This is a genomic window from Candidatus Trichorickettsia mobilis (genome assembly GCF_034366785.1).
Lineage (GTDB): Bacteria > Pseudomonadota > Alphaproteobacteria > Rickettsiales > Rickettsiaceae > Trichorickettsia > Trichorickettsia mobilis_A.
Map to the genome: position 1 here is coordinate 461,371 of NZ_CP112932.1, position 57,671 is coordinate 519,041.

The window sequence follows — 57,671 nt, forward strand, 5'->3', positions numbered from 1 at the left end:
TAATATATGTCAAAAAAACAACAGATGACCGCTATCTTGAGTTTGAAGCTTTAACCTTAGTACCTTATGCAAAAGCATTAATTGATTTAGAGTTAATAACTAAAGAAGAAATAATGCAGATAAATAGTTATTATGAAAAAATTTATAATTTAGTTTATCCTTTACTTTCAACTGAGGCACAAGAATGGTTGCTTGCACAATATATCTCGTAAATTAAATATATCTTTGATCTTCTTACAAGGAAACATGAGAGTGTTTAACAAACTATAGAGCGCAGATGTCAGAGTTGAATATATCTTGAACTTAAGTAATGATCCTTTTAGATAAGTCAGTTTTTATATGACTAAGTTAATTCGTAGTGACAGTCAACAGATTTAACACAGCTTATTGAATCACGCTTAGATAAGATTTTGTGTACCAGTTTTAATAAATCTGCATATGCTTGTTCAAGAAGAAGTGTATTTGCAGAACTTAATACTAATGATGTACCACATTGATCATCTTTTTTGAAAGGATAGCTTCCCATTTCAATATCAGGGTATTTATTTTGTAAGTCAGCAAAGTCGGTTGCAATGATATTTTCTCCAATCATAATATCAATATATTTGCTAATAATTGGGTTACCATGTTTTAAGGTAGACAATACTTGCTCAAACATAGAGTGCATTATATTAGGTACTCCAGCCATTACATAAATATTTTCAACAATAAATCCAGGTGCTCCTGATATATTATTGTCAATTAATTTACAACCATGAGGAAGAAAAGCCATTTTTTCTACAGCTTGGTTAAATGGCTGGTTATGGAGAACGCAAAATTTCCTAATTACATTTTCTGCTAGAGGATTTAACTCGATAGATAAGTTCAATGCAGTAGCAATAGCTACAGTTGTGATATCATCATGAGTAGGTCCGATACCACCTGTAGTAAATATATAATCGTATTGGCTTTTAAGAGCTAATACGGTATCAATAATCATTTTTTGTGTATCAGATATAATTCTAACTTCAGATAGTTTAATTCCTATCTCAGTTAATTTTTTAGCAATATAAAGCACATTTATATCTTGGATTCTGCCAGATAAAATTTCATTGCCTATAATAATAATTGCTGCTGTTGGATTTAACATAATAAAATAGGCGTATATTTGTGTATGAGAGAAAATATAACCTATTATAGTATATAGCTTCTCCAGTTGAATTATGGTACAGTAAATGCTTGCGTTTCGGTTGTGCTCACGTATAGCGTCGGTCGGTGAGCTAGTTGCTCTCAAATTAAAATGCTCAACCTGTGGTCGAATAAAGCTTTCTCGCGAAGAGTAAGTTTCTGAGGAGGTCTAACTAATATGTACAAGCTAGGATATTTAGATAAACAAAACTTTTTTATAAGAAGAACCTAAAATGCTGAGTGAGTATCACGTTAAAAGTACGTAATACTCATAAATTTCAGATCACTCTCAACATAATACTTACAAATTTACAAATATCATTAATCACGTCTAACATTTCCAAAGAATCTGATTAAGTATAAGAACAGATTGATAAAATCTAAATATAAGGTAAAGGCTCCCATTATTGCCATTTTTTGTCCTAATTCCCCACCACCAGAAGTGTAGTACATAGATTTAAGCTTCTGAGTATCCCAAGCAATTAATCCCATAAAAATTCCAACTCCGATTAAAGAAGTAACAAAAGATATAGCTGGGCTATTAAAAAATATATTGACTAACGAAGCTAATATCAAACCAATTAGTCCCATCATTAAAAAAGAGCCAAATGAAGTTAAATCTTTTTGAGTAGTATAACCATACAAGCTCATAGCTCCAAATAGTGATGCACAAATAAATAAAGTGCGCGCAATAGATTCTCCAGTATAGACCAAGGCTAAAGAAGCTAATGACATACCGGTTAAGGCAGAATATACCCAGAACAATATTTTAGTTGAGCTAAGACTTAACCTGCCCATACCCATAAAAAAGTAAAAAGCAATAGCTATGGGTGCTAACACAATTAACCAGCCAAAACCTGTATTCCCTGTAAATTTACCTGCTGGAGAAAATGTGAACATTAATGCAGTTAATGACTCACTAGTAGCGACAGCAAAAGCCATAACCCCTGTTATCACTAACGCTATGGTCATGTAATTGTATATTTTAAGCATATATTCTCTGAGACCGGCATCATAGGTTTTTTGAGCCCCAGCGAAAGTTTTGGTATAGTCTATCATAAGTTACCCCATGAGTTTTTGATAATTGTTACTGAATAATTTACTGATAGTAGTAAATATAGTGAGTAAAATACCTTTTTTCAAGAACATTTTATCTATAACTTAAATAATAAATATAAAACTAATATTTATCAAATATTAACTATTGTTGATAGCGATAAAACTAAACCAACATAATTATTAATTTTGAATCTACTTAAACAATTTTTGTAATTATAAATTTTTAAAGTAGAAACTTGCCATAGTAATAATCCTAAAGCAAAAACTATGATCAATAAATTTATCTGTTTCTGTGCTAGTGTATTTGCCATAATAAACAGAATGATAAAGCTCAGATAACAACAATATAACCATAATTTATAATTTTTATGTTCCAATAATATTGCCATTGATTTGACTCCTATTCTTTTATCATCTGGCAAATCCATAAAAGCGTAGATAATGTCATAGCCGATTGCCCACATACAACATGCTAAATACATTATTAGCGCCGGTAATTCAATCGTATCTGCAATGCTTGCGTAAGCAATTAAAGCCCCAAAATTGAAAGTGATACCGAGAAATACTTGCGGAAAATTAGTTATTCGCTTCATTAATGGATAGAAAATAATTAACACTATGGCGAGATACCCTAAATAAATCGCGGTATTGCTCAGAGTGAATAAAATAGATAAACAAATTATTGATAAAGCTAGCAAAAAAAGAATAGCCGTTGTTTGATCTAAAGATTTATTAGCAAGCGGACGGTTTTTGGTGCGCTGGACTTCTTTATCAATTTTTTGATCGAATAAATCGTTAATAATACAACCGGCGCCTCTAGTAAGCACGCTACCGATAAAAAATATCGGTAATAATTTTAGATCATCTAATGAATTACTAGCTAATATCAACCCATAATATGCTGGGAAAAATACTAGTAAATATCCAGTAGGACTATGAAATCTGGCGAGCTGAAACAATAGTATAATTTTATTTCGCATTTTTATGATTAATATAGTATATATTTGATGATTTTCGCTAATTTTAACTTAATTTACTGATGCTATGCAAGAGTTATTAAAGAACTATAATTTTCATGAGAATGAACAAAAATGGCAATTATACTGGCTACAACACAATATTTATGTATGGGATCAGGATGAAGCACGTGAAAACAGCTTTATAGTAGATACACCACCGCCAACTGTGTCAGGACAATTACATATAGGTCATGTTTATAGTTATACTCAAACTGATTTTATCGTCAGGTTTCAACGAATGATGGGCAAAAATATTTTTTATCCAATTGGTTTTGATGATAATGGTTTGCCGACAGAACGTCTTGTTGAGAAGCAGAAACAAGTAAAAGCTTCATTGATGGAACGCAAGGAGTTTATTGAACTTTGTAAGCAAGTAGTTACTGTAGAGGAAGAGAAATTTCGCTCACTGTTCAGACAAATAGCTTTATCAGTGGATTGGACGTTGGAATACCAGACCATTAACCCATTATCACAACAAATTTCACAAATGTCGTTTTTGGATCTGGCGGCCAAAGATGAGGTATTTAGAGACCAGCAACCAATGTTATGGGATCCTGTTGATCAAACTGCATTAGCACAAGCTGATATTGAGGATAAAGAAAAATCTTCCTTTATGAATGATGTGGTATTTTATACCGATAAAGGTGAGCAATTAATTATTGCTACTACTAGGCCGGAAATGTTAGCAGCTTGCGTTGCTGTACTTTTTCACCCCGATGATTCAAGATACCAACATTTACAAAATCAATATGCGATTACTCCATTATTTGAGGTTAAGGTACCAATTATCGCTGATGAGTTAGTACAGCCGGATAAAGGTAGCGGTTTAGTGATGTGCTGTACTTTTGGTGATATTACTGACATTAAATGGTGGCAAAAACATCAATTACCATTAAAAATTATTATTAATAAATTTGGACAGATTGCTGATATTACCTTTGATTCCAATTGTCAAAATATTCACAAAGCTACTGATTTTGCCAATGAGTTACAGGGTTTAAAAATTGTTGCTGCACGCACTAAAATTATTGAAATCCTAAAAACTGCAAATTTGTTGATTGCTCAAAAAGAAATCACCCATACGGTAAAATGTGCGGAACGTTCTGGAGCTCTGCTTGAGATCCTCACTACTGATCAATGGTTTATAAAAACATTACAACATAAAGAAACTATGTTAGCGCGTAGTAATCAGCTTAATTGGTATCCTAAATCAATGAAAATTCGTCTTGATAATTGGATTAATAGCATAGCGTGGGATTGGTGCATTAGTCGTCAGCGCTATTTTGGAGTACCATTTCCAGTTTGGTATTCTAAGCGTGCTGGTGAAGAAGGTAAAATATTATTTGCCAATATTGCACAATTGCCGGTTGATCCTTTAACTGATTTACCGGAAGGTTACAGCAAAGATGAAGTAGAACCTGATCGTGACGTAATGGATACCTGGGCTACCAGCAGCGTTTCTCCGCAATTAGCTACTCATGCCATTTCTAAACAATATGCCGTAGATTGGGAACGTCACTTGAAATTATTTCCCGCGGATTTAAGACCTCAAGCTCATGAAATTCTAAGAACTTGGGCTTTTTATACTATCCTTAAATCACATTTACACCAAGATAGTTTGCCGTGGAATAGTATCATGATTAGCGGCTGGTGTTTGGCGTCGGATCGTAGCAAAATGTCTAAGTCAAAAGATAATGTGATCTCACCAGAAAAATTACTGCAAGAATATGGTGCTGATGTTATTCGTTACTGGGCTGCAACTTCAAAGCTTGGTGCTGATACTGCCTACTCAGAAGACATTATGAAAAACGGCAAGCGTTTAGTCAATAAATTATGGAATGCCGCAAAATTTGTTAGCACTCATTTTGATAAATTATCTTCCACTGATTTGCTGATGTCATATAGCGAGATCAAACATAAAATCACTCACCCATTAGATCAATGGTTGATTAATAATATCGTTGATTTAACTATATCAGTACAACAGGCAATGCAAAATTATGAATATGCTTCAGCATTGCATGCGGTTGAACAATTTTTTTGGTCAAGATTTTGTGATAATTATTTAGAAATAACGAAAGTGCGAGCCTATAATGAAGAAGGCACTGATACAGAAGGACAACAAAGTACTATCCTGACTTTGTATCACAGTTTGCAAATTATATTAAAACTGTTTGCGCCCTTTATACCTCATATTACTGAGGAAATTTATAGTATATTATATCATAGCGCTGATCTTACCCATTATCAGAAAAGCATTCACGCCAGAGGAAGTTGGCCAGATGTTAAAGGATGGAAGTTTATTACCGAGAATGATAATAATATTGAGAATTTATTAATTATTTTAGCTCTGATTAGATCAGCAAAAACTGCTAAGAATTTATCAGTTAAAGCACCTATTAAACTATTAGAAGTTACCGGTTGCTCCTTATCACCAAGTTTAACTCAGGATTTGGCAAATGTAGTGACTGCCGAAATTATAAATTATGTAGATAATTTTTCTACAAAAAATGGGCATCAATTAGATGATCGGCACCTTGCAGTCAGCATAATTTATAAGATATAATGAGAGTGTTCAATGAACTGTGTCAAATCGTCATTGCGAGACCATTTATGGTCGAAGCAATCCAGTCAAACGTTTATTTCCTGGATTGCTTCGACCATAAATGGTCTCAAAGCTTGACATGCTCTATTTTTATATTGACACAGTTCATTGAACACTCTCGATATAATCGTTTACTATTCTTGAGGTGCTTGGCATTGCGTACAAAATTTTGTGAGCGTTTACGGTTTTTTAAATAAATCAACATTTTTATGTCTAAGAAGAAGAACTCCTGCCTTTTCAAAAGGCATTAATGTATTTTTTATATTCTGAATTAGCAACTTATCATCAATTTTTTCACCTATTTCAGCTATTATAGCATTAAAAATTTCTCTAAAACTCAAAGTTTCACTAATCATATATTTAAACAGATATTTTGTAAAATTTACAACTGGCAAACTAACATTCAAATTATCGCAAATTACAGGAGATTTCCAAGAATAATTAATAGAACCACCAACAAGATTAGAGTTTGCTTCTAAATAATCATAAATCTGTTTTGCTAAGCCATTTATAGTATAAAAATATGGCACATTATCTAGATCATCAAAGGAAGCTATCGTGTCTTTTTGCTTAGAAACAAAAAAACTATGGTTAATTATTTTACCTGAAATTATTTCGCACATCGCTTGTTGTTCTACTAAATCTCTTTTTTTCAGTTCAGTTAGCAGCGCTTGATCAGTAATGTAATTCTCTAGTCTTAAAAAGACTCTGCTTTGGTAATGACTAAAGTCAATAAAATGAAGACCAGCTTTAGCTACAAAATCATAAAGCTCAGGAATTGTATAAGATCTATCTTGTTTGTGTAAAAACAAATCATACATTCCTACGTCACCCATAGTAAGATCATTCATTAAATCTTTACCCCTAACATACCAATTTGAACTAGGTAAACAATTAATTATAGCCCAACCATTTTTTACCTCTTCTGCTCTAGAAGTAGCATTTTTGTTTACCATTTGCATAAGTGTTTGCATATGATAAACACCAGTACTACCATAGGTAGCATACACCATAAGACTCATACAACCTTTTTCCGTCAGAGAGTCTTTTAAAATTTTTAACCCCAAATCTGGATCTTCCAAATGATGCAAAACTCCAATACAGTTAATATGATCAAATAATCCAAGTTTTAAATTTGGGATATTTAAAATACTATCATTAACCCATTTAATATTTTTTAAACCTCTAATTTTTGCTCTTTCTTTAGCTATATCCATACTTGTTTTGCTAAAGTCTAAATATACAATTTGAGCATTTGTATCTTTTAACTGTTCAGCAAAATAAATAACAGCATCTCCAGTACCTGCACCTGCAACTAAAATTCTAAAACCATCTCTAAAACTCTCTTTGCCACTATAAAGCCAATGATTTAATTCACCCAAATAACTACCAGATATCCATATTAATCTTTTTTTCTCATCTTCTGGATCTCTTAGCGGATAGGGATAATCTAGATATTGATCTTGTACAGCTTTTATATCTTTAACAAATTTCTTAGTTTCTTTTCTGTTTTTCTTAGTCATCAATTTATTACCTAATTAACATACAAATCAATTATCACTCACTTTCAAAGCTATAATAACAAAGACTATCTGAACCAATCAATAATTGTAAAAGTTAAAGCATAATGCATAACAATAGCTAAAATAGCTGCTGCCACATCATCAATCATGACTCCTATCGCACCATTAATATTTTTATCCAACCAATCAACCGGCCATGGTTTGACTATATCAAAAAATCTAAATAAAGAAAAAGGTAATACAAATAAAAATATAAAATCTATAGCTCCGGCACTCAAATATCTTATAAGACCGGAATACTGAACAAATGCTACCGAGAACGAACAACATGTAATCATTAACATTTGTCCTACTACCTCATCGATCACAACCTCTTGAGGATCTTTTTTATCAACAAGATATAGATACTTAGTGGTAAAATATAAACCAATAATAAACAGTAATACGCAAACTAATAGTAGTATAATAAATAAGCTCAATAATTCCCTTTCAACAAACGCAAGATTTAATTTAGAAAACGAAAAAACAATTTGGTTAATTATGGTAAAATGCGCTATTATATAAGCAAGAGGAAATGCTGCTAACGATCCTAAGGTTCCAGGGCAATATTTTGCTTTACCAATAAAACAAAAAGTAACAACAAATTCTACAATCTTTTCTTTTTTTAACATCATGAATATTATTTTATAAAAATCTATTCTAGTATATTATTATGCATAATTATAATAATTTTTCCAAGGGAACAAAAGCCGTTGCTCTGGGATACAATGAAAAAACAGATATCGCACCAAAAATATTGGCTAGCGGTAATAATTTAATTGCTGATCAAATACTTGATATAGCGAGAAAAAACAATATACCAATTCATTATGATGCAGACTTAGTAAAAACTTTATCTATACTGGAAATTAACTCATATATTCCGTTGGAAGTTTACGGAGTAGTTGCTAAGATTATATCTCATATTTATGAAAAGAATAATCAAGTCAAAAATAAATATACAAAATAAATTTTTTTATAAGTTTTGTTGATAAAAAGCTTTAGGCAGAAAATCTAATGAATAAGAATAAAGTAACGTGGGAAGAAATATTACAGAAATTTGACCAATTTGAACATCTATTGGATACTAATATTCATGATAGTAAGTTAAATGATTTTTTTGTTAACATCAGAGAAGATTTTTCAAACGGGACTTTTCAACAGTGCCACATTATCGAAGCAAAAAACAGAGTGACAAATATAATACAAAAAATCGCTGAACGAAAACAAGATTTACAACAACAAAGTAATAATTTAATAAAGCAAAGATCGCAGTTTGATAGTTACATTAAGGTGTCGCATATCAATAAAAAAAATTGATTATGGAAATAGTGGTCGTTTCTAAAGTTTTGCTTTCTTTAATATTTATCGTGGTATTAATGTATTGTGTGCTGAAAGCAATACAAAAATATGGTAAATTCGCACACAAACTAGGGCATCCATCAAGTAGCATGCAGATTGCTGCAATATTATACATTGATGAAAACGTTAAAGTTATAAATATTCGTCAAGCTAAAAATAATTATATTTTAGCCGTGGGTAAAAATAATATAGTACTAATAGATAAGTATGCAGATATCGAGTAATCATAAAACTTTTTTATATCCCCTACTCTTGTTTACTGTAACCTTATCTTTCATGGCTATTGCCCCTACAACTTTTGCTGCAACTAGTAATGATCTTGAAAATATACTAAATAATGGTTCTACGACAGGCAGATTAATACAAATATTTTTGCTAATTGGAGTTCTTGGACTTGCACCGTCAATTCTGATTATGGGCACTTCCTTTGTTAGAATATCTATCGTATTATCAATTGTTAGAACAGCGCTCGGGCTACAACAAACTCCTCCTAATCAAGTAATAATTAGTCTATCTTTATTCTTAACTTTTTTTATTATGTCTCCTTCACTAGAAATTGCTTATGAACAAGGGCTAAAGCCATTACTAATTGAGCAAATTACTGAAGAAGAAGCCTTACCGCTTATTATTCAACCATTTAAAAAATTTATGGTTAATAATACTAGAACCAAAGATTTAGATTTATTTATCTCAATTGCCAAAGTAGACGTCCCTAAGGATATTAATGATCTGCCATTAAAAGTAATTGCTCCATCTTTCATGATAAGTGAACTAAAACGTGGTTTTGAGATAGGATTTTTAATCTTCTTGCCGTTTTTAATCATTGATATAGTAGTAGCAAGCATTTTGATGGCTATGGGAATGATGATGATGCCACCAGTAATGGTAGCTTTACCTTTTAAGATAATATTTTTTGTGCTTATTGATGGTTGGTATTTATTGGCAGGTAGTTTAATACAAAGTTTTGTAACTTAAATACCTATGCCCAATAAAAAACACAACAATAGACTTCTATCACAAACTATAATAATTAAGTTTATTGACTGATTATTGATTTACTGTTATAAAGCGGAACATATGGCGTTTAGTTACTATAACGCAGTAGTAATACCAATCATTAGAATAAACTAGCACTAGAAAAACGAAGAGCGAGACGCGCAAGCAGTCACTATAGTACGTGAGCATCGCAAGTAATGAAGTTTAACAACGCGATACTTAATTATAATGATTAGTATAATAAGTTTTTGGGGCGTAGCCAAGTGGTAAGGCAACGGTTTTTGGTATCGTCACCCGGTGGTTCGAATCCATCCGCCCCAGCCATTTTTCAGTCATTCATATAGTAATTATACAGTACTTACTATAAATTTAATTTGCAAAACATCATAAGTTTAATTACATTATATCAGCTTTAAATGTAACCGGAACATGATCTAGGTATGTTAGCATTAGATGTATTATCAAATAAACGTTATGTTCTAGGATTTGTGGCGATAGCTGTATTACTTATCTTATTTATCTCAATTCCAAAACATGCTTTTGCTCAGTCTAATAAGAATCCAAACACCACAAACGAATTGCTGCGCTCATATTTAAAACTTACCTCATTTAAGCATAAAATATTGGCAAACAATGTAGCTAACATTAATACGCCTGGATATAAGGCAAACGAAGTAGCTACTCCACAAAAATCAGAAGATTTACAGAATGTTGCCAAATCTAGAAAATTACGTCTGACAACAACGTCAAATAAGCATCTAGCAGGTTATAATCAACAAGATAATAATTTTGCTGTAAATAAATTAAGAGATCCAGATGAACTCAAACCAAACGGTAATAATGTTTCTCTTAGCCAGCAATTAACTAAGATATCACAAAATCAAATAAATTATGACACCGCGTTACAAGCATATAAAAGTAGCAGTGGTTTAATTACATCGGTGTTAGGAAAATGATGTATATATTAGTCTTCTTATTATTTCTCATTAATCACACAATATTTGCATTGGAGGATGATTTACAGAAAGCATCATCTGTTGCTTCACATGGTATTAAAGTACAAGCAGAACGTCTTAAAATTGCTGCTGAGAATCTTGCCAACGAGGATTCAACTAGTTTTCAACCCGGAGGCAATCCTTATCAGCGTAAAATTTTATTTGCTAAAAATGTCTTTGATAAAACATTAAAAACTAATATACTTAAAGTCAAAAAAGTAGATGTAGATAAAGCGCCTTTTATTTTAAAATATGACCCTCATCACCCAGCGGCAGATTTAAATGGTTATGTTAAATATCCCAATATTCATAAAGAAATAGAAAGAGCTGATGCTAGCGAAGCGCAAAGAAGCTACGAAGCTAACCTGAGTATTATTGAGCAATCAAAAAGTATGATGCAACGAACTATAGAAGCGATTAAATAAATGAGTGTTAATAGTATTTTACTGCTTGCTCAAAATGCATATAATAAAGTAAGCGAACAGCCTTACGTTGAAAATGTACAAGAGGCCGCTAATTTCCATAAAATGGTTAATGTTGCTTTTAATAATTATGCACACATGTCTCCAGACCAAATTTTACAACACATTATTCATGCTAAAGCATCTGGTTCAGCAAATGTGAATGCTGCTGGCAGTAATGGTATTGCTGAAACTATCGTTGGAGAATTGCGCAAAAAAGTTAGCACACATGAACAAACCATACGTAAATCTTTGATTAATGAAGCATCATTGGCTGATTTAATGTACGCTGCTAACGAAGCAAAAAATACCGTGCAAACTATGGTGGCTTTACGCGATAAGTTTTTGGAATCTTTTGAGAAAGTAATGAATATGCAGATCTAATAATTTTAGCAAACTTATCAAATTATAATTAATCATGTGAGTTATAAAAAAAAAATAACAACAAAATATTGGCAATTATTCACCTTGCTGAGTATATTGTTCATAAACCAACCTAATTTATCAATCGGCGTTGAGCATAAGTTTAATACTAAAATTGCCGTGGTTGATGTTCAATCTATTTTAGAACATTCTGTTGCTATGCAAAATATTAGAAAATCTATAGATGTAATAAGCAGCAAGATGCAGCAAGATGTCACACAAAAAGAAATAGAATTAAAAAGAATCGAAGAAGAATTAATAAAAAAGCGCAGCATTCTTAATGAAGAAGCTTTTGAAAAAGTAGTAAGCGATTTTAATCAAAAGGTTAGTGCTGCTCAAAAAGACATGCAGAATAAGAAAACTCGTCTTGAGCAAGCTCATGCCGAAGCAATTCGCAAGGTTCATGATGCTACAATTACTGTCATTAGTGATTTAGCTAAAAAATATAATTTTAACCTGGTGTTACCAAGTTCTCAGGTACTATTTGTGACAAATGAGCTTAACATCACTCACGAAGTAGTAGAATTATTAAATAACAAAATAAAAACTATAAAAGTAAATTTTTAAAAAGTTAGTGTTCACGGTTTTTAGAAAAAACCGTCATTGCGAGATTTTGTTAAAAATCAAAGCAATCCAGTCTTTATTGGTACGCCCCTCTCCCCTACGCGAGCTGCAACGATCACTACGGAGCCTAACAGCTCATCGTGGACGCCTTGTATAGCTAGAGTCAGTAAGCTTGTTACTTTTAAATTTTAGTGTGGGTATGCGTAAGCTTATTACTTTGTTTCGCACATGCGAATCGCGCAAAATTTGAGAGTAACAAGCTTGACTCGCCGATGCTATATGTGAACGTTGCTGGGAATGACACCGTGAAAGCAGTTTGTTGTCAAACTTACCATCTGTATACCTGATACGGTAAAGGTTTGCCAGGGACGTGAATAAACACCTTATATGTGGTGTACCAATAGACTTCTTGTCTAACCTAGAGATGGTTAAGAAATTTTTCAGACAAAACTACCAACCAGAATAGGTTAGGCAAGAAGTCTAATGTTTAAACTAAAAAACTCGTGAACAACGCTCACTTTAAAAATATTCAATTTTTCAAAGAATGTGCAACAAAACCTAACGGATTTAGCTGTTGATCATTTAATAAAACCTCAAAATGTAGATGTTCTCCTTTAGTATTACCACTATTACCTTGTAACCCAATTTTCTGTCCTCGTATCACTAGCTCACCTTCTTTAACATAGATTTTATTTAAATGAGCGAATCTAGTGGTAAATTTATGACGATGAGTAATTTCAATCATGTTACCATAACTACCTACTCTACTAATTTTACTAACAACACCTGTAGCGGTAGCATAAATTGGAGCGGATTTATGTCCAACTAAATCAAGTCCATAATGAAAACTTCGTCGCTTGGTTATTGGATGTTTACGCATTCCATAATTACTGGTAATTTTAGGATTTAGTATTGGGACAAGCAGTGGAAGATGTTGCAGAATTTGGTCTAATCTTGATAATTCGTGTAAATATATAATTTGATGGTGACCATCTATTGCTAAAAAAATATTACCAGGTTGGTTATCATATAGAATATGACTTGCTGTTCTTAATTCTGTTCGAGATAAAAATTTGTACTTATTATTTAATTCAAATAATAATTTCTGCAATTTTTGTATTTTTATCATTGCTTGCTGATTTATTATATTCAACCTGTTGGCATAACGACTATTAAACTTAGTTAAAAAATTCTGGGCGTAAGCATCATCATTAATAATACGACAAAAATCTTTGGCGTATAAACATTCAGCTTTAGTATCAGTCAAATTATAAACTGCTATTAAATAACCACTCTTTATTTGATAATTTTTTTCAAGATTAACATCAATTTTATTAAGTAATTTTTGGCTCACATTAGTGGTACTGCAAGCAGAGATTATAAGTGCCAACAAGAATAATATACTTATTCTGAATGGAATTATCAAACCTATACTCCTAATTATTTGACTCGGTTTTTCAATGGTTCCTGCGGTTCAGCCGGTACTAAAAATTCTTTAATTAATTTCACTTTTGTCATCTCAACCCCAGCAGGACGTCCAACCGCATGTTGATTCCAAATAACTGCATATTGATCCCAGTCACGATAATACCTATCTAACAAAGGAATTGGATTATTAGGACCAGTGACTTTTATTTGACCAAAATCGTACATCTTTAATGGGAATAATTCTTCTTCATAAAAGAAATAGTTAGGAAATTTATGCCGAGCTGCTGTATGAGCATATGTAATTTTATTATCTATTCTACGACAAATAAAGATATCTAGAATCGGATATTCTGTATCCTTAGGCATAATGTGATATATAAAATGATGATTAATTTTATAACCAATATCCGCAAATTCATGGAGGATATCCTGAAGTCTTAATTCATCCTCATGCATTATACAAATATCCAAATCATCGTCATACTGTATTAATCCACGATGCCGTACTGCTCCTAGTAAGGTACCACTATCTATCCAATAGTTAATATTATGCTTTGCTAAAATTTCATGAGTATCTTTCATCATTTGATATAGCGTTAAAGCATGTTCCGGTTTCATGTAGTATTTTTGGAACTCTTCAATAGTAAATTCAGCATAACGCCATTTTGATTTTGACTCATTTATATATAAATAAAAAAAATACGATGCCGTTATTATAAATAATATACCTAATAATCGTTGTTTGAAGCTAAATTGTGGTTTCTTCATGTTTTCTTAACAGCAATTTTTTGCTTGTTGCTATTCTTAATTTTATTAGCATTAATAATCTCTACTGCTTGTTCAACAGTAATATTAAATGGGTCTAATGATTTAGGGATCGAACAAAAAGCATTATCGTGTTTAAGATAAGGACCATATTTACCTATACCTAGCATTATTTCGGCTCCTGAGCCAGGATACTCTCCTATTTTCAATGGTAAGTTAAGTAATTTTTGAGCAATATCAAGCTTTAAATTATGTGGATCAATCATCGAAGGTAGTGGCGCACGCTTTGGTTTCTCAAGTTTAGACAAGACTTCCCCCAATTGTACATACCAACCATATGGTCCTTTTTTCAGGTAAATATCTAATCCGCTAACACTATCCTGACCAATTAATCTATTATTATTATCTTTATTATTATCTTGTTCAGGCTTAGTAGCATCCGAATCAACATTAGTAGCGGTCAACGATTTTTTAAAGTTACATTCTGGATAATGATCGCAAGCAATAAAAGCACCAAACTTTCCTAATCTTAAATGTAATTGTCCGTCCTTACATGACGGACATTGTCTGACTGTAGTAGAAGTGTGGTCTGAACCAAATAAATAACCGGTTAATGATTGTTCGATATAACTAATAATATCAGTAATTTTTTGCTCACTAACTGCATTGATATTACCATTAAATCCCTGCCAGAAATTACCTAACAACTGTTTCCAGTCAAGCTGTCCAACAGCCACCTCATCAAGTTCGGTCTCTAAAGCTGCTGTAAAATCATATTCTACATATTTCTTAAAATACCCTACTAGAAATGTTGTCACTAAACGCCCTAGTGGTTCGGGAATAAAGCGTTTCTTCATTAAATTCACATATTTCCTTTCCTGTAGCACTGATAAGATACTGGCATAGGTTGATGGTCTGCCAATACCCAACTCTTCCATTTTCTTAACTAAACTTGCTTCAGAATATCTTGGTGGCGGTTCGGTAAAATGCTGCAACGGATTTACACCGATGGTTTTAAGCTGTTCTCCTATCACTAGATTAGGCAAGATTTTAGCTTCTTCTTCCTGCTCGTCATCGATACCTTCACGATAAATTCGATAAAAACCATCAAACTTTATCGTTGAACCGTTAGCTCTAGCGATAAACCTATGATCATGCGAATTAATGGTGGCGACTACCGCATCAATAACTACATTCTCCATTTGACAAGCCATCGAGCGTTTCCAGATTAAATCATATAATTTATGATGATCTTTATCTAATTGGCTACGTAATTGATCCGGAGTTAAGTTAATGTCAGTAGGTCTAATCGCTTCATGTGCTTCTTGAGCATTCTTAACTTTAGACTTATACTTCTTAAGATTAGCTGGTACATATGCATCACCAAAAAGATTTTGTATTAATTTACGAATGGAGTGGATTGCATCATCAGCCATAGTAACACCATCGGTACGCATATAAGTAATTAAACCGATAGTATTACCTTCAATATCTATCCCTTCATAAAGTTTTTGAGCGATTTGCATAGTTTTTTTTGCACCAAATCCTAGTTTACGCGCTGCTTCTTGCTGCAGAGAGGAAGTAATAAAAGGAGGCGGTGGTTGCCGTTTTTGTTGTTTGTTCTCAATATCACTTATCGAAAATGCTGAACCATCTAAAATATTTACTAATTCAGTTGCTTGACTTTCATTAGTAATATGAAATTTATCTAATTTATGGCCATCAATATGAGTTAGTTTGGCTTTAAAAGCTTCTGCATTCTGATTAAAGAAATCAAACCAAATATCCCAATATTCTTCAGTCTTGAATTGTTCAATTTTATCTTCTTGTTCGCAAATCAAACGTAATGCCACGGACTGTACTCTTCCCGCTGATTTACAACCAGGTAATTTACGCCATAATAATGGTGATAACGTGAATCCCACTAAATAATCTAAAGCACGCCTAGCCTGTTGAGCATTAACTAAATTAATATCAATTTTTCTTGGATTAGCCATGGCAGCAATCACTGCAGCTTTAGTAATCTCATTAAATGCTACTCTATTAAACATCTTATCATCAGTTACGATGTTTTTTTCTTTGATGATTTCTATGATGTGCCAAGAAATTGCTTCACCTTCTCGGTCAGGATCAGTAGCAAGATAGATAGCACTAGCTTTTGCAGCTTCATTGGTAATGTTAGCAATATGTTTACCAGCTTTATCAGTGATCGCATATTTCATCATAAAATCCTGCTCTGGCAACACTGATCCAGTTTTTGACGGTAAATCCCTTACATGTCCTACTGACGCAATAACTTCAAATTCATTGCCCAAATATTTTTTGATGGTTTTAGCTTTCGCCGGTGATTCTACTATTACTAATTTCATATCATTTATAAGCTAAACAAAATTTATTTCCTGGGCTTCTAACAATGCTACCGGCCAATTCAAGCTCCAATATTATGGTATAAATTACTGGCAGCGGCATCTTTGCTGCTTCGACTATAGTTTCAAACTCAATCGGAGTGCTTGACAGCAGATTCATAATAGTTTTTCGCATAGCATCATCAATCTGATTCAGATATTTATGATCTACAGGCCTATAATTATTATTATAACGTTGTAAATCTTCAAGTGGTGTCATTGATTTCTCGTAATCCGGAATGTTAATATTAGCAATTATATCTTGTGCCGACTCGGTCAAATGCGCTCCATCTTTAATCAATTTATTAGTACCACTGCTTCTAGGATCCAAAGGAAATCCTGGCACTGCAAAAACTTCACGATTCTGTTCTAAAGCAAACCTTGCAGTAATTAAAGAACCTGATTTAATAGTAGCTTCGACTACCACCGTGCCTAAAGATAATCCAGAAATCAACCGATTACGTTGTGGAAAATGCTGACTAAGCGGTTTGACCCCTATCGGTAATTCAGCGATAATTAAACCACCATCTGCAATAGTATCGTATAATTTTTGATTTTCTGGTGGATAGACATAATCTATTCCTCCGGCCATTACCGCTATTGTCTTAGTTGAAGACGCTTTATGAGCTGCGGTATCTATACCTCTAGCAAACCCTGAGACTATTACATAACCTTGTTGTATTAGTTCTTTTGCTAATTTACTAGCAAAAAACTGGCCATTCGCTGAAGCGTTTCTAGCACCAACAATTGCAATCGTTAGCGGTGCAGCAAGTAATTCAACATTACCCTTATAACAAAGTATCGGTGGTAAATCAGGAATTTCACGCAAGAACCTAGAATATTGTGCACACTTATAAGAAATAATTTTTGCACCAAATTTATCCAGTAACTCCAATTCCTTGATAGCATCATCATATGAATATACTTTTATTGGCTTAAATCTACCGCCACGTACAGAAAATTCTGCTATATTTTCCAAAGCTGAAGTTGCATTACCAAATAAATTCAATAAAGCTAAAAATGTTCTTGGACCAACATTTTCGCTTCTAATTAACCTTAAAATATCTATAATTTCACTAGTATAAGTATGTGATTTCTTACCCAGCAATAATTCTTTAAGCATTATTCATAATGTTCCGTATAAATGAAGAGCAATACTAATTCAATTGGAGAGTGCTGCAGAAACCTAAACGTCAAGTTAAGGCAAAAGAGACGATATGAACGTTATTGTGAGCTGCTCCTCACGTCATTGCGAAGCGTAACCCTTACAATGACGGGTCTTATTTCAGCAAACACTCTCTTCAATTTAATATAAAAAATGAAGTGAGGCTTCTGGATCGCAGATAACTAGATTTCACACTCCCATCTGAAATTTTTTATAATATTAGGACGAAATAGACGAAGGTCTTAACCTGCGGAGTGCTAGGAATCACAGAGTCAAGAAGCGCAGCGTAGTAAACTACGTGAGCACCACAGATCTCTAGTGATGACAACGCAATCCGCAGTTTTCACCGAGTATATACCGAGTATAATAGTGTATTTATAGCTTATCAGCATTAGAAGTCAAATAATCAGCCACTCCTTTTTGTGACGGAGTCATTCCCTCATCACCTTTATGCCATCCAGCAGGGCATACTTCCCCATTTGTACTATGAAATTCAAGCGCATCAATTATACGCAATGTTTCTTCAACACTTCTACCTAGTGGCAGATCATTAACTAACAAATGACGTATAATAGAAAGTTCATCTAATAAAAATGTACCACGTAAACTAATTCCATCATCATTTAGAACGTTATAAGCACAAGAAATTTCCTTGTTAATGTCTGAAACCATAGGAATCTGAATATTACCCACTCCACCTTTGTTGTTAGGAGTGTTTTTCCAGGCCAAATGCGAAAAATGTGAATCAACACTAACAGCAATTAACTTAGTGTTCCTTGAAGAAAACTCGCCTAATCGATTGTTAAAAGCTATAATTTCCGAAGGACAAACAAAAGTAAAATCGAGTGGATAAAAGAATATAACAGCCTTATGACCTTTGGTATAATTTTTTAGATTAAAACTAAGTTCAATAGTATTGTCTGGCATAATTGCTTTTGCCGTAAAATCTGGGGCTACTTTTCCAACAAATGCGCGTGTATCTTGCATACAAACTTGCTCCTTTAAGTTAATTCAATTATATCACTCAGATGCAATTTGACAATAAATCTGGTATAAAAAATATAGAATACTTATAACGCACTAGTAAATCAACATAAGAATAGCTTTACACGGCAAAGATTTTAAATTAAACTACTAAACTGTAGGTTATTATTTATATTTATATAACAAATACCCATCAGTATATTAATGATGAAATTCCATTCAATTATTTTTATTTTACTTTTAAACGTAACTACTATGAATGCTATGTCACTTGAGTCATCTAGTACAAATTTACCAGATGGGTTTGTATATCTTCATGAAGTTGATCCTTCCATTATTCTGGAAATGAAATATGCTGGTAACGATAATTTTATCGGCAGTAAAATTGATGGCTATGTTATGCCAGTTGCTATATTAACGAGACAAGCAGCAGAAGCTTTAAAAGCAGTGCAAAAAGACCTGATCGCCCAGGGTTATTCTCTAGTAGTTTATGACGCATATAGACCTAATAAAGCTGTACAGCATTTTGTACGCTGGTCAAAAACAAACGACGCTAAAAACAAAATGGCTTTTTATCCATACGTAGATAAATCACAAATAATACCTCTTGGTTATATAGCAGAAAAATCAGCCCACAGTCGTGGCAGCACTGTTGATCTTACCATTATTAGCGTAAACCATACACTTCAACTAACCAGTGTCATTAAGCAACGTACTTTAACTGATGGTTCTATAATCCCCTATCACGATGATGGTACTATAGATATGGGTTCATCTTTTGATTTATTTGACGAAATTTCTCATCATGATTCTAGAAAAAATATCCCTGACTTAAATAATAGACGTAATTTTTTAAAAGAAATGATGATTAAACACGGTTTTATACCGTATGCAAAAGAATGGTGGCATTATACTTTAGCTAAGGAACCATTTCCTGATCGTTATTTTGACTTTGACATAAAATAATATATACTTGAACAGAGAGTGTTCAATCAACCATACCGACAAGTTAAAGAAAATTAGCACTCAATCGTCAAGCTTTGAGACCACAATTGGCTGAAACAATTCAGTAAAACATGTCGTTTATTTTTTGGATTGCTTCGATTTCGTCGCAAAACTCAACTTGATATACGACAGTCATCCTGAACTCGTATTGAATGCTCTCCTCGAACATTATCATCTCAAGCCATATAAAACACTAGAGGCGACGACAATGACTTCTTCACTTTATGATGAAAACAATATATTTGCACAGATTATTGCAGGAAAAATTCCGGCTAAAAAACTATATGAAGATGACCAAATTCTGGCAATTCATGATATTAACCCCGTAGCTCCGATACATGTACTAGTACTTCCCAAAGGACATTATATTGATTATAGTGATTTCATACAAAAAGCTTCAGCAGAACTGATAAAACATTATTTTATTAAAATTGATGAAATAATTCAATTACTTGATTTATCAACTATGGGGTATCGTCTAATTACAAATAAAGGTAGCGAAGCTGGGCAAACTATCTTTCATTTTCATACCCATATTATTGGCGGCAGACAGCTTGTTGGTCGTGTTGGAAATTTATGATAAAAAAATATAATATAGCTGTAGTTGGTGCTACCGGTAATGTAGGCTCTAACGTCCTGGAAATATTGGCTGAAAGAAGTTTTCCTATAGCTGAAATAAATGCTGTTGCTTCCAGGAGTTCTGTTGGCAAATCAGTTAGCTATGGTGAGAAATTATTAAAAATATCAACTTTAGATAGTATCGACTTTAATAAAATTGATATCGCATTTTTTGCTGCTGGCTCCACTATAGCCAAACAATATATACCTAAAATCGCAAATAATGGCTGTATAGTAATTGATAAATCATCATATTTTAGACTTAATCCAGACGTTCCTTTAATTGTCCCAGAAGCAAATCCTATTGATCTCAAAAATTATAGCAAAAGAAATATAATAGCGAATCCAAATTGCTGTACTATTCCCTTAACTGTAATTCTAAAGCCCCTTGATAATGAATACAAAATCAACCGAGTGGTAGCTTCAACTTATCAATCCACTTCTGGAGCAGGTAAAGCTGCTATGGACGAATTATATAGTCAAACTAAAGCCAAGTACGTTTTTCAAGATCGTCAACCTAATGTTTTTAAAAAACAAATAGCTTTTAATTTATTCCCTCATATAGGAGATTTCAACACTGATGGTTCTACTTCAGAAGAATCAAAGATTGAATCGGAGGTTAGAAAAATTATGGGAGCTCAATTACAAATCAGCGTTACCTGTGTTAGAGTACCAGTATTTCTTGGACATTCTATCTCAGTAAATATTGAATTCTCGGATAACATTAACATTAATGAGATAACGGAAATTTTAAGCCAAGCTGATGGCGTCAAGGTACTATCAGCTAATACCGGTGAACAATATATTACTCCAGTAGAAGTAGCCGGTCTTGATGCTGTATACGTTTCTCGAATTCGTTCTGATAATAGTAGAATGAATAGTATTAATTTATGGATAACAGTAGATAATTTACGTAAAGGAGCAGCTTTAAATGCTGTACAAATTGCCGAAGAACTAACTAGGTACATATAGAATGACTACAGTTTTAAATACCATCATGCAATATATTCAGAAACATAATGCTAAGTTTTTATCTTTAAAATTTGTCGATGAGATTGGAATGCTGAGGCAACTTGATATTGCAGTAAAAAATCTTCAAACTAATGATCTATTCATTACTAACAATAATATGCAATTACAACCTATAAAATCTAAGTATTTTTTAGATCCTTTCAGAAATTTGCCAACGATATTTTGTTTGTGTGAAAATTTAACAGATAAATTAGATGTACGAGCACAAGTTAAAACTCGTATAGAGCAAAGTACAGCTTCGTCCAACATACCATGTGAGTGCTATATCGACTTTAATGTGTCAGAAATTACAGAAAATAACTTTGAAAAACCCATTAAAAAAATATCTAAATCTATTACCTCATCAAATGCTGATATGCATAATTATACTTCATCAATAACTTCTTCTAATATTTTAAGCACTGAGTTAACTACGGAGGCAAGCTCAAGGATTCTGACAGAAATAAATGAAGGAGCTAATTTTGAACATTTTAAAGAAATAAGTTTAGAGAGAAAAAGAATATATTACGAAAAACAAATAGAGCCTACAGATAAATTATCAAATTTAAGAAGTGAAATAGTGAATGTTCTTGAAAATATTGGAGTAAAAACCAGCTTTCATTGTCACAATAATCAAGCGTCAGGTTGTAGAATTGGTATTGTTACAGATGATATTTTAGACATGGCTGATAATCTGATAATTACCCAATATATTATTGAGAATGTTGCTAACAGCTACGGTAAATATGTCAGTCTTACACCATATAAATTTTCAAGCGAACTAAGTCATAATCCAAACAATGAAACTGTTTCTCATAATACCATAAAATTATTTTTATACTTTTCTAATTATGAAAAACAGATAGCAAAATCATTTATGCTAAATGTACAACAAAACACAAAAAATATCTTATCTTTTGAGCGAATTGGGCAAAACATTAATTTAGATTGGTTTAAGCAAAACACTGGCATTAGTATAGATTTTTCTACTATACCAATAAATCCTTATTTAGCTTTTAGTTCGATTATTTTATATGGCGTTGGTTATAATGGCAATCTTTTATCAATCTTATCACAAGAGACATTAAGAGCACTATCTACATACTACTCTGATTTGTTGATTAGCTAGGTTCTGGAGAAACTATATATAGCTAGAGTCAGTAGGCTTAGGACGATAAATTTTGTGTGAGCATGCGTAAGCTTATTACTTTGTTTCGCACATGTGAATCGCGTAAAATTTATCGTCTCAAGCTTAGTTTGCCGATGCTATATTTAATTTAGAGAAATAAATTGAGTAGATCATACATAATAATATAAATTTTCCTTGACTTTTTGTAATCAATAGTTAATAATTAGCAATATTAATTAAGTAATTCCAGTCAATTACCTTAATTAATTAGTATATTGTTAATTAATTTAATGCTACAATAAAAAGTAAAAGCTATGCAAAATAATCCTATTGATGTAGACGTTCTTGATAAAAACCTCAACCTCTTCACTAGAGCCATTAAAAAATGCAAAGAAGTTTTCTGGATAACCTTCTGGTTCGCTTTTGTAATTAATCTCTTGATGCTAATCACGCCTCTATACTCACTACAAGTATTAGATCGAGTAATTGGTAGTGGTAGCCTTAACACCTTGCTAATGTTATCAGTCATTATTGGTTCGGTCTATTTTGTATATGGGTTGTTACAAATAGCCAGGTCATTTACCTTGATCAAGGTGGGAGAATGGTTAGATAACAACCTCTCACCCGCCTTATTTGGTCATGCAGTATCAGCATCAGCAACTAGAGTACCAATTAATGCTAGTCAGTTACTGAGAGATTTTCAAACCGTTAAGACTTTTCTTACCAGTACTGGAATTAATACATTATTTGATGCACCATGGAGCATTATTTATATTATTGTAATTTTCTTAATTCATCCATATTTAGGTATACTTACAATAGTTGGAGCACTGTTAATTGTATCTACTGCATTTTTTAATGCGGTAGCCACTAATAAAACCTTAGGTGAAGCAACTGAATTTTCAATCAAAAGCTTGACACAAGCAGAGATTGCAAGCAGAAATGCTGAGGCTGTAGAAGCTATGGGTATGATGAAGAATGTTACCAAGAATTGGCAAAAATTCAATCAGGCATCATTGGCCAAACAATCTATGGCCAGCTATCGTAACGGCGTTATTTCAAACTTCTCAAGATTTATTCGTAATATAATGCAGATGCTAGTTACCGGAATAGGTGCTTACGTTGTAGTTACTACTAGCGGTAAAGATATGACCACCGGGGGCATGATTATGAGTTCTATTATAGTTGGTAGAGCCTTGGCACCATTTGATAATGCCATTGAATTATGGAAAAGCATTAGTGGTGCTATGAAATCATATAAAAACATCAATCAAGCACTAAATAGTTATACTTCAAGAGATGAGTCTATGCCTATACCGCATGTGGAAGGACATTTAACAGTAGAGAATGTATATTATGCATTACCTACACCTCAAGGTGCAATGCAACCCCCTACTCCACAACATATTCTAAAGGGAGTGTCTTTTAGTGTACAACCTGGAGAAATACTGGCGATTATTGGTCCTTCGGCTGCTGGTAAATCAACGTTAGCTAAAGTAATTGTTGGAGTTTGGAAGGCTGCTTCAGGAGCTGTAAGATTAGATGGTGGAGAAATTTTTCGTTGGAACCGAGAGGATTTTGGTAGACATGTTGGCTACCTGCCACAAGGAATCGAGCTATTTAGCGGTAGCATCAAACAAAATATTGCTAGAATGATTGAAGATGCAGACCCAGAAAAAGTTATTGCGGCAGCAAAAATTGCTGGAGCCCATGAGATGATTCTGCGATTTCCTGATGGTTATGATTCTGATATTGGTCAAGCCGGCTCAAACCTATCTGGAGGGCAGAAGCAACGTATAGGACTTGCCAGAGCATTTTATGATTCTCCAAAGCTGGTAATACTTGATGAACCAAATGCTAACCTCGATGAAGCTGGTGAGATTGCCTTATCTAATGCGCTAAAACAAGCAAAAGCAATGAACACTGCGGTGATTGTGATTTCTCATCGACCTTCAGTATTATCAGTGGTAGACAAAATTCTGGTCATACAAGACGGAGCGGTAGCAGCATATGGTTCTCAGGACGAGATCCAGAATCGAGTAAAAATGCTAAAAAGTGGTACTATCCATATTAATGATAAATAATATTTTTTAACGATAAATAATGTTTTGATTATGTCTGATTCAAAAGAACCAAAGCCAAAAATTACCATGGAACAATTACAGCAATTAATGGCGTTACAACAAGGTATGGCTGCTAAACCGAAGCTAACTCAAAGGCAGCAAGTTATACAAAAGAGCTTGACTACAATTGTGCAAAAAATGCAAAAATTAACAGTTTCTCTTGATAATTTCATTAATTTTATTACCAAAAAAGAAGGTAGTAATCGTAATGATGTATCGCAGGCAGCTAGATCACCGATTGTATTTGGTGTATATGTGATCATCATTTTCGTAGGCATTGGCGGAATATGGAGTAGTGTTGCACCACTTGATAGTGCAGCAGTTGCACAAGGTACTTTAATCTCAAATACCAATAAAAAAACTATTCAACATCAAGAAGGTGGGATTATCAAGAAGATCTTTGTTAATCAGGGAGATGTTGTGGCTGTTGGAGATAAATTGATAGAACTTGATGAAACTAGAGTTAAGTCACAACATGAAAATGTATTACATCAATATAGAACGGCATTAGCTACAGAAAGTCGTTTGATTGCAGAACGTGATAATCAAGAAACAGTAGTATTTCCTGAATTTCTTACCCAAGATATTGCTGTTCCTGAAGTAGCAAAAGCAATACATACTCAAGAAAATTTATTCAAAGCACAAAAAGAAATGTATCGAGCTGAGAAAGAATCCTTGCACCAAAAAATTGCTCAGTTAAATAAACAAATTGAAGGATATGAAGCTAAGAAAATTTCTCTTGCTAAAAATTTGGAAGTAATTACCGATCGCCTAAAGGCAACACGAACACTACATGAAAAGAATTTTGTCCAAAAAGCTACATTGTTAGAATTAGAAGCAAAAGAAGCTGGCGCTAAAAGTGAAATCGCTATGACCGATACTGAAATTGCTAAAACTTATCAAGAGATTACTAAAAGTGATATTGAAATTATCAATTTACAAAATAAATTTACCAATAAGACTCTGGCTGAATTAAAAGACGCCCAGATTCAAGCTGGAAGCTTGCGTGAACAGTTTTATGCTTTACACGATTCATTAGATCGTATAGTGATAAAATCTCCGGTTGATGGTGTAATAAATGTCTTAAACTATCATACTATTGGTGGAGTCATTAGCCCAGGTAGTCCAATTATGGAAATTTCTCCAACCAACGATTCACTACTTATCGAAGCAAAAGTTTCACATAAGAACATAGATTCTGTTTACCCAGGGTTGGTCGCAAAAATAAGATTTAGTGCTTTCAAATCTAGAACCACTCCATTATTTACTGGAAAAGTAGTGTCAATATCACCGGATATCGTACAAGATAAGAATCCTGGTGCTGCAATGGGTGATAGTTTTTATATCGCTAGAATTGAAATAGATATGGATGAATTTGAAAAAGTAGCAAAATCTAGAAATCTGGAATTGCACCCTGGAATGCAAGCTGAGGTGCAGATTGTAACCGGTACCAGAACATTGCTTCGTTATTTATTAGATCCAGTTACCGATGTTATGTTTAGAGCATTTCGCGAGAAATAAATAGTAATAATAGACCTCTCCAGCGACTTATATGAGGGAGGTCTAGAATTATCACTTCATTAATAAGTCACTAACAATAGCATCACTAGAAAAATGAGATTGTACTATTCTATCAATGTCTTCAGTTGATCTTATGCTATACCATCTACCTTCGGGATAAACCACCATACTCACTCCTCGTTCACATTCATTTAAACACCCGGCCTTATTAATACGAATATTTTTTATAGCTGATTTTTTAACTGCGGTTTTCATATATTCAATTAACTGCTCTGCTCCTTTTTGCTGGCAGCAACCTCGGTCAGCATTAGGATCGCGTTGATTATTACATATGAAAACATGAAAATCATAATGGGGAACTGTCATATTTTATACCTCAATTTGAGATTAAAAAGAGCGCGAAAGATAAATTTTAAAGTATCGAATGAAAAAGGATATTAACTGCACTATTTTATTTTGTCGATGGTTTTATAAAGATCAGTGATAAATGGATTAAAAATTCGTATTTTATAGCTTGCTATATACTGCGTATAAATGAAGAGTCAGAAAAATACAGTGCGTAGCTTCAAATAGCAGTAGTCATGCTGAACTCGTTTCAGCATGACAAATATTTTTCTAACTTTTCATTCACTCGTAGTATACCATCAATCTCCGTGCAAAAACTTCAGGTACTTTATATTTGAGTTACTTAATAATATTAAACTAATACAACTATAGACAATTTTTTATAAAAAAATATAATTTTAGGTTGCTTTGAATAAATTTTTGTAAGATACTAAAAGTTGTAGAAGATCTAGTTTATAGTTAATTATATAATGAGTAATATTTTTAGATAATGATTTTTGAAATAAGAATGAACATAGATAATAAGCTACCTCTATCTACGTCTTTGAAATTTAATGGAGAAAAATCATGAAATCTATAGATGAATATACGCCTAATACATATAAGGCTAATGCTCCAATACTACCTCATGCTAGTACTGTAGAGGAAAACGACTTAAATACAACGCATAAATCTGTACACAAGATACAGGATGTAGTTAGTACATCTGATACAGAAGGTGCTCCTAGCCCTCTCTATAAACCAAGCCGCGATCAAACTATTGCTAGAGAAATGGAAAAGAAATCAAGCTTGGATATTAATTATAATGAACAAAGAAGTAATGAAAGTTTAAACTCAGATTCGGTCTTGATTGAAGAAGATATATTTTGTATTTTACCTTCAGAAATAAAAAATGAAATAACTCAAAATCCAGAAAAATTCCTTTCTACAATTGAGAAATTTGGAGTTGTATACACTAAGTTTACTGAAGTAGAACGAAATCTTTCTTCACTTTCGATGGAATTAGCGAATGTTACTCCTAGAAAAGCTTTAGCAGCGAAGCTGAACGAATTATGGAGAGTTTCTAATACACTACATAGTCATACCTTATCTTTATATAATAACCTTAATAAAGATATTGTACCAATAAATTATAAACGGTTCTCTCTAGGTGATAAAGGAGAAATATTGTTAATATATTCTGAGCAAACTAATAGAATTGAAGCTAGCTATATTACACCATATGAAACAGAACCAATTATCATTAAGCAAGAAAATTTACCTCCAGAACTACAACAAATTGATAGTTTAAAGACGTTTCATGCATTTCTAAGAAATGCCTATGTAAATATAAGTGAATTGGATAATGGTGATTTCAAGCTTTACGTAAATCAACGTTGCTTAGGTGGGCAAGATAATAATGCGCTGAATAATGCAGTAGCTGCTGTAGAAGCAACTGGAGACCTTCTCATTAATATTTCTAAAAATCTCAGTCTTTTAAGAGATTTTCTAATTAGAGAGAATCATCAGCTTAATGTAGGTTCGGTCGATAATGTGATAAGGGGAGTAACTGGTATAGGAGTTGGTGGTGGTACTTCTGCTGTTATAGGCAAAGTATTAATCAAAGCAGGGCTTTCTGCCGTTAAATCAAATGTGGTAGGAATCGTGGCTGGAGCGATTGCAGGAGGTTTATTAGCATTTTTCTCCCAACGACCCCATTATGATTTAGCAATTGGCATAGTTAGAATCGGTCAAAAAGTGGCAGATATATTAGCAGACTTAGTGATAATGAGACAGCACATTGACGAACTACAACACGATAACGCTCCCTGTCAAATGCTTTAAATGGCATATACTATAAAATTTGTACGGTTGTCAAAGCTATTTAAAGACTTAAAACGAGTTAAAGAAGAAGCTATAAAGGGTGTTCATGGATTTTGGCACATGAACACCATTATTTAGAAATAGGAGAGCGACAAGTAACGCCGCACAAATTTATCTTATACAAGAGGTCTATTGTAAAATCTTATTTAAACCTTTTTTAATTAAATTTTCTAGCGGCTTCTTAGGTGAAAGATTTGAGTCAGGATTCTCCTCTACTTGACCAGTAGGTTGTGCTGGCGGCTCTTGATCATTTCTTTGTTTTTCTCCACCGATAAGGTTTTTAAGTAAATTCTTAGGTTTGACATTTTTCATGACATCGCCTAAAACATTTTGAATAATATATTTTTTCAAGGAATCCAGATCTATTTTGTGTTGAATAGAGTCTAGAGCACCATATAAATGAACCTGAAAAGCCGGCATATTCTTAATATCAACAGTAATAGTACTATTAACATCCAATGAATATTGAGGCAAATTAATTTGCCCCAAAGCAGTAGCACTCGCTCCTGGAATTTCTACATTTAATTTCGTTATCTGAGCAATTCCATCTTTAATAGCTGTACTACCTTCCAGTTTTTTAAAAACTGTTTCTCCACTAGTAAAAGCATTATTTAAAGAGCCGAATACAGTTTCTATATTTTTAATATTATTTAAGGAGTCAACTACTTGCTGAAGGTTAATTCCATTTAATCGTCCATTTATACCGTCAAAATTGATATTGCCCGACAAATTATTAATATACTGAGCTTGGCTAACACCAGTAGATTTTAAAGCTGTATCCAAATTAAATGTTCCCTGCACTACTTTAAAACGCTGATAATCAGGAGTGATATCTTTCAGCCTAGCTTCTTTTATTGAAGCATTTAGTGAGAAAGGCTGATTCCCTACTGCAGAAATAGAGCCATTACTACTTAGTTGACCACCATATAAACTACCAGTCAAAGATACTAAATTTGCCGCATTATCAGCCAATTTCATTTTGGCTTTTATATTATCGAAGGTAAAAGAACCTCTAATAATTTTTTTGATTGCTAAATTGCAATCAGCATTAAATTTACCAAGAAAAGATAAATCTATTTTGTCTTCTGCCCAACGTTTATTAGGTTCAACTTTTCTTTGAGCTGCAGCATTAGAACCTATATTAGATGGTGTCCCTGATGGTAAAAAATAATCTAAATTAATAGCGGAAGTTTCTAAATTCAAAACAATATTAGGTAAGTTCTTAATGAGATTTATCGAAGAATCACCAATCATCGTCATTGTTTCATTATTAGCCACTATTGAAGAATTAAATTTAATTTTGATATCTTTAGATAAATCTCCTTGCATTAGCCCGGAGAAAGAAAATGCCTTTAAAGACGAGTTAAAATTATTGTGCAATAATAGTTGCAGTGTTTTAGTCAAATTGTCACCGGCCAATTTGACTTCTAAATTTGATTTAGCACTCTGACCGCAAGCTATATCACCTTTAATAGCACTAGTCATTTGTGCAAGTGTAACTGCTGTATTAGTATTGATCAACTCTTTATCCTTATACTTGATGGTTTCTCCACTTATCTGCACTGAGCCTGGAGAGAGCGGTAAATTAATACCAAAGAGCTGAGCTAAAGCTAGCGCATCATCAGTTTTTAAATCATAAGAAAGTAGAGGTTTGCTGCTCCAATCTTGGACACCAATTTTGCCTTTAACTTTAGTTTTTGCAATATCAACAACAATATCTTGTATCAGTGCATTCTGTTCTTTATAGTTTAACATTGCCGATAAAGATATGGCCTGATTTAAAAACTGGCTACTCTGAACAGACGGGATCTTCAAAGCTGCTATAAATAGTTGTGGGGCTTTAGCCTCAGCATAAATTTTACTGATAAAAGTTCCACTAACTTTCTGGGCCTGAGCTACTGGTTCAATTTTAAAGCTAATCTGACCTGGTTGAACATCAAGCAATAAATTGGCTTCCACTTGTTTTACAGAATAATTACCTTCTCCACTTACCTGAATTGCTCCAACAGTTAGGTTAATGGGCTTAATTGTTATTGCATCACGATTTGTTTGAATCGTAGCCTCAAGCTTGTATTCCTGTGCTAAACCTGCAGGCAAAGTAAGATTAGGTACGATTGAACTTATATTTTTGAGATCACCGTCACTGCTAATATCACCTTTAAATGAAAAATCTTTAGCATCGATTTCTCCCTTAAGTATAATTTTTTTATCCAGTACTTTAAGTTCTACCATTAAAGCTATTATATCTGTCAGTGAATCTATTTTCCCCTTTAAATCTAACTTTTTTTCAAAAATTTCAAAAGTAGAAGTAAAATCTATTGGTCCTTTAAAACTGCTGATATTTGCATCTATATCTATATTACTTACAGTGGTTTTTGCTTTTTTATCTAAATATTGGACTTGCCCTTGGCTAATTTTAATCAACTTTACCGTAAATGGAGTAGCAGTACCCTGACTTGTAGCACTATCTTCTTTCACCAATGATGGTTTATTAGAAGAAAATTCCCAACTATTATTCTTGCCGTCTGCTGATTTTTCTAATGAAATAATTGGGTTGATCAAATCTATTGAGGAAATTATGATTTGTTTTGTAAAGAGTGAAGTAGGAGATAGCGCTACTTTTGCAGTTTTAATTGCTATAAAAGCCGGTTCTTGCGCACCGACAAAAGAAGAAAGAGTTACATTTTCCACCTTAAGCGTTGGTATTGGTAATATATCTAAAGAAATATCTCCTTGAATCAATAAATCTCTACCGATAGCGTCTTTTACTTTTTTAGCGATGAACTCTTTGTAATTGTTTAAAGAAAATAGCTTAGGAGCTAATAATAATATAATTACTAAAACCAAAAGGGTCAAACCAAAGTACTTTAATTTTTTCATAGCTTATGATATTGGTATTTTTCAAATTAAATAATAGAAATAATATTCCAGGAAAATAAAAGAGATAGACGAAGGTCAAAATTGAAGAAGTGCTAGGAGTATCAAAGTCGAGTACCACAGCGTACTTTATAGTACGTGAGGAACGCAGATCTTTAGATACGACGACGCAATTCTCAATTTTCACCGAGTATATCATATCATGTCTTCGGGTTTAACCAACCTATCAAACTCCTCCGCCGTTAACAAATTTAGTGCAATTGCTGCAGCTTTTAAAGTAGTCCCTTCTTTATGAGCTTTTTTTGCGATTTTAGCGGCATTATCATAGCCAATATGAGGATTTAACGCTGTTACCAACATCAATGATTGATCTCGTAAATAATTAATACGTTCTAAATTTGGCTCAAGACCTATAATACAATGGTCAACAAAACTATTCATAGCAGTAGCCAGTAAATCTATCGATTGCAAAATATTATATATAATCATCGGCTTAAATACATTCAATTCAAGATGACCGCTCATGCCACCGACAGTCACCGCTGTATGGCTACCCATTACTTGCGCACACACCATGGTTACAGCTTCACATTGAGTAGGGTTAACTTTACCAGGCATTATTGACGATCCCGGTTCATTTTCCGGTAAAGATAATTCACCAAAACCACAACGTGGTCCTGAACCTAATAGTCTGATATCATTAGCAATTTTCATTAAAGCTACTGCAATGGTATTTAACACTCCTGAAAATTCTACTAAAGTATCATGAGTAGCCAATGCTTCAAATTTATTGGGCGCAGTCTTGAATGAATAACCGGTATATTCTGCAACTTTCATTGCAAATTTTTCTGCAAAACCCGGCTTGCAATTAATGCCTGTTCCTACCGCCGTCCCACCTTGAGCCAACAAATATATCCTGGTTAAAACTCCTTCAACCCGATCAATTGCAAATTTTATCTGAGCCGCATATCCTGAGAATTCTTGACCTAAAGTAATTGGAGTTGCGTCCTGTAAATGCGTACGTCCAATCTTCACATATTGATGCCATGCAACAGCTTTATTATCCAAAGCAGCATGAAGCTTTTGCAAAGCAGGAATTAACTGTTCCTTAGCTCCCAACACAGTTGCAATGTGCATAGCTGTAGGAAAAGAATCGTTAGAAGATTGTCCTAGATTTACATGATCATTTGGATGCACTGGAGACTTACCACCACGAACTCCTGTCAAGCTCTCATTAGCAATACTTGCTATCACCTCATTCATGTTCATGTTAGTTTGAGTACCTGATCCTGTTTGCCATACTACCAAAGGAAAATGTTCATTAAACTCTCCTGTTAATATCTTAGAGGCAGAGTCAACGATTGCTTGAGCTATTTCCGGCTGTAATCCACCTAATTCAGCATTAACTGAAGCTGCACATTTTTTAAGTATAGCTAAGGCTTTAATTAGAAGCATTGGCATTTTTTGACCACCGATCTTAAAATTCTCTAAAGATCTTTGTGTCTGAGCACCCCAATAAAATTTATTATCTATTTTGATTTCGCCAAAAGAATCTATTTCAATACGATATTGAGTCATTTTATTTTCGCTCCAAAGTTGTTTGCACAGAATATTGTATCATCTTAGTTGATTGAGTAATCGACAATTCACACTGTGTTTGTTGATGTAAATAATATGTATAATATTCATGACAATTGTGAATATTGAGATTATTCCAATTTTCATTACCAAGTAAAATATTAGCTTTCTGTTGATCAATTTTTTGATAACCACCAATTGCTTGCGCTATAATGCTTAGCTTATCATTTATAATCGATAGCTGACAATTAATCCGACCGTTTTTAATGATGTGTTCAAATGCTATAATAATCAAACATATTATTATTTTCCCTACAAGCTTATCCAAGATAGTGTGATGTAAATTACTACGCAATTGTAAAATTATCTGCTGTGACACGAGATCCAAACACTCATTACTTAGCGTTTGAATCTCATTAATACTGATATTTTCTAAAGAATCTATATTACCATAGGCATATCGATAAAATTTTAGGCGACTAACTAATTTTCTAGCATTTATCGATAAAAGCTGCAAAGCAGAATCTTTAATATTAACATCTGCACTACTTAATAATTCCGCACAACTATCAACAGCTCCTACAATCCCGGCAAAATCATGACACAATTTTGATGCCAACAACTCGGAAAATAACAACTGATTTTTCATAGATGGGAACCACTTAATATGTAATAGTTAATGTTGTTTTAGGATCTTTTTTATAATTAATATTGGTAGTATTCAACAAACTAACTGTGTAATGGCGAATCTTACTTTAATTGGCATAGTTCATTGAACACTCTCTAGAATGAGAATTCCATAATTAGTGGAGATATATCAGCTTGCAATGAGTAGCGGCTCACTTCTTTTATACATATTAAACACTTCATAAATCAGGATGGCATGAGCTAATTCAACAACTTTGAGCAATATTAGTCAAATGGTTGCCTCAAAGCAATTGCTAAAGATAACGTACCTTCATCCAAATAATCCAATTCTCCACCTATAGGAATACCATTTGCAAGTCGAGAAATTTTAAGGTTATAATTTCTGAAATACTCAGTAATAAAATATGCAGTGGTTTGTCCTTCTAGAGTTGCATTGGTAGCAATAATCAGTTCAGTGACTCCATGATTCATACACCTCTCTAATAATTGTGGTAACCTTAGAGAATCCGGGCTTTTTTTCATGCTAGCAGATAATGCTCCGCCTAATACATGGTATTTTCCATTAAAATTTCCACTTCGCTCAATAGCCCATAATTCAGCTACAGTTTCTACTATAGCAATAATACTTTTATTCCTATCTGAAGTGGTGCAAATATGACAAATATTATGAGAATCAATATTTCGACATATTTCACATATTTGAATTTTACTGGCTGCAAGAGCCAGACCATCCATTAAATTTTTTAATCTTACTTCTTTTTCCTGCAATAAATGTAATACTATCCGCCTACTTGAACGTTGTCCAAGTCCTGGCAATTTTGAAAAAAGGTATATTAATTGTTCTACCTCATTTGTTTTACGCATATATTTTTTAAATCAACTATAATTAGAAAGGCATCTTGAATCCCGGCGGCAAACTTAAACCACCGAAGGTATTTGATAATGAATCTTGTGATTCGCTATCAAATTTTTGTTTAGCGTCATTAAAAGCAGCAACTACCAAATCTTCTAAAATCTCTTTTTCTTCTTCTTTAATAAGAGATTTATCAATATGTACCATTAAGCATTCTCCACGACCGTTGATCTTGATCGCTACCAACCCTCCGCCGGATTTTCCCTCATACTCTTTACCAGCCATCTGCTCTTGCATTTCCTGCATTTTCTTTTGCATAGTTTGCGCTTGTTTTACAAATTGATTTAAATTAACCATAAATTATCTACCCTACTTTATTTGAACGAATTTAGTAATATGTCTGTGACCTCAACCGATCTAAAATGGCTAGTAATTAACCCCCATTCACGACCTAATTTTATTTCATTAACTAATTGATCTCTTAGTGTCAATATTTCTAGCTGTATAGTAATACCAACATCCCATTGTTTTCCTGTCCATGCGAATAGTAATTGACGAAGCTGACTTAGTAAACCATGTTTCACACTTTTTATTGCTATCTCAAACTTTAGATCATCAAAATACTTAATTTCCGCTTGATTTAATAGAAAATAATAAATTTCTATTTCATTTTGTTCATACAGAAATACTAAGAAATCTGCTATTCTATAATCAGTAGTTTTTTGTTCAGCGCCTGGGCAAACCTTCCTGACTGATCAAATCTTCAGCCTTAGGTAAAGTTTGTGCGTAAATCGCCTTAATTATTAACATCTCAGTAGTAATGAGTAAATTATGTGCTGATCTTATATCTTGCAAGCCATTGTTAAATATCTGCCACATAATGGTAAGTTGAGATAAACTAACATCGGTTAATATGTTGGTAATATCTTGCTGGTAGGACTCATATAAAGGACTAGAATAATTCTTGAGCATTTTATGCTTACAACAATAGGCAATTAAATCACTGATCGAGGCAATTAATTTTTCTAAATCCATAGATTTATTATACAAACACTCTACTAATTCTAATGCTCCACCTAAATCATGTAGCAAAATTTTTTGCAAAATCTTGATTACACTATGCGTAGTAACTAATCCTAGCATCTGATTGATCATGGCAGCATCAATTGACTGAAGCTGTTTGCCATCAACTAAATTTGCCGCTTGATCTAATATGGTAATCGCATCTCTGGCAGAACCTTCTGCCAAATGCGCTATTGTATTTACTGCTTCTTGTGATAAATGCAAATTTTCCTGTTTTATAATTTGTTGTAGCAGCTGTTGTATTTCATTAAAAGTAAACCGACGTAAATCATATCTCTGACATCTTGAAATAATAGTAAGTGGAATTTTTTGCACTTCAGTAGTAGCAAAAATAAAAATAACATGTGTCGGAGGTTCTTCCAATATCTTAAGCAAAGCACTAAAAGCACTTTTAGACAGCATATGTACTTCATCAATAATAAATACTTTATACTTGGCAAGTAGAGGTTTGTATTCACTACTATTTATTATTTCTCGTATATCATCAACACTTGTTCTGCTTGCGGCATCAATCTCGATAATATCCGGGTGCGTATTATTTAAAAATCCCTGACAATTCTGGCAACGACCACAAGGTACTACCTGCTCTTGTTCCACCATTTGAGCAGTACAGTTAATTGTTTTAGCAATAATCCGTGCTGAACTGGTTTTGCCTACTCCTCTAATACCCGTTAGTAAATAGCTTTGAGCAAGGCGATTATGTTGAATGGCATAACTTAAAATTTTAGTTAAGGCGCCTTGAGCAAAAAGTTCGGTAAATTTTGTTGGTCGATATTTTTTAGCAAGAGAAATGTATGATGTAAATGTAATCATAGGATTTTAGTAACGCTAGCAGCGACCCACTAATTTTATTTTGGCTGCTTTCTTTCGAACCTGACCACCTGAACAAAGCTCATGCCCGCCACTAGCAAATAAAAGATAGTCATTTTATGCTTAACAAGCAAGCGTAAACTAATAAATAATTGAATGTTATTAAGTATAAGGCTTAAACAAGAAGCTGTCTACTAATTATATATTTTAAAAATTATTACTTTTGCAATATTTATGTGCTACGATAAACTTATAATTTTTATAATTTTAATTAAGCTGAGATTTATTTCAAATGACTTTGATATTAGAATATATATTAATTTATCAAGAATTTTTAGGCTTTACTGCAGCAGCATTAGGCACCATTTCCTTTGTGCCACAAGTTATCAAAATATGGAAATCCCGTTCCGTAAAAGATATCTCATTTACAATGTATATAATTTATTGGATTAGTCTAATATTATGGTTAAGCTACGCAATAATCATAAAATCAATACCTCTTATCGCAGCAGAACTATCAACTCTCATTTTGGTTTCTATGATTTTGATAATGAAGTACTTATGGAAGTAAATATCAACAACACTCATAAGCTATTCTTTATAGCCGTAGTTATACGAATAAAATCCATCACTACCGCTGTAAGTTCTTGATAATTTTCAACATTAATCAGCAAACCTTCTTTGTTAAACTTATCATATGCTTTTGAAATACTAATTTTCTTAGGCAATATAATCACACCAATATTACTCAACATCATTTGTAAAGGGACAAGACCTCGCCCACCGCCTAAGCCACCAGGAGAAGCAGAGCCTAGAGCTACTACTTTATTGTTGTAAACTCTATTAGCAGGTTCATTTTCTTCGTTACTCCTAGATACCCAATCTAAAGTGTTTTTTAACAACGGTGAGATTGAACTGTTATATTCTGGTGATGCAATAAAAATTGCATCATGGTCAGCAAATATTTTTTTAAGTGCAATAGCTTTTTTAGGTAGACCTTGTTTTGATTCCAGATCGCCATCATAAATTGGTAATGGATAATCCTTTAAATTAATAAAGGTTACATCAGCTCCTGCAGCCTTAGCAATTTCAAAAGCATTATGTGCAAGCATTTTATTTACAGAATCTTTGCGAGCACTTCCTGCTAAGAATAGTAATTTAGGTTTATTGTGCATATGACTTGCCATATTTTTAGTATTATTTGTCTTTAATTTTTCTGCAGCCAAGGTAATATTAGAAAAAGTTATAACTAGTAGCAAAAACATTAAGTTGATAGTTTTCATAATAATAAACCTTCAATATTGTAGCTGGGGTAAGATTAATATCCATAATTCGCAACTACTATAATTTCATGAAGTTTTATAATCAACCTTTTTAAATCAGAGCTAGGCATTGCATACAAAATTTTATGGAGATCACACCAACAACATAAAGACTATCGAACCAGAATTTGTGAAGAAATTGAATAATAGATATGACGTAATTGTTATAGGCGCCGGTGCCGCTGGTTTAATGGCAGCAATTTATGCCGGTCAGAGAGGTAAGCGAACATTAATTATTGAACATACTAACAAAATTGGTGAAAAGATAAGGATATCCGGTGGCGGTAGATGTAACTTTACTAACTTGCATACCAGTAGCAGCAATTTTATTTGTCAAAATCCTCATTTTGTTAAATCCGCCCTTGCAGGCTATACTCAATATGACTTTATAAATTTGGTTAAATCTTATAATATCGCCTATCATGAAAAAACTTTAGGACAATTATTCTGCGATGGCTCCTCAAAACAAATCATTGAGATGCTGTTGGATCTATGCAAAAAATACCAAGTTGAGATAAAGTTAACATGCAACATCAACGATGTTTTCAAAAGCGATTATTTTACGATAGATAGCAATCATGGTGTTTTTATAAGCAATGCTCTGATCATTGCTACTGGTGGATTATCAATTCCTAAAATAGGAGCTAGTGATTTTGGTTATCGTATAGCAGAGAAATTTGGACTTAAAATTATTCCACGCAAACCAGCTCTAGTTCCACTAGTAGTCGCAGAAAAACAAAGAGAATTATTTATTAAATTGAGCGGAATTTCAAATTATTCAATAGTAACTTATAAACACACTAGTTTTACTGAAAATATTTTGTTTACTCATAAAGGCTTAAGTGGGCCAGCAATTTTACAAATTTCATCATATTTAAACCAACTAGCAGACGAAGAAATTTCTATTAATTTGCTCCCAAACTTTGACCTAGAACAAGCATTGGTTAAAGATAAAAACAACAAACAGACTCTCGCTAATTATCTAAAAAACCACCTTACAAACCGTTTGGTTGATAGTTTAGCTTTATCAAATACTAATTTTAATAAAACTATTACTAATCTTAAAAAGGAACAATTATTACTTATTGCAAAATCATTACATAATTTTCAAGTACTAATAAGTGAGAGTGAAGGCTACCAAAAAGCTGAAGTTACTTCTGGCGGAGTTGACACTAACGAATTATCTTCAAAAACTATGGAATCCATTAAAATTCCAAACTTATTTTTTATAGGAGAAGTAGTAGATGTAACTGGCTGGCTTGGTGGCTATAACTTTCAATGGGCATGGTCATCAGGTTTTGCTGCTGGAAACAACGTTACTAATTAACTGCATTATTTAGCCATCAAATATCTTATAACATTCACAAGTTTTTAAGTTTGAAGGTTAGTATACCACATACAAGACGTCATCACGAGCTGATACATCCCCACGAATTGCGGAGTCATTAATTAGAGAGTGTTCACTGAACCGAGTCAGTAAGATTCGTCTTGCTTGAGAGCTTTGTCCGAAGCAATCCAGTTTTACTGGATTGCTTCGGCTTCGTTGTGCTATGACGGTTTGACACAATTCATTGAACCATTTCTAATAAGGATTCTACAATTCGTGGTGATTCAGTTGCAGCTCGAGTAAGGAAGAGCCTAAAAAGACTGGATCAACCATGATTTGCTTCGATTTTTAACAAAATCTCGCAATGACGTTGGTTTTCGGCCTTGTAAGTCTTATATTAACGTTCAATTTTAAAAACTGTAAACAACGCTCGCGACTATAGAACAGGAATTTTGTAAGAGTGCAATAGAATTCTCTAGATTTAGCATATATTTCTACCTGAAACTGGTAACTAATAACAAAAGCATCAATTTTCAAATAGCTCGAATCTTACTTAACTCTAAACTCATTGACCATCTATTTAAGTTGAAGATTAATAGCAGAAAGCTTACCTCTATTATCTTCTGTGTCAAAACCTATACGTTGACCTTCATCAAGACCACGAATTCCAGCACTTTCCACAGCTGATATATGCACAAACACGTCCTTGCTGCCATCTTCAGGCTGAATAAACCCAAAACCTTTTGCTGCGTTAAACCACTTGACGTTACCTACTTTTTTAGCTGTACTCATAAAAAACCTTTTAAATATTGAGAGAATTATTGCTCTTAGTTTGGTAATCTAAGATCATAAGCAGAAACTAAAGCAAATAATCAATTTAAACAAGTTTTTTTATGCTACCACTGTCAAATAAGTTAATGTTAAACTAATAACAATTTATAATTAAAGGCAAGCTTAGGCATTGGGTACAAATTTTATAACGCTTAGAGCATCTTGAAAGTCCATCTAAGAGAGAAAGTTTTAGGAAAACGAAGTCGAGTACCGCAGTGTACTCTTTGTTTGTTGTAGAACGGAGATGAGTTTTGACGATAAAATCGCCTCTTAGACAAACGTATCAGACATGCTCTTAGATTGCAACCCAATTTCCATTAGCACTTTGGGTGTATATTTCAATAGTATAGCCAATATTTGCTAAACTTGTAGTAATTTTTTGAATATTAGCAGTAGCTTGTTGCTCTGTATCGCTATAAATTATACAGATTCTGATAAATTTTAAAATACTATGATCCGCAATTTGAGCATCTAAGATTGCAGCAAATTGGCTAGCTACTGGCTCAACTAACATCAATACCGTAGCCTGATTTGGATTCATAAATTCATCCGTGATATAAACTGGTTGCAAGTAGGGCAATGGATCAAGTTTACTACCGTGCGGGATAAACTGTTTTTGTGAGTAGGTCCATAATAATTTGTTTAAATGCTCTTGTTGATCAAGATTAGACATCAGCACCACTACTTTCAAATTGCTGTGGTAACATTTTTCCACTAAGATGCACACTGTTTTTTCAATTGCATTATGCATAGTGTGATACACACTACATTGTGCCATAGTAACCTGGTTTAATTAAAAATATGTTAAAATGTAGTTATATTATATTAATTTTCAACAATGAAAATAATATTCAAAAATTAGTAAAATCATTAGAAAACATTGTTGGTAGTTTTCGTCGTGAATTTATTTTTGTTGATGACGGCTCAACTGATAATTCATTAAAAATATTAAAACAAAGTATAGCTACCTTACCAAAAACAACAATTATTTTACAACAAAATATTGGCCCAGCTCTAAGTCTTAATAAAGCAATTAATTTAGTTGATGGTGATTATGTACATTTTGTACAAGGTTCCGAGATTTTGCAACCGGAATCTACTATCAAATTAATCAATAGTTGTGAAACAATGGCTGCATCCGTTGCAATTGGACGAAGCTGCACTAGTTTCTCAGAAATTAAATCTTCTAATAGGCTTTCTAATATACAAGTTATACCTTGCCCAATCAAAGAAATTTTAGAGTATAATCCGCAAACTTCACGTAATGTAGGATTGTCAGCTTCTTTAGTTAGACTTAAGCTATTAGAGCAAGTTAATGGAGCAGATGACTTGGTGTATAATTGTAATATGTCTTTATCACTTAGATGTGCACAATATAGCAAATTCGCTTTTATTAATGAAGGGATCTCAATTACAGAAAATATTACTAAATCTGAAGCTCAGTCGTTGTTTGAAGCTTATAATAATTTACGAGCAATTTTAAATTTTGTTCAAACTAATCCAGAATTTTGCCAGAGTTACAAATCAAGTTTACTACTGGCCTTAAGCTATGAACTTAAATCTATACAGGCTAAGTGTAATTATTACTGGAAGTATTTATTATCAAAGTGCTCCAACAATATTAGTTTAGAGCAAATTATAAATTATTACGAACAGGAATTAGCAAAATTATTATAAAAAATTTATTACCTTCTCTTGAACTAAATTAAATTAAACATATATAGGTTAGTACATAAATAACATGGAGGTTCAAAATGAAGTTTACGCCACTGCATGATAGAATTGCAATTGAAGCAATGCTGCAAGAAGAAAAAACCGCTGGCGGTATCATTATTCCTGATACTGCTAAGGAAAAACCAATGCGCGGTAAAGTAGTAGCTGTTGGTAAAGGTATAAGAAGAGAAAACGGTACCATCGATCCACTGGAAGTGAAAATTGGAGATCAAGTACTATATGGCAAATGGGCCGGTACTGAAGTAGAAATTGACGGTAAAAAACTGATTATTATGAAAGAATCAGATATAATGGGCATTATTGGTTAAATTTCATTAAGGAGAATTAAGTATGAGTGGAAAAAAAATTATATATAATACTAAAGCACGTGAAGAAATGCTACGTGGTGTAGATATTCTAGCAGACAGCGTAAAGGTAACTTTAGGACCTAAAGGTCGTAATGTTGCTATAGAACAGTCTTTTGGAGCACCAAAAATAACTAAAGATGGTGTTACTGTTGCTAAAGCAATTGAACTTAAAGATAAAGCTCAAAATCTAGGAGCGCAATTAATAAGATCAGTTGCCAGTAAAACTGCTGATGTAGCTGGTGATGGCACTACTACTGCTACAGTATTAGCTCAAGCAATTACTAGAGAAGGTAATAAAGCTGTGGCAGCTGGTTTCAATCCAATGGATTTAAAACGTGGTATTGATATGGCAACCCATGCTGTTATTGAAGATATAAAAAAAGCTAGCAAAAAAATTAGTAGTCAGGAAGAAATAGCTCAAGTTGGCACTATTTCTTCTAATGGTGACAAAGAAATTGGCGAACAAATTGCCAAAGCCATGGAAAAAGTAGGGAAAGAAGGGGTTATTACTGTCGAAGAAGCAAAAAATTTTGGTTTTGAGGTTGAAGTAGTAGAAGGCATGATGTTTGATAGAGGCTATCTATCACCGTATTTTGTTACTAATGCAGAAAAAATGATAGCTGAACTAGAAAATCCTTATATTTTATTATTTGAGAAAAAATTATCAGGTTTACAACCAATGTTACCGGTGCTAGAAGCAGTGGTACAATCTGGTCGTCCTCTACTAGTAATCGCAGAAGATGTTGAAGGAGAAGCTTTGGCAACATTAGTAGTAAATAAACTACGTGGTGGATTAAAAGTTGCAGCAGTAAAAGCGCCAGGTTTTGGTGATAGAAGAAAAGCAATGCTAGACGATATTGCTATACTTACCGGAGGTCAGGTAATTAGTGAAGACCTAGGTATGAAACTTGAAAATATCAATATCAAGATGCTTGGTACTGCTAAAAAAGTTACTATTTCTAAAGAAAATACTGTGATTATTGATGGAGCCGGTAATAAAGCTGACATTGAAGCTCGTTGTTCACAAATACGTAACCAAGCAGAAGAATCTACTTCTGATTATGATAAAGAAAAATTACAAGAACGTCTGGCAAAACTTGCTGGTGGCATTGCAGTATTAAAAGTTGGTGGAGCAACAGAAGTTGAAGTTAAGGAAAGAAAAGATCGGGTAGAAGATGCACTAAATGCTACTAGAGCTGCAGTAGAAGAAGGCGTTGTTGCCGGTGGTGGTGTCACTTTATTTTATGCTGCTAAAGTACTGGATACACTAAAAGGCGCAAATGACGATCAACAAGCCGGTATTAATATAGTAAAGAAGGCATTGCAAGCTCCTGTAAGACAAATTGCTGAGAATGCTGGTGTTGATGGTGCTATCGTCGTTGGAAAATTAAGTGAAAGTAAAGACAAGCATTTTGGTTTTAATGCTCAGGATATGGCTTATACTGATATGCTTAAAGCAGGAATCATTGATCCGACTAAAGTAGTACGTACAGCTTTACAAGATGCAGCTTCCGTTGCTTCATTAATTATTACTACTGAAGCACTAATTATCGACGAACCATCTGATAAAGATGAATCAGCTATGCCTGGAGGTCGTGGTATGGGCGGCGGTATGGGCGGCATGGGTGGTATGGGCGGCGGTATGGACTTCTAAGAAAAGTCGAATTGTTTTACCCAAAACTACTTAACAATTATTCACGTCAAGTTTAAAAGTTAATAAACATTAGACCTCTTGCATAAACTAGAAGGTTACGGAATTTTTCAGACAAAAACGAAGTCGAGTACCGTAGCGTACCCTTGTTTGTTGCGGAACGGAGACGAGTTTTGACAACAAAATTACCAACCGGAATAGGTTATGCAAGAGGTCTATTGTATAGGTTCAGCAACTCTGGAACCAAGTTGCTGAACCTATACAATCCCGAACTAAAAAGTCATCTTGAACCTAGATCTCTTTCACAAACTCAAACACGAGAGAGAATTTGCTTGTTATTTAGCGCATATTGATAATACTATACTATATAGGATAGGCACTCAAATTAATGAGTTACTATAGGTTGTACTTTCCTCCTCACTCCACTTAATACTCTATAGAATCAAAGATCTAATTCTGCCTTATAGACTTTTTCATCAAGACATAATTTGATTTTATTACTAATAACTAATATAATCCTTGCTATTGTTACTATTTTGAAAATGGAGTATAAAATCTATGCAATTATTGTCTGAACGTTTAAAGGTAATTAAACCATCACCTACTTTAGCAGTTGCTCAAAGAGCAACTGAATTGCAAGCTCAAGGAATAGATATTATTTCTTTAGGAGCTGGAGAACCAGACTTTGATACACCCGAAAACATTAAAGAAGCTGCTATTGATGGCATACGTCGTGGAATAACTAAATACACCAATGTTGACGGTATGCCGCTGTTAAAACAGGCAATACAAGGTAAATTTAAACGAGAAAATAATATAGATTATCAATTAGATGAAATTATTGTGGGTAATGGTGGTAAACAAGTTATATATAACCTATTTATGGCTTCACTCAACGTTGGTGATGAGGTAATTATTCCTGCTCCTTATTGGGTATCTTATCCTGATATGACATTATTAGCTGGTGGAGTGCCAGTATTTGTTAAATGTGAAATGCAAAATAACTTTAAGTTAACACCAACGGCACTTGAGCACGCAATTACTGCAAAAACCAAGTGGGTAATAATTAATTCCCCTAGTAATCCTACTGGCGCTACATATTCACATGATGAGCTAGTTCAGCTTGCAGAAGTGGTACGAAAATATCCACATATATATGTAATGTCTGATGATATATACGAGCATGTAGTATTTGATGATTTTAGATTTTTTACCTTTGCTCAGGTAGCACCGGACTTAAAAGATAGAATATTTATTGTAAATGGCGTATCAAAATCCTATTCTATGACCGGTTGGCGAATAGGTTATGGTGCTGGCGATAAGCGATTGATTAAAGCTATGACTATTCTCCAATCGCAAAGCACCTCAAATCCATCTTCTATCAGTCAAATAGCTGCTATCGAAGCATTAAATGGTAAACAAGATTTTATCAAAGTCAACGCTCTGGAATTTCAGCAAAAACGTGATTTGGCACTATCTATTTTTAAACGAACAAAAGGTTTAACTTGTTATAAATCTGAAGGTGCTTTTTATTTATTCCCAGATTGCAAAGCTTTGTTTGGATTACGTGATCCAAGAGGTAAAGTAATTAATAACAGCAACGATCTAGGACAATATTTACTGGAAAATGCAAATGTTGCAGTAGTGCCTGGTATTGCTTTTGGGCTCGATGGCTATTTTAGAATTTCGTATGCAACCTCACTAGCCACGATTAAGACAGCATTAGAACGAATAGAAGCTGCTTGTAATAAACTACAACCGTGACTAAAAAATTTCTAAAATCATTACTAAAAAGAAATAAGGTTATTTTTCAACTATTATCAACCATAATATATTGGTATTTAAAAATAGTATATGCTACTGCAAAGTGCCACTTTATTTGGCCAGATAATTATAGTAAGGAACAATTTTTATCAGAACGTAAAGTGATTTTTGCCATGTGGCATAATAGACTTGCTTTTGGTCCACAAATTTTTTGTGGACAGAAAAATACTCTAGCCTTAGTATCATCTCATGCTGATGGCAAGATTATTAGTAGCGTTATCAATAAATTTGGTTTTGGAATTATCGAAGGCTCTACTAATCGTAATCCTGTTGGCGCATTGAAGAACATTATTCAAAAATTATCATCTGGAGCAAATATAGTAATTACTCCAGATGGACCTCGCGGCCCTATATACAAAGTTAATAGTAACATTACAAATATTGCTAAAAAATATAATGCAAAATTAATACCTATATCTTGTGAAACAACTAATTTTTTTTTGTTAAAAAGTTGGGATCGGCTGATAATGCCTTTACCATTCAGTAATATAAAAGTAATAATTGGCAAACCATTACAATTGTTAGATATGCAGGAACAAAATGATAGTAACTTACAACAAATTTTAATGGAACTGGGTAAATTAACCTAACCAACTTTTTTTATTGGTATAGAAATAAAATGTTGCTTTCAATGTCTCTTTTGTAAAGAGTATGCCTGATCTGTGCATCTAAGAGGTAATTTTGCTCACTCAACACTTGTCTCCATTCCTTGAGTACCCAAAGACTACTTGTGGCACTGACTTCGTTTTTGTCTGAAAAATCCCTCTTTTATATCTACTTTCAAGATATACTCTAAGAATTATCTTCTAATATTACTAACTCATCATAGCCAGATAATGGTTCAAACTGTCTTATAAATACTACTCCAGTAATGCTACCTATAATTATCTCACCAGTAGTTCGTATTATATTTTCTTCCAACAAATGTCCTCCTGATACTTGTCCATTTTCGTCAGATACTGAAATATGTAAATGCATATCTCCGCTCTTATCTAATGTACCAACTAAAGACACTATTTCATATTTTCCTGATGTTTTATTACCATCTTTTTTACCAGCAAATCTTATATTAACTGACTTGAGACTGCCAACAGCAGTTAAAATACAGCCAGCTTTTATATCATTAGCTATTACAAAGCTTGCTATTTCTTTTTTTAAATCTTTACCTGGAAGCAAACGTAAGACATGTACGTCTAAAGTATGAGCAAGATCAGTTACCTTTGAAGACATTAAATTTCTTATTAAATTTAGGCTCTGTGAACAAAATTTTCACAAGATAAAATATTTAAAAAGGCGAAATAGCATCTATGATTTGAGATCCTACCCTTGGTTGCTGTACATCACTAACTACCCCACGACCACCATATGAGATGCGAGCCTCAGCAACTTGATCGGAATAAATAGAGTTTGTAGAACTAATATCTTTTGGTCTAATAATACCCGCGACTTTTATTTCTCTAAGCTCGTAATTTACTCGTATTTCCTGATGACCTTGTATTACTAAATTACCGTTCGGTAATACTCTAGTAACTAATGCAGCAATCTCAGTATTAATATTTTCTTGACGTGCGATATTACCAGCGCCATTGTGATTACGGCTAGTATTAGTACTAAGCAATGATGCAGGATTTGCTTTGCTAGAAATTGTATGAGCCAAAGCTTTTTCTTTACCAAACAAAGTAGGAATACCCATTGTATCACTACCTTTACGACTCTGACTAGTAGTATTATTAAGTTTTGCGCTATCCTTAATTAACACCACTACTTTTACAATATCACCAATACGCCATGCACGATTGTCTCTAAAAAAAGTTATAGAACCTGGTTGCCATAAAGAATTAGTTTTTCTCATGTAACTTCTTTGTTGCTCCAACTTAACTTCGTCTATATCGTCTGCTTCCTCATCAGCAGTTGGCAACGCTACCTGAGCAAGCTCAGGACTACGACCTACTCGCTTTAATTTATCCATGGTTTCAGTGCAACTACTTAATAAAAATAATAGCAATACTGAGATTAGCCCTTTGATATAACTTAACTCTCTTAAGGATTTCATTGTCAAATAACCTTTTTTATACTCAAGCACTTTGCAGAATTCTGTATTTATCTTACACATTTTTTAACTATTATATCTCTTTTACAACTTAATCATAAGAGAGATAGTAATGAATAGCAGGCTTGATCCCTCATTTACAAATCATCTGCAGAAGTAGAGTTTTGAAAAATCTATTGCCTTATTCATCATGCCATCCCACCTGTACTGTATTTTTACTAATTATTTGACCAAGTAATACTATCCCTGTATCTTCATTTTTTACCTTGATCATATCACCTACAGCACCTGTGCCAAGAGCTGTACCAGAAGTCTTAAGCTTTATCCGTTCAGAACTATAGATAATATTCACAGGATCATTCTGTTTGATTACTGGTGGGCGTATTAATTCATTATTTTTAAATAACATTCCAGCCGTAAAGTTCTTTTTTGTCTGCTTACCTATTATATCATTCTCATCTACCAAATATTGTTCTCTAACACGCAATGCTTTGGTTTTAACTAAAGTAATATCATCAGCAGTAATAGTTTCTCCTGCTTTAATAAATCTTGAAGCAAAAGGCATTTCTATGAAAGTCTCATATCTACCATACACTTCATCAGCAGAACCGTTATGATATTGTATTTTAGCTTTAAAAGTTGCATAGCTAGGATCAAATTTTACTAAAGATATATTGTCAATTTCTGATTGCTTACGCCTAAAATTCTCTATCCTATCTTTTGATTCATATTGCACTTCAATCAAAAGCTGCTTATTACCAAGCTTCTCATATATTAAATCTTCTATCTTAGCATCAAACGGATCATCCGCAGCAAAACATGGTAAAAATAAAAATATTAATAACAATATTAAAACTTGCTTTAAAGCAGTTCTACTTAATAAATTTGAAAAAGCTCTAACCAATAAATATCTACTCACATGCAAACATTAAGTCTAATCTGATTCTCAAATACTAACATTAATAACCTTTTTAACTATTTGAATTATCACTATATTATCTTTTAATAGACCTCCTCGCAAACTGTATCTAAGAGGTAATTTTGCTATCAAAACTTGTCTCCACTCCTCAACAAACAAAGAGACTGCTTGCGGTGCTCGTCTTCGTTTTTTCTAAAAATTCTTCTCTCATGCAATTTCCGAAGAGGTCTAATATACTAACTATACATTGTTTAAACGAATCTTTCTTAAGCTCCATATAAAAAACTTGTGACTTTATTGAGTAATCTTAATACTTTTACACCACATTAAAATTAACTTTTGATATTATTCACTTCTTTCTCTAGCTCATCTGCTACTTTAATAAAACGCACTCCCAACTCATAAGCACGTTGTGCAGCAACTAATTTTGTCAGCATTTCTACAGTCGAAACATTAGACATCTCTAAATTATTTTGTAAAAACCTATTATTTTGGTCAGCAACTTCAAGCGCATCACCGGATCCAACAGTCTCAACCAATGTATTACTTCCTTTTTCTTCCAAACCCTTTTCATTTGGAAAAGTCCAGAGTTGAATTCGTCCAATTTCATTTTGTGCATTGGTTGCAGGATCAGTGTAACTTACGGTACCATCTTTAGCAATAGTAACTGCGCTAGGATCTATACCATTAGGTATGGTAATACCATCTAATAATGGCTCTCCTCTAATGGTAACAATTTGTCCAGTATCTGGATCTATCTTAAATGACCCATCTCTGGTAAACCCTCTGCCATTAGGGAAAGTTGGAATATTAATTGCAAAATACCCAGCTCCTGCAATAGCAATATCCAACGGCTGATTAGTTGTTTTGAATGCTCCTTGAGTTAAAATACGATGAATACCAGCAATTCTAGCTCCGGAACCTATTTGCGCTCCAATCGGACGCTTACCTGCGTCAGCATTTTCTTGTATCCCAGCTTTTTTCAAAGTGTTATAAAAACCATCTTCTGTATCTACTTCAGACGCTTTGAACCCGGTAGTATTAGCATTTGCAACATTGTTTGCTAATACCTCAATCCTACTTCTTTCAACTTCTACGGCTGCTGCAGCAGCATTCAAGGCAGCTATGGTCATAATTCAGACTCCTTAAAATTGATATTATATTCGCCAGTGTATCTACTAAGAGGCTGTCAGATCAGTAGATCTAAGTGGTAATTTTGTCGTCAAAACTTGCCTCCGCTCCTCACGTACAAGAGTACGCTGCGGTGCTCGCCTTCGTTTTTTCTAAAAATTCCTCTCTTATATCTACTGATCTGACAGCCTCTAAGAGAGTAGATGTAAATAAAACTGTATTACACTGACTATTCTTATTTAAGATAAGCTAAAATCTAATAAAATCTACTTAAGATTTACTATTAAATGAGTTACTTAACAATATATTACTAGCAATAAGTCATTCATTGCTCGCACATTTTTTTTATTTTGATCATTTAGCAACTTTAGTTATTACGCTTCTCTCTAAATCAGCTATACCAGACATCAAATTATTAGTAGCACCTAATGACCGTTGTAATTCTACCATTTCTGTCATAGCTTTCGTTGAGCTTACATTTGAGCTTCTAAGTGCACCACTAATAATGGTGAAGTCATCAAGCACGACATCACGAACTTTACTACTATACAAATTGTTCCCTTCTTTTATCAGTTGGTTAATATCACTAATACTAAAGACTCCAATTATACCGATAATATCTTCGTCTGCATAAATACTACCATCTGCTGCTACTCTAATATCCTGAGTATCAACCGGGATTAATATTGGCTGCCCGTCTCTGCTAGCAAAAGGTAACCCAGTTGCATTCACTAAAATATACTCGCTGTTGATAAATAATCCACCATTTAACGTATATCGATCACCTTGTACTGTTAAAATCTTAAAATATCCTTCACCTGCAATTGCTAAATCCATTGGACGATTAGTTGTTTGCAAGGTGCCACGATTACCATTTTTGTATGCACCTTCAGTGTATACAAAAGAATTAGAGCGTTTTGTTGATTGTTTAGTATCAATATTTTTAAACAATACATTATCTGCTTCATAACCGGTAGTATTTGCATTAGCTACATTATTAGCAACTATTGCAAGTTGTGTCTTTCTAGCAATCTGATTAGATAATGTAATGTAAGTACTATTATTGGCATAAGCTGAATTGCAATAAAACAACATTGCGATAATTACAATAATATGTCTAAATAAAACAATTATGGGTGTTACCAGAGTTAAACTGTGTATCATAAACTCAATATGGATTAAAGTTTTACATTCTCAAAAGATTTCAGTAGAGAAAAAATAAATCTACATGTATTTGTATATGATAATGTTTGAAACTACTACAAATTTCAAACAGACAACCAATCAATAATTTGATCAATATGGCAAAAAGTTTTTTCGACGCACAAGACGAGCCCTTGACCCCAACAGCCACTACTACACCTGGTGTTGCATTAACCGATAAAGCTCAAAGTGATAAAAAAATTAAAAAAATTGCACTAATTGTTATCCCATTATTAATTTGCGCAGTCGCCGGAGCTTATTTTTTCTTCAAGATAGTAAGAAAACCAAAAACATATAGTGATACTAGCAGAGATGCTGCAGCTATTGCTGATAGTGCTGAAGCTATTACTAACAGCTATGTTGCACTAGAGCCAATGATAGTTAATTTAACAGCAAGCGAAAAAGGTAAGCCGGTATATCTAAGACTAACTCTTACATTACGGGTATCTTCTGAAGCTGAAACTAAACTAGTGCAAGCAAAAACACCAATGATTATCGATAATTTTCAGGCTTTCTTAACAGGATTGAGACCAGCTGATCTTAGTGGCACTGGTGGTATACTGTTATTAAAAGAAGAATTAACAAAACGAATTAATAAGATAGTTGCTCCTATGATAATTAAAGATGTATTATTTAAAGAAATGATGATTAACTGAATTTTAATTATAGGCTTCCTGTCAAAAATTTAACAAGCAGTGAATTTAAATACAGTTAAAAAAACGAGAAAAAGCAATTATGTCTAGTGATAACATAGAAAATAATCCTAATAATTTAAATCGCGAACGCGAACCAGTTACTCATTCTTTATTATCTACGGGAGTTAAAGCGGTATTAGATCAGGCATTACAATCATATGAAAGATTACCAATGCTTGAAATTGTGTTTGAGAAATTTTCACAACACCTTGCTACTGCCTTTCGACATTTAACCTCAGAAGCTGTGGATGTAGAAATTGTCAGTTTTGATTCGTTACGATTTGGAGAATATTTTAAAACGATGAAAGCACCATTGCCAATAGTCGTATTTAAAGCTATTGAGTGGGAAAATCTTGGATTGCTGATTTTAGACGATAATTTAGTATTTACTTTTATTGATATTTTACTTGGTGGAAAAAAAAACGCTACCGCTCAAGTAAAACGTGAAGCATCTAGAGGGTTGACTTCCATTGAGCAAGGGATTGTCAAACAAATCTCTGAGATAGTACTGACAGAATTAGGACATGCTTTTGAACCGGTTAGCTCTACTACTTTTTCCTTAGAACGATTAGAAACTAATCCTAATTTTGCTACAATTACTAGGCCGGGAGATGCCATTATTGTACTTAAAATTAAAATAGAAATCGAAAATCGTGCAGTATATATGGATCTAGTGATACCATATAAAACTATTGAACCTATTAAAGAACAGTTGCAACAAGTATTTTTTGGCGATAAATTTGGAAATGATATAGTCTGGGAAGAAATGATATTCAATGCGATTTATCAGATTGACTTACCTATTGAAGCAGTCATTATTAATAAGCCTACTCCTTTGTATGAAGTTATTAATTTAAAAATTGGTGATACAATTGTAATTGATCATGTTCAACACGAAGATATATTAATACGTTCTGGGCATATCGCTTTATTCAAGGGTCAAATTGGTAAAGTTGAAAATAAAGTAGCTGTTAGTATAACCAAATATTATTGAAGATTAGACAAAATGTTGTTAGATTTTTTATTGATCATCTTGATTGGAATTTGCATCACCTATTGTTGGGTGCTAAATCGTCGCATTCAAGATTTACAGAATAGTCGTATCGAATTTGCTAGAATGGTTAAAGAACTAAATGTATCAATTGTAAAAGCCGCTGCTAGCGTCACTGAGCTTAATGAATGCGCTATGGTTACTAATAAAGAATTAAAATCTTCTATAGATTCTGCTAATAGCATCTATCAAGAACTGATAATGCTTAATGAAATCGGTAATAATTTGGCTAATTCTTTAAGCCAACAAATAACGAGCTTACACCATAACAGTAAAAATTATACTAACACCAAAGCTTCATCGGATTCACAACAATTTCACTCACAATATGTTGATAATAGTGATAATCCTTTAAAATCAAAATTTACTGATGATGATTTAGCAGAAGAAATTGATATATCTACTACTGCTGGTACTAGTACAGCATCTAATAACAAAGCAGATTACGCAAATCAGTTTAAAAAATTTTTAAATAATATAGTAACCAAAAAAGCTGATGATGGAATTACTCTAAATCAATTAAATTACTATGATTCTTTAAGAAGGGTTAGTACAAAAAAATGAAGATTAAATTCTTTTCTCCTATTTTAGTAATATTGATGGCTGTCTTATCAGTAAAGCTATGGACATTATTCAATAAAATTGAAGCACATGCTGGTTATGCTACAGATACTGCAGCAACAACTTCTATTCTAGTAGATACTGCATATGCCACTGATAAAAAAACGAATAACACTGAAACTCAACAAATTTATGATAATTATCTGGATCAGAAACCAGAAAATACTTCACAAAAAAACGAACTAACAAAAGTAGAAAATGCTAATCAAGAAACCAACAATAAATCTGCAAGCAAGACTGGGAATAAATCAGGAAACAAGACACCGCCACCGCCAGCACCGCCACAACCAACAGGAACCTCTTTGTTAGAAACACCTAATATTAGTAACTCTGAACTTAAATTATTAAAGGAATTATCAAAAAGACGCGTGGAACTGGATAAAAATCAAGAAGAGATAAAAGTTCGCGAACAAGTTCTAAGAGCCACTGAGAACAAAATTGACCAAAAAATGCTTGAACTCAAAGATCTTCAAGCCAAACTTGAAGAAGTAATGAAGCAATATGATCAAAAAGAACTTGGTCGGATTATGAGTTTAGTAAAAATTTATGAAAATATGAAACCAAGAGATGCTGCAAAAATATTTAATGAACTTGAAATGCCAGTATTATTGCAGGTTGTTAGTAATATGAAGGAAATTAAAGTCTCTCCAGTTCTTGCAAGTATGGATCCTATGAAAGCACGCGACTTATCTATTGAACTTGCAAAACAAAAAACAATAACTGTAGGAAATTAATGCTTTTGACTATCAACAGTTATTTACAGTTAGGTTATTTATTTACTTTATTAATTCTAGTTGGGTTATTTATTCAAAACTGGTTTATATATATTAAGTCTATTAACCTACCAAAGAAATCCAAGCTCGATAAAAACAGTCAGTAAGCAATTTAAACTAAGTAAATTAGAGAGTGTTCAATAAATTGTGTAACCGTCAAGCTTTGAGACGAAGTTGAAGCAATTCAGTCAAATTAGCATGAGGTATTCAATAGACATCTTGCATACCCTAGAAGGTTACGGAATTTTTCAGACAAAACTCGTCTCCGTTCCGCAAGCAGTCTCCTTGTTGTTGCGGAACGGAGACAAGTTTTGACAACAAAATTATAAACCAGCTATAGTTGCAAGAAATCTAATTTTATTATTATAAACTAGCGTATTATTCAGCACTTACTGGATCATGTTTCTATCATACAATTGCTTCAATTTTTAACAGAATCTCAAGCAAGATGACTTTTTATAAAACCCGCGAACACTCCAATTTATATATTACAATTATTCTAAATTCACTCATATATTAATGCTTAAGAAAACCAAAAACAGGCTATTGTTAATATTATGCTCTATAACTTCTTGTGCATTAGGCATATATATTATTTTGTATAACCTTGAGCAAAATATCACTTTTTTTTATCCCCCTTCAAAGATAACTTCCGCTCTATTTAATCAAGAAATTAGAATAGGTGGTATTGTAAAACCTAATTCGATTAACAAATTAAAAGCCAATGAGATAATGTTTACAATTACCGATCATGCTCAAGAAGTAAAAATATTTTATAGAGGTATGCTACCGGCATTATTCAGGGAGAATCAAGGTATAGTTGCACAAGGGAAATTATCTGGTGATCTATTTATGGCAAATGAATTGTTAATCAAACACGATGAAAATTATATGCCTCCTGAAGTAGCACAAGAGTTCAAGAATAAATAATAGTTAACTTCTGTCACTTTAAATTATAGTTATAAGTCTTATCTAATAGTAGACCTCTTGCATAACCTAGAGACGGTTGAGGAATTTTTCAGACAAAAACGAAGTCGAGTACCGTAGCGTACCCTTGTTTGTTGCGGAACGGAGACGAGTTTTGACAACAAAATTACCAACCGGAATAGGTTATGCAAGAGGTCTAGTGTTGGAAGTGTTCACAAAACCATATGTCAAGCTAAGGAAATGCAGTGAGCTACTTCGTCTATTGCGATGGCGTTGTCGAAGCAATCCAGAAACAAATACATGTTTTACTGGATTGCCTTGACCACTATCCACTATCGTGGTCTCGCAATGCGAAGTGCGATGATGCTCAAACAAGGCAGTTCGTATAAACTCTTTTCCTTAATTTTATGAATAGGTTTTCGCGAACACTCTCTTATCCAACTATTAAGTTGGATTTAACTCTTAATTCAAATCACCAAAGAACTCATCAACTTTTCCAGCTTCTAGAATGTTATGGGATACTTGCCAATCTTGGTGTGTATTAAACAGGTTAATTGCATCTTGTGCATATTTACCCCCTTGCATATGAGCAAGCTGAGTTAGCACAGTATGATTATCTCCGATTACCGCAGTCCAATCAATTACTACTTTATCAGTCGCTAACCAATGAATTAATGCCTCATCGCCTGTATCAAGCAATTTTTGTACTTCTCTTACAGATAGATCGCTGAAATTAAATTTCACCTCATGTTCAGGTATACTTTGATCAACAAGCATTGCACTTTCTGGATTAAGAGCGCAGTTGATTTTGAGTAGCTCTAAAAACTTAAGACCTTTCTCTTCATTCTGTTTGTGTATTTTATTATGGTAAAATACTATCATACCCTTACCTACAGTACTAAAATTACCATAGAATTTTTCAGCATTATAAGATATATCAGCAAATAAATCATCCATTCCATCTATAGCTGTTTCTACTATCTTTTCAAAAAATGCATTTACACCAATGGAAATACCGTCCTGTAATACAGTTTGCCATTCAGTCACTTGCTCATTGGCAATAGAACCTGGTTTTATTTTCTCAATTAAGGGAGTGATGATTTGCGCTTTTAATCCATCATTAAAATGATAGCTTTCTATCTTTGGATCTCCTAACTCAGTAAATACTTTATTAATTATGCCTTGAATTTTTATAGTGTGCATCCCCCATTTTTCAGGAACAACATTACCATAGATATCATAGAACCATTTTGTTACAGCTGCAGGAGTTTTGTTGATAAATGCAGCTTTTATCTTAATCATAGCTTCGTCTAATATAGGTTTGAATGCCACAAACTCTTGACCAGCATAATTAACTTGCTGCCCTCCAAGAACTTGATCCTGTACTACATTAAGCAAGTTAATTAATTTACCAAGATCACACATATGTAAGTCGCTTAAACAATGGGTCAATGAATTAGATAACCCTTCATCATTACTAGTACGGACCACATGAATTATATGACCAAGTACTTTTTTAAAGCTCCAATTTTCTGGCAAACGATCATGGATATTAGTCATTCCGGATAATAAATCAATTACTTGCGGGATAGTTAATTGGTTATGCATACCATGCCATTTACTATTATTCCAACCAGCAAAATCTTTTCCTCTATAATCACTTATTTCTTGAGTAACTTGCAGGTCTGATAATGAAAATTTTTGATATAGTAAATTTATAATCTTTGGCGCATTAATTTTATTAGGCTCATAACCATCCAAACGTCCGTTAGTTAAGTCTAATTTATCAGCTATAGCAACCGATATTGGTTTTTGCGGCTCTACAGATCCGAGGTCACGCAATTCTTTAATAACAGCATTTGCATTACCAGCTTTATTAGCATGCAATATTTCAGCCATATCCATTAATCTCATTCCTAATGTGTTTTTATAGTTAATATGAAATAAGGAGTTATTTTGTTCATCAACCATTTTAAGAAGATTTATGGCAATATCCCAATTTTGATTACCTGATTTGGCAATTAACAGTGGTAGATTATTTTGCTCATTATCTAAAGGTTGAGTCCACTGAGCTTGGTCTATATTAGCGATCAGATAGTTAAGATTAACTTGCAGATTTTGTTGACTGTTCTGTAATACTTTTACAAATAAAGGCGTGCCTTGCTGGTTGGTTGATAACCAATTGATGTTTATTTCCAAATTTTGTAATACAGGTAATAAATTATCAAGATGCAATAAATGTTGTGGAACAAAACTTAATATATGATCTTCTATCCCACCAATTTTGCTATTCATGTCAACTTTAAATTTGTCTTTAAACATCAACATTAAAGTCTGTAACTCATAATTATCTCCAACTCTAGATAATAAATTAGCAATTAATGTTGTACCGTTTGTTATTTTTAGTAAATCAATTTTTTCTTCCGGCAAAAGAGCAACAAAATCTACTAACTGCATAGGATACATGTGAATCATTGGGCTATTTAACATCTTGTTACTAGCTTCTACCCAGTCAATATTTTCAAATTTAGCCAGTAATTTTACAATATTAGTAATAGCATTCGGATAGCTAGGTTTCATGAACATGATATCAAAAACATCCTGATTAGTAGTATCTTTATGACTAAAATCCCAAGGCAGATCGTTAGCTTTACTCAAGATGGATAATGCCCATTCCACTTGCTGTAAATCGAAACAATTCTGGACTATATTTCCTAAAAACTGTTGACCATTACCAAAATCAGCAGTCCATTGATTAAAGCCTAAAGCTATCAATTTATTAAAGCTTGCTTGCATGGTCCAAGGATTATTATCTTTAGTTATCATTCTAGCAATCATCGG

54 protein-coding genes, 1 tRNA gene, 1 other RNA gene and 1 pseudogene (2 of these 57 only partly in view) are annotated in these 57,671 nt (G+C 33.2%); 30 read left to right on the forward strand and 27 right to left on the reverse strand.

Annotated elements, in window-relative coordinates:
* Positions 1 to 212 carry the 3' portion of an aminopeptidase P family protein gene (locus tag Trichorick_RS02075; protein ID WP_323738603.1) on the forward strand. Its footprint begins 1,558 nt before the window's first position, so the window shows 212 of its 1,770 coding nt (coding positions 1,559-1,770); the start codon falls outside the window, past its left edge; it ends in the stop codon at positions 210 to 212.
* 131 nt (positions 213 to 343) lie between these two features.
* Here Trichorick_RS02075 and Trichorick_RS02080 read toward each other — a convergent pair whose 3' ends face one another.
* The 3 genes from Trichorick_RS02080 to ubiA form a co-directional block, all read right to left on the reverse strand.
* Positions 344 to 1,129: a competence/damage-inducible protein A gene (locus Trichorick_RS02080; protein ID WP_323738604.1), complete on the reverse strand. Its 786-nt coding sequence runs from the start codon at positions 1,127 to 1,129 to the stop codon at positions 344 to 346.
* Between the two features lie 359 nt (positions 1,130 to 1,488).
* Positions 1,489 to 2,226 (reverse strand): Bax inhibitor-1/YccA family protein, encoded by a 738-nt coding sequence (locus Trichorick_RS02085; protein ID WP_323738605.1) that lies wholly within the window; start codon positions 2,224 to 2,226, stop codon positions 1,489 to 1,491.
* A 131-nt stretch (positions 2,227 to 2,357) separates the two neighbouring features.
* The gene (ubiA, locus tag Trichorick_RS02090) at positions 2,358 to 3,206 is read right to left on the reverse strand and encodes a 4-hydroxybenzoate octaprenyltransferase (protein WP_323738606.1); all 849 of its coding nucleotides are present in this window, start codon (positions 3,204 to 3,206) and stop codon (positions 2,358 to 2,360) included.
* 64 nt (positions 3,207 to 3,270) lie between these two features.
* On the opposite strand from ubiA, the gene Trichorick_RS02095 reads away from it, so the two are divergent.
* Entirely contained in the window at positions 3,271 to 5,811 is a 2,541-nt protein-coding gene (locus tag Trichorick_RS02095; protein ID WP_323738607.1) for a valine--tRNA ligase, read from the forward strand.
* Between the two features lie 218 nt (positions 5,812 to 6,029).
* Here Trichorick_RS02095 and Trichorick_RS02100 read toward each other — a convergent pair whose 3' ends face one another.
* Entirely contained in the window at positions 6,030 to 7,373 is a 1,344-nt protein-coding gene (locus tag Trichorick_RS02100; RefSeq protein ID WP_323738608.1) for a class I SAM-dependent methyltransferase, read from the reverse strand.
* Between the two features lie 65 nt (positions 7,374 to 7,438).
* Positions 7,439 to 8,044 (reverse strand): phosphatidylglycerophosphatase A family protein, encoded by a 606-nt coding sequence (locus Trichorick_RS02105; RefSeq protein ID WP_323738850.1) that lies wholly within the window; start codon positions 8,042 to 8,044, stop codon positions 7,439 to 7,441.
* Between the two features lie 41 nt (positions 8,045 to 8,085).
* Between Trichorick_RS02105 and Trichorick_RS02110 the strand changes: the two genes are divergently transcribed.
* The 9 genes from Trichorick_RS02110 to Trichorick_RS02150 all read left to right on the forward strand — a co-directional run bounded on the left by Trichorick_RS02110 (position 8,086) and on the right by Trichorick_RS02150 (position 12,216).
* Positions 8,086 to 8,382 (forward strand): EscU/YscU/HrcU family type III secretion system export apparatus switch protein, encoded by a 297-nt coding sequence (locus Trichorick_RS02110; RefSeq protein ID WP_323738609.1) that lies wholly within the window; start codon positions 8,086 to 8,088, stop codon positions 8,380 to 8,382.
* Positions 8,383 to 8,429: 47 nt separating this feature from the next.
* On the forward strand, positions 8,430 to 8,732 hold the full coding sequence (locus tag Trichorick_RS02115) for a hypothetical protein (protein ID WP_323738610.1): 303 nt from the start codon (positions 8,430 to 8,432) through the stop codon (positions 8,730 to 8,732).
* A 2-nt stretch (positions 8,733 to 8,734) separates the two neighbouring features.
* Positions 8,735 to 8,998 carry a hypothetical protein gene (locus Trichorick_RS02120; protein ID WP_323738611.1) on the forward strand — a complete coding sequence of 88 codons (264 nt, stop codon included), beginning with the start codon at positions 8,735 to 8,737 and terminating at the stop codon, positions 8,996 to 8,998.
* On the forward strand, positions 8,982 to 9,749 hold the full coding sequence (gene fliP, locus Trichorick_RS02125) for a flagellar type III secretion system pore protein FliP (protein WP_323738612.1): 768 nt from the start codon (positions 8,982 to 8,984) through the stop codon (positions 9,747 to 9,749). Before Trichorick_RS02120 ends, fliP begins: the two co-directional genes overlap by 17 nt.
* Before the next feature lie 270 nt (positions 9,750 to 10,019).
* Positions 10,020 to 10,094: transfer RNA gene (locus tag Trichorick_RS02130), tRNA-Gln, on the forward strand.
* Between the two features lie 116 nt (positions 10,095 to 10,210).
* Positions 10,211 to 10,726, forward strand: a complete 516-nt coding sequence (gene flgB, locus Trichorick_RS02135; RefSeq protein WP_323738613.1) for a flagellar basal body rod protein FlgB — start codon at positions 10,211 to 10,213, stop codon at positions 10,724 to 10,726.
* A complete protein-coding gene (gene flgC / locus Trichorick_RS02140) occupies positions 10,723 to 11,190 on the forward strand; it encodes a flagellar basal body rod protein FlgC (RefSeq protein ID WP_323738614.1) in 468 nt (155 codons plus the stop codon). Before flgB ends, flgC begins: the two co-directional genes overlap by 4 nt.
* Entirely contained in the window at positions 11,191 to 11,610 is a 420-nt protein-coding gene (locus Trichorick_RS02145; RefSeq protein WP_323738615.1) for a flagellar hook-basal body complex protein FliE, read from the forward strand. It abuts the gene before it with no gap.
* A gap of 36 nt (positions 11,611 to 11,646) precedes the next feature.
* Positions 11,647 to 12,216 (forward strand): OmpH/Skp family outer membrane protein, encoded by a 570-nt coding sequence (locus Trichorick_RS02150; protein ID WP_323738616.1) that lies wholly within the window; start codon positions 11,647 to 11,649, stop codon positions 12,214 to 12,216.
* A gap of 526 nt (positions 12,217 to 12,742) precedes the next feature.
* Here Trichorick_RS02150 and Trichorick_RS02155 read toward each other — a convergent pair.
* From Trichorick_RS02155 to Trichorick_RS02175, 5 genes are all read right to left on the reverse strand, one after another.
* Positions 12,743 to 13,567 carry a M23 family metallopeptidase gene (locus tag Trichorick_RS02155; protein WP_323738617.1) on the reverse strand — a complete coding sequence of 275 codons (825 nt, stop codon included), beginning with the start codon at positions 13,565 to 13,567 and terminating at the stop codon, positions 12,743 to 12,745.
* An 86-nt stretch (positions 13,568 to 13,653) separates the two neighbouring features.
* Positions 13,654 to 14,409 carry a LicD family protein gene (locus Trichorick_RS02160; RefSeq protein WP_323738618.1) on the reverse strand — a complete coding sequence of 252 codons (756 nt, stop codon included), beginning with the start codon at positions 14,407 to 14,409 and terminating at the stop codon, positions 13,654 to 13,656.
* A complete protein-coding gene (topA, locus tag Trichorick_RS02165; RefSeq protein ID WP_323738619.1) occupies positions 14,406 to 16,775 on the reverse strand; it encodes a type I DNA topoisomerase in 2,370 nt (789 codons plus the stop codon). The genes Trichorick_RS02160 and topA overlap by 4 nt, the downstream gene beginning before the upstream one ends.
* A 1-nt stretch (position 16,776) precedes the next feature.
* Positions 16,777 to 17,934 carry a DNA-processing protein DprA gene (gene dprA, locus Trichorick_RS02170; protein WP_323738620.1) on the reverse strand — a complete coding sequence of 386 codons (1,158 nt, stop codon included), beginning with the start codon at positions 17,932 to 17,934 and terminating at the stop codon, positions 16,777 to 16,779.
* A 417-nt stretch (positions 17,935 to 18,351) separates the two neighbouring features.
* Positions 18,352 to 18,963, reverse strand: a complete 612-nt coding sequence (locus Trichorick_RS02175) for a peroxiredoxin (protein WP_323738621.1) — start codon at positions 18,961 to 18,963, stop codon at positions 18,352 to 18,354.
* Positions 18,964 to 19,164: 201 nt separating this feature from the next.
* Between Trichorick_RS02175 and Trichorick_RS02180 the strand changes: the two genes are divergently transcribed.
* The 6 genes from Trichorick_RS02180 to Trichorick_RS02205 all read left to right on the forward strand — a co-directional run bounded on the left by Trichorick_RS02180 (position 19,165) and on the right by Trichorick_RS02205 (position 26,367).
* Positions 19,165 to 19,926, forward strand: coding sequence for a M15 family metallopeptidase (locus Trichorick_RS02180; RefSeq protein WP_323738622.1), 762 nt, complete (start codon positions 19,165 to 19,167; stop codon positions 19,924 to 19,926).
* A 247-nt stretch (positions 19,927 to 20,173) separates the two neighbouring features.
* The gene (locus Trichorick_RS02185) at positions 20,174 to 20,545 is read left to right on the forward strand and encodes an HIT domain-containing protein (protein WP_323738623.1); all 372 of its coding nucleotides are present in this window, start codon (positions 20,174 to 20,176) and stop codon (positions 20,543 to 20,545) included.
* Positions 20,542 to 21,555, forward strand: a complete 1,014-nt coding sequence (asd, locus tag Trichorick_RS02190; RefSeq protein ID WP_323738624.1) for an aspartate-semialdehyde dehydrogenase — start codon at positions 20,542 to 20,544, stop codon at positions 21,553 to 21,555. Before Trichorick_RS02185 ends, asd begins: the two co-directional genes overlap by 4 nt.
* Before the next feature lies 1 nt (position 21,556).
* Complete coding sequence (locus tag Trichorick_RS02195; RefSeq protein WP_323738625.1) at positions 21,557 to 22,723, forward strand: hypothetical protein; 1,167 nt, start codon at positions 21,557 to 21,559, stop codon at positions 22,721 to 22,723.
* A gap of 314 nt (positions 22,724 to 23,037) precedes the next feature.
* Complete coding sequence (locus Trichorick_RS02200) at positions 23,038 to 24,807, forward strand: type I secretion system permease/ATPase (RefSeq protein ID WP_323738626.1); 1,770 nt, start codon at positions 23,038 to 23,040, stop codon at positions 24,805 to 24,807.
* A 30-nt stretch (positions 24,808 to 24,837) separates the two neighbouring features.
* Positions 24,838 to 26,367 carry an HlyD family type I secretion periplasmic adaptor subunit gene (locus Trichorick_RS02205; RefSeq protein WP_323738627.1) on the forward strand — a complete coding sequence of 510 codons (1,530 nt, stop codon included), beginning with the start codon at positions 24,838 to 24,840 and terminating at the stop codon, positions 26,365 to 26,367.
* Between the two features lie 51 nt (positions 26,368 to 26,418).
* Here the strand turns inward: Trichorick_RS02205 and Trichorick_RS02210 are convergent, their stop codons facing one another.
* Positions 26,419 to 26,733: a (2Fe-2S) ferredoxin domain-containing protein gene (locus Trichorick_RS02210; protein WP_323738628.1), complete on the reverse strand. Its 315-nt coding sequence runs from the start codon at positions 26,731 to 26,733 to the stop codon at positions 26,419 to 26,421.
* A 546-nt stretch (positions 26,734 to 27,279) separates the two neighbouring features.
* Here Trichorick_RS02210 and Trichorick_RS02215 point away from each other — a divergent pair.
* Complete coding sequence (locus Trichorick_RS02215; protein ID WP_323738629.1) at positions 27,280 to 28,536, forward strand: hypothetical protein; 1,257 nt, start codon at positions 27,280 to 27,282, stop codon at positions 28,534 to 28,536.
* Between the two features lie 168 nt (positions 28,537 to 28,704).
* Here Trichorick_RS02215 and Trichorick_RS02220 read toward each other — a convergent pair whose 3' ends face one another.
* From Trichorick_RS02220 to ffs, 7 genes and pseudogenes are all read right to left on the reverse strand, one after another.
* A complete protein-coding gene (locus tag Trichorick_RS02220) occupies positions 28,705 to 31,455 on the reverse strand; it encodes an AsmA family protein (protein WP_323738630.1) in 2,751 nt (916 codons plus the stop codon).
* 192 nt (positions 31,456 to 31,647) lie between these two features.
* Entirely contained in the window at positions 31,648 to 33,030 is a 1,383-nt protein-coding gene (gene fumC / locus Trichorick_RS02225) for a class II fumarate hydratase (RefSeq protein ID WP_323738631.1), read from the reverse strand.
* Position 33,031: 1 nt separating this feature from the next.
* Positions 33,032 to 33,679 (reverse strand): histidine phosphotransferase family protein, encoded by a 648-nt coding sequence (locus tag Trichorick_RS02230; RefSeq protein ID WP_323738632.1) that lies wholly within the window; start codon positions 33,677 to 33,679, stop codon positions 33,032 to 33,034.
* A gap of 263 nt (positions 33,680 to 33,942) precedes the next feature.
* Complete coding sequence (gene recR, locus Trichorick_RS02235) at positions 33,943 to 34,542, reverse strand: recombination mediator RecR (RefSeq protein ID WP_323738633.1); 600 nt, start codon at positions 34,540 to 34,542, stop codon at positions 33,943 to 33,945.
* Positions 34,543 to 34,564: 22 nt separating this feature from the next.
* Positions 34,565 to 34,888, reverse strand: a complete 324-nt coding sequence (locus Trichorick_RS02240; protein ID WP_323738634.1) for a YbaB/EbfC family nucleoid-associated protein — start codon at positions 34,886 to 34,888, stop codon at positions 34,565 to 34,567.
* Positions 34,889 to 34,905: 17 nt separating this feature from the next.
* Positions 34,906 to 36,427, reverse strand: a pseudogene (dnaX, locus tag Trichorick_RS02250) (DNA polymerase III subunit gamma/tau).
* A 7-nt stretch (positions 36,428 to 36,434) separates the two neighbouring features.
* An RNA gene (gene ffs, locus Trichorick_RS02255) (signal recognition particle sRNA small type) lies at positions 36,435 to 36,527 on the reverse strand.
* A 189-nt stretch (positions 36,528 to 36,716) separates the two neighbouring features.
* Between ffs and Trichorick_RS02260 the strand changes: the two genes are divergently transcribed.
* Complete coding sequence (locus Trichorick_RS02260) at positions 36,717 to 36,995, forward strand: SemiSWEET transporter (RefSeq protein WP_323738637.1); 279 nt, start codon at positions 36,717 to 36,719, stop codon at positions 36,993 to 36,995.
* Between the two features lie 13 nt (positions 36,996 to 37,008).
* Here the strand turns inward: Trichorick_RS02260 and Trichorick_RS02265 are convergent, their stop codons facing one another.
* Entirely contained in the window at positions 37,009 to 37,707 is a 699-nt protein-coding gene (locus Trichorick_RS02265; RefSeq protein ID WP_323738638.1) for an NADPH-dependent FMN reductase, read from the reverse strand.
* Between the two features lie 109 nt (positions 37,708 to 37,816).
* On the opposite strand from Trichorick_RS02265, the gene Trichorick_RS02270 reads away from it, so the two are divergent.
* On the forward strand, positions 37,817 to 39,073 hold the full coding sequence (locus Trichorick_RS02270; protein WP_323738639.1) for a BaiN/RdsA family NAD(P)/FAD-dependent oxidoreductase: 1,257 nt from the start codon (positions 37,817 to 37,819) through the stop codon (positions 39,071 to 39,073).
* A gap of 576 nt (positions 39,074 to 39,649) precedes the next feature.
* Here Trichorick_RS02270 and Trichorick_RS02275 read toward each other — a convergent pair.
* Together Trichorick_RS02275 and Trichorick_RS02280 are read right to left on the reverse strand one after the other, a co-directional pair.
* Positions 39,650 to 39,865, reverse strand: coding sequence for a cold-shock protein (locus Trichorick_RS02275; RefSeq protein WP_323738640.1), 216 nt, complete (start codon positions 39,863 to 39,865; stop codon positions 39,650 to 39,652).
* Positions 39,866 to 40,199: 334 nt separating this feature from the next.
* On the reverse strand, positions 40,200 to 40,682 hold the full coding sequence (locus Trichorick_RS02280; RefSeq protein ID WP_323738641.1) for a DNA polymerase III subunit chi: 483 nt from the start codon (positions 40,680 to 40,682) through the stop codon (positions 40,200 to 40,202).
* A gap of 23 nt (positions 40,683 to 40,705) precedes the next feature.
* Here Trichorick_RS02280 and Trichorick_RS02285 point away from each other — a divergent pair, with 23 nt between their 5' ends.
* The 5 genes from Trichorick_RS02285 to Trichorick_RS02305 all read left to right on the forward strand — a co-directional run bounded on the left by Trichorick_RS02285 (position 40,706) and on the right by Trichorick_RS02305 (position 46,050).
* Positions 40,706 to 41,581, forward strand: a complete 876-nt coding sequence (locus Trichorick_RS02285; protein ID WP_323738642.1) for a glycosyltransferase family 2 protein — start codon at positions 40,706 to 40,708, stop codon at positions 41,579 to 41,581.
* 77 nt (positions 41,582 to 41,658) lie between these two features.
* Positions 41,659 to 41,946 carry a co-chaperone GroES gene (locus Trichorick_RS02290; protein ID WP_323738643.1) on the forward strand — a complete coding sequence of 96 codons (288 nt, stop codon included), beginning with the start codon at positions 41,659 to 41,661 and terminating at the stop codon, positions 41,944 to 41,946.
* A gap of 22 nt (positions 41,947 to 41,968) precedes the next feature.
* Positions 41,969 to 43,639, forward strand: a complete 1,671-nt coding sequence (gene groL, locus Trichorick_RS02295) for a chaperonin GroEL (RefSeq protein WP_323738644.1) — start codon at positions 41,969 to 41,971, stop codon at positions 43,637 to 43,639.
* A 555-nt stretch (positions 43,640 to 44,194) separates the two neighbouring features.
* Positions 44,195 to 45,400, forward strand: a complete 1,206-nt coding sequence (locus Trichorick_RS02300; protein ID WP_323738645.1) for a pyridoxal phosphate-dependent aminotransferase — start codon at positions 44,195 to 44,197, stop codon at positions 45,398 to 45,400.
* Positions 45,397 to 46,050, forward strand: coding sequence for a lysophospholipid acyltransferase family protein (locus Trichorick_RS02305; RefSeq protein ID WP_323738646.1), 654 nt, complete (start codon positions 45,397 to 45,399; stop codon positions 46,048 to 46,050). The genes Trichorick_RS02300 and Trichorick_RS02305 overlap by 4 nt, the downstream gene beginning before the upstream one ends.
* A gap of 202 nt (positions 46,051 to 46,252) precedes the next feature.
* Here the strand turns inward: Trichorick_RS02305 and Trichorick_RS02310 are convergent, their stop codons facing one another.
* From Trichorick_RS02310 to Trichorick_RS02330, 5 genes are all read right to left on the reverse strand, one after another.
* Positions 46,253 to 46,690 carry a PPC domain-containing DNA-binding protein gene (locus Trichorick_RS02310; protein ID WP_323738647.1) on the reverse strand — a complete coding sequence of 146 codons (438 nt, stop codon included), beginning with the start codon at positions 46,688 to 46,690 and terminating at the stop codon, positions 46,253 to 46,255.
* 55 nt (positions 46,691 to 46,745) lie between these two features.
* Positions 46,746 to 47,573 carry a flagellar basal body L-ring protein FlgH gene (gene flgH, locus Trichorick_RS02315; RefSeq protein ID WP_323738648.1) on the reverse strand — a complete coding sequence of 276 codons (828 nt, stop codon included), beginning with the start codon at positions 47,571 to 47,573 and terminating at the stop codon, positions 46,746 to 46,748.
* A 118-nt stretch (positions 47,574 to 47,691) separates the two neighbouring features.
* Positions 47,692 to 48,429, reverse strand: coding sequence for a flagellar basal body P-ring formation chaperone FlgA (gene flgA, locus Trichorick_RS02320; RefSeq protein ID WP_323738649.1), 738 nt, complete (start codon positions 48,427 to 48,429; stop codon positions 47,692 to 47,694).
* Positions 48,430 to 48,761: 332 nt separating this feature from the next.
* Positions 48,762 to 49,562 (reverse strand): flagellar hook-basal body protein, encoded by an 801-nt coding sequence (locus Trichorick_RS02325; protein ID WP_323738650.1) that lies wholly within the window; start codon positions 49,560 to 49,562, stop codon positions 48,762 to 48,764.
* 352 nt (positions 49,563 to 49,914) lie between these two features.
* Positions 49,915 to 50,724, reverse strand: a complete 810-nt coding sequence (locus Trichorick_RS02330; protein WP_323738651.1) for a flagellar hook basal-body protein — start codon at positions 50,722 to 50,724, stop codon at positions 49,915 to 49,917.
* Positions 50,725 to 50,861: 137 nt separating this feature from the next.
* Between Trichorick_RS02330 and Trichorick_RS02335 the strand changes: the two genes are divergently transcribed.
* The 5 genes from Trichorick_RS02335 (at position 50,862) to ccmE (ending at position 54,833) form a co-directional block, all read left to right on the forward strand.
* Positions 50,862 to 51,419, forward strand: a complete 558-nt coding sequence (locus tag Trichorick_RS02335; protein WP_323738652.1) for a flagellar basal body-associated FliL family protein — start codon at positions 50,862 to 50,864, stop codon at positions 51,417 to 51,419.
* 79 nt (positions 51,420 to 51,498) lie between these two features.
* A complete protein-coding gene (gene fliM / locus Trichorick_RS02340) occupies positions 51,499 to 52,452 on the forward strand; it encodes a flagellar motor switch protein FliM (RefSeq protein ID WP_323738653.1) in 954 nt (317 codons plus the stop codon).
* A gap of 12 nt (positions 52,453 to 52,464) precedes the next feature.
* Entirely contained in the window at positions 52,465 to 53,073 is a 609-nt protein-coding gene (locus tag Trichorick_RS02345) for a DUF6468 domain-containing protein (RefSeq protein WP_323738654.1), read from the forward strand.
* Positions 53,070 to 53,864 carry a MotE family protein gene (locus Trichorick_RS02350; RefSeq protein WP_323738655.1) on the forward strand — a complete coding sequence of 265 codons (795 nt, stop codon included), beginning with the start codon at positions 53,070 to 53,072 and terminating at the stop codon, positions 53,862 to 53,864. The genes Trichorick_RS02345 and Trichorick_RS02350 overlap by 4 nt, the downstream gene beginning before the upstream one ends.
* A gap of 558 nt (positions 53,865 to 54,422) precedes the next feature.
* Positions 54,423 to 54,833, forward strand: a complete 411-nt coding sequence (gene ccmE, locus Trichorick_RS02355; RefSeq protein ID WP_323738656.1) for a cytochrome c maturation protein CcmE — start codon at positions 54,423 to 54,425, stop codon at positions 54,831 to 54,833.
* 459 nt (positions 54,834 to 55,292) lie between these two features.
* On the opposite strand, the gene Trichorick_RS02360 is transcribed toward ccmE, so the two are convergent.
* Positions 55,293 to 57,671, reverse strand: the 3' portion of a protein-coding gene (locus tag Trichorick_RS02360) for a hypothetical protein (protein ID WP_323738657.1). It continues 1,626 nt past the right edge of the window; the window shows 2,379 of its 4,005 coding nt (coding positions 1,627-4,005); its start codon lies off the right edge, out of view; it ends in the stop codon at positions 55,293 to 55,295.

Bases quoted from the DNA above. Each gene is read 5' to 3' on its own strand.
- Trichorick_RS02080 (WP_323738604.1), bottom strand. From the start codon at position 1,129: ATGTTAAATCCAACAGCAGCAATTATTATTATAGGCAATGAAATTTTA.
- Trichorick_RS02085 (WP_323738605.1), bottom strand. From the start codon at position 2,226: ATGATAGACTATACCAAAACTTTCGCTGGGGCTCAAAAAACCTATGAT.
- ubiA (WP_323738606.1), bottom strand. From the start codon at position 3,206: ATGCGAAATAAAATTATACTATTGTTTCAGCTCGCCAGATTTCATAGT.
- Trichorick_RS02095 (WP_323738607.1), top strand. From the start codon at position 3,271: ATGCAAGAGTTATTAAAGAACTATAATTTTCATGAGAATGAACAAAAA.
- Trichorick_RS02100 (WP_323738608.1), bottom strand. From the start codon at position 7,373: ATGACTAAGAAAAACAGAAAAGAAACTAAGAAATTTGTTAAAGATATA.
- Trichorick_RS02105 (WP_323738850.1), bottom strand. From the start codon at position 8,044: ATGTTAAAAAAAGAAAAGATTGTAGAATTTGTTGTTACTTTTTGTTTT.
- Trichorick_RS02110 (WP_323738609.1), top strand. From the start codon at position 8,086: ATGCATAATTATAATAATTTTTCCAAGGGAACAAAAGCCGTTGCTCTG.
- Trichorick_RS02115 (WP_323738610.1), top strand. From the start codon at position 8,430: ATGAATAAGAATAAAGTAACGTGGGAAGAAATATTACAGAAATTTGAC.
- Trichorick_RS02120 (WP_323738611.1), top strand. From the start codon at position 8,735: ATGGAAATAGTGGTCGTTTCTAAAGTTTTGCTTTCTTTAATATTTATC.
- fliP (WP_323738612.1), top strand. From the start codon at position 8,982: ATGCAGATATCGAGTAATCATAAAACTTTTTTATATCCCCTACTCTTG.
- flgB (WP_323738613.1), top strand. From the start codon at position 10,211: ATGTTAGCATTAGATGTATTATCAAATAAACGTTATGTTCTAGGATTT.
- flgC (WP_323738614.1), top strand. From the start codon at position 10,723: ATGATGTATATATTAGTCTTCTTATTATTTCTCATTAATCACACAATA.
- Trichorick_RS02145 (WP_323738615.1), top strand. From the start codon at position 11,191: ATGAGTGTTAATAGTATTTTACTGCTTGCTCAAAATGCATATAATAAA.
- Trichorick_RS02160 (WP_323738618.1), bottom strand. From the start codon at position 14,409: ATGAAGAAACCACAATTTAGCTTCAAACAACGATTATTAGGTATATTA.
- topA (WP_323738619.1), bottom strand. From the start codon at position 16,775: ATGAAATTAGTAATAGTAGAATCACCGGCGAAAGCTAAAACCATCAAA.
- dprA (WP_323738620.1), bottom strand. From the start codon at position 17,934: ATGCTTAAAGAATTATTGCTGGGTAAGAAATCACATACTTATACTAGT.
- Trichorick_RS02175 (WP_323738621.1), bottom strand. From the start codon at position 18,963: ATGCAAGATACACGCGCATTTGTTGGAAAAGTAGCCCCAGATTTTACG.
- Trichorick_RS02180 (WP_323738622.1), top strand. From the start codon at position 19,165: ATGATGAAATTCCATTCAATTATTTTTATTTTACTTTTAAACGTAACT.
- Trichorick_RS02185 (WP_323738623.1), top strand. From the start codon at position 20,174: ATGACTTCTTCACTTTATGATGAAAACAATATATTTGCACAGATTATT.
- asd (WP_323738624.1), top strand. From the start codon at position 20,542: ATGATAAAAAAATATAATATAGCTGTAGTTGGTGCTACCGGTAATGTA.
- Trichorick_RS02195 (WP_323738625.1), top strand. From the start codon at position 21,557: ATGACTACAGTTTTAAATACCATCATGCAATATATTCAGAAACATAAT.
- Trichorick_RS02200 (WP_323738626.1), top strand. From the start codon at position 23,038: ATGCAAAATAATCCTATTGATGTAGACGTTCTTGATAAAAACCTCAAC.
- Trichorick_RS02205 (WP_323738627.1), top strand. From the start codon at position 24,838: ATGTCTGATTCAAAAGAACCAAAGCCAAAAATTACCATGGAACAATTA.
- Trichorick_RS02210 (WP_323738628.1), bottom strand. From the start codon at position 26,733: ATGACAGTTCCCCATTATGATTTTCATGTTTTCATATGTAATAATCAA.
- Trichorick_RS02215 (WP_323738629.1), top strand. From the start codon at position 27,280: ATGAAATCTATAGATGAATATACGCCTAATACATATAAGGCTAATGCT.
- Trichorick_RS02220 (WP_323738630.1), bottom strand. From the start codon at position 31,455: ATGAAAAAATTAAAGTACTTTGGTTTGACCCTTTTGGTTTTAGTAATT.
- fumC (WP_323738631.1), bottom strand. From the start codon at position 33,030: ATGACTCAATATCGTATTGAAATAGATTCTTTTGGCGAAATCAAAATA.
- Trichorick_RS02230 (WP_323738632.1), bottom strand. From the start codon at position 33,679: ATGAAAAATCAGTTGTTATTTTCCGAGTTGTTGGCATCAAAATTGTGT.
- recR (WP_323738633.1), bottom strand. From the start codon at position 34,542: ATGCGTAAAACAAATGAGGTAGAACAATTAATATACCTTTTTTCAAAA.
- Trichorick_RS02240 (WP_323738634.1), bottom strand. From the start codon at position 34,888: ATGGTTAATTTAAATCAATTTGTAAAACAAGCGCAAACTATGCAAAAG.
- Trichorick_RS02260 (WP_323738637.1), top strand. From the start codon at position 36,717: ATGACTTTGATATTAGAATATATATTAATTTATCAAGAATTTTTAGGC.
- Trichorick_RS02265 (WP_323738638.1), bottom strand. From the start codon at position 37,707: ATGAAAACTATCAACTTAATGTTTTTGCTACTAGTTATAACTTTTTCT.
- Trichorick_RS02275 (WP_323738640.1), bottom strand. From the start codon at position 39,865: ATGAGTACAGCTAAAAAAGTAGGTAACGTCAAGTGGTTTAACGCAGCA.
- Trichorick_RS02280 (WP_323738641.1), bottom strand. From the start codon at position 40,682: ATGGCACAATGTAGTGTGTATCACACTATGCATAATGCAATTGAAAAA.
- Trichorick_RS02285 (WP_323738642.1), top strand. From the start codon at position 40,706: ATGTTAAAATGTAGTTATATTATATTAATTTTCAACAATGAAAATAAT.
- Trichorick_RS02290 (WP_323738643.1), top strand. From the start codon at position 41,659: ATGAAGTTTACGCCACTGCATGATAGAATTGCAATTGAAGCAATGCTG.
- groL (WP_323738644.1), top strand. From the start codon at position 41,969: ATGAGTGGAAAAAAAATTATATATAATACTAAAGCACGTGAAGAAATG.
- Trichorick_RS02300 (WP_323738645.1), top strand. From the start codon at position 44,195: ATGCAATTATTGTCTGAACGTTTAAAGGTAATTAAACCATCACCTACT.
- Trichorick_RS02310 (WP_323738647.1), bottom strand. From the start codon at position 46,690: ATGTCTTCAAAGGTAACTGATCTTGCTCATACTTTAGACGTACATGTC.
- flgH (WP_323738648.1), bottom strand. From the start codon at position 47,573: ATGTGTAAGATAAATACAGAATTCTGCAAAGTGCTTGAGTATAAAAAA.
- Trichorick_RS02325 (WP_323738650.1), bottom strand. From the start codon at position 49,562: ATGACCATAGCTGCCTTGAATGCTGCTGCAGCAGCCGTAGAAGTTGAA.
- Trichorick_RS02330 (WP_323738651.1), bottom strand. From the start codon at position 50,724: ATGATACACAGTTTAACTCTGGTAACACCCATAATTGTTTTATTTAGA.
- Trichorick_RS02335 (WP_323738652.1), top strand. From the start codon at position 50,862: ATGGCAAAAAGTTTTTTCGACGCACAAGACGAGCCCTTGACCCCAACA.
- fliM (WP_323738653.1), top strand. From the start codon at position 51,499: ATGTCTAGTGATAACATAGAAAATAATCCTAATAATTTAAATCGCGAA.
- Trichorick_RS02345 (WP_323738654.1), top strand. From the start codon at position 52,465: ATGTTGTTAGATTTTTTATTGATCATCTTGATTGGAATTTGCATCACC.
- Trichorick_RS02350 (WP_323738655.1), top strand. From the start codon at position 53,070: ATGAAGATTAAATTCTTTTCTCCTATTTTAGTAATATTGATGGCTGTC.
- ccmE (WP_323738656.1), top strand. From the start codon at position 54,423: ATGCTTAAGAAAACCAAAAACAGGCTATTGTTAATATTATGCTCTATA.